This window comes from Vallitalea maricola (assembly GCF_036985595.1).
Lineage (GTDB): Bacteria > Bacillota > Clostridia > Lachnospirales > Vallitaleaceae > Vallitalea > Vallitalea maricola.
In genome coordinates, this window is sequence record NZ_BTPU01000029.1 from 1 (window position 1) to 41,639 (window position 41,639).

The window sequence follows — 41,639 nt, forward strand, 5'->3', positions numbered from 1 at the left end:
CTGTGGTATTCATTAATACAACTGAAAAACAGTGATATTTTCGCTGTTTCAAAGTAACATACGTTAATAAAGCCATTAAAGTTTTAGTGGACTGAAAGGAATGTACGTTCATGGAAAACGAAAGTATTGAATTTAAAGAAAGTAAATCAGGTTTTGGTAAAATCATAGCAGTACTAATTATAATAATCATAATAATAGGTGGTATCTGTGCTGTTATCAAGATAGATATAGGTAATATTGGAAGTAAATATGCTTATCCTGTTCTAAAGAATGTACCAGTATTAAATAATATCTTACCAAATGTGACTGAAGAAATATTAAGCGAAGATATGACAGCTGATGATAACTATGCATTCGAAAACATTGATGAAGCTGTAGAACGATTGAAGGTTACAGAAACTCTTTTGAAAGATAAAGAAATTGAAATAGAAAAGCTCTCAGAAGAATTAAAGTTATGTCAAGACGAAAATGCAAGGCTAAAAGTTTTTGAAGAGAATCAAGCAACTTTTGACGAAAAGAAAAAAGAATTTGATGAATTGGTAGTATTCGGCGAAGGCGTTCCAGATATCAGTAATTTTATTAGCTTTTATGAAGAAATGAAGCCAGAAAATGCTGCAAAAATATATGCAGAAGCTATCCAAATAGAGAAATATGACAAAGAAATTCTAGATATAGCATCATCATATGGACAGATGAAGGCTGCTAATGCAGCTGCCATATTAGCGAAGATGACAACTACATCTTCCAAAATGAAAATGGTTGTTCAAATCCTTAATAATATAGATAGCGAACAGCGGGGAGCAATACTCGGTGCTATGGACACAAAGACAGCGGCAAAAATCACTGAATATATGTTTCCAAAAAAATAAGAAGAGATGTCAGTCTGATTTCTCTAGTTAAAGGAAGGAGGCGAAAAGAATGGTTACAATGGTTGCCAGTAAAATGGATTTAGCAGTTGGGGTTAAAAGTAATGTCAAAACTAACAATGAAAAAGCTGCTGACAGTAATTTCAATGAAATACTTAATCAACAATCTAACAATAAAATAAAACAGGATAATGTAGAAAAACCTGTTACTAAGGTTAAACCTACAAATAATAATCAACATAAGATAAAAAATACAGAAAAACCAGTGCAAGATGAGCCTGAAGGTGAAGTTGATTTAGAGGAATTAGAAGCAGATATTGTTGATCAAGTAACTGAAAAATTGAACATCACAGAAGAACAATTAAATGAAATGTTAGCCCAGCTTAATATGACTATTTTTGATTTACTTTTACCTGACAAACTCAATACGTTTCTAATGGCTTTGTACAATGTTGAAGATTCACTTGAGTTATTGATGTTACCTGATGCAGCAGTTAATGTAAAAGAATTAAAAACAGAACTTAGTGATTTAAGTGAAGATTGCAATTTAGAAAAAGAAGACATCAAGGAACTTATTGCAGAAATGAATCAAGAGAATGATACAAAAACAACTAATGACCAAGTTACAGAAACAAATGATACAAAGATCTCTAAGGAACAAGTTGCTTCAGCAGAACAAGAATCAAATAATGATAAGAATCAAATGCCAGAGATAAAGATAACAGATAATAGAACTGAAAAAAGTGATGTGGCAAATGATGATGCAAAAGTTGAAGATGTAGGTAATAGTAGTAAAGAGATTCCTGACAATGTACAGAACATAACAATCAATCAAAATGTACAAAAAGTAGAAGTTGTTGACCAAAGTGGTGAGAAACACATTCTTACATATAACATTAATACTGAAGAAGTAATTGACCAGATTGTATCTAGTTTCAAAGTCAATCTAACTGATGATGTAAACAAGATGTTTATTCAACTTAGACCTGAACATCTAGGAAAACTTGCTTTTTCACTTACAACCCAAGAAGGTGTTGTTACTGCTAATTTCATGGCAGAAAATCCAGCTGTAAAAGAATTAATAGAAGCTAACTTAGCAAATCTCAGAATGTCACTGCAAGAACAAGGTATTGTTGTGGACAAGCTAGAAGTAGTAGTAACAGATAATAATATGTTCAATGAAAACAATAATCCTAAGCAATTTAATGAGAACAATAATAAAAAAAGAAGAGCTGCTAAGATGATGAAAATTAATAATGGCTTGGATGGGGAAGTTGTGGAAGATTTATTGGAAGATGATGAAAATATATCATCTAGCATAGAAAACAATAATTCAATTGATTATTCCGTATAAGGAGGGATATATTATGGCAGATATTTCAAACACTAATACTCAAAGTAATGTTGTTAAAGATATCATGGATAAATATGGTATTGATACTCTGAAAACAAGCAAAAAGACTAATGACTTAGATAAAGATGCTTTTCTTAACTTATTAGTAACTCAAATGAGATATCAAGATCCTCTTAATCCTACACAAGATAAAGATTTCTTGGCACAGATGGCACAATTTTCAGCTTTAGAGCAAATGCAAAACTTAAATACAAGTGCTTCAATGTCTAGAGCATATGAATTAATGAATAAAGATATTTTTGCTAATATTGTTAATCCAGTTAGTTTAGAGATAACTCCTGTAGCAGGAACCGTTAGGGGAGTATTCATGCAAAATGGTAAGGTATTTCTAAAAGTTGGTGAGGTAGATGTTCCACTTGAAAAAGTTGAAGGCGTCTTAGCTCCAATAGATTTACTAGAATTAAATAAGAAAGTTGAAGAGATAAGTAAAGACATTGCTAAAATACAAGAGAAATATGCTCCAGGAGAAGATGATGATTCCGATGAAGATGAATCAGATGATGCTGACAAAGCTACAGAAACTAAGTAGATGCTAGTAGGTGAATGACATGAAGATTAATCCTTCTATGTATAATGTTTCAACTAATAAAGTAAAAGTAAATAAAAATCAGATTAAAACTAATAGTAATTTTAATTCCAAAGTTGATGATTTCAGTAAGGTCTTACAAGAAAAATTAAGTAAAACTAGTGAACTGAATTTTTCAAAACATGCTAATATGCGCCTTAATTCAAGGAAAATAAAATTTTCAGATGAACAGTTAAAGAGAATTAATAAAGGCATAGATGAAGCAAAAGAAAAAGGGATTAAAGATTCATTAGTTCTTATTGATGATGTAGCTTTAATTGTTAACATTAAGAATAAGACTGTTGTTACAGCCATGGAAAAATCAGAACAAGATAATAAAGTTTTTACTAATATCGATGGTGCTGTCATTATATAAACTGGACCTCATAGAGGGGGTTTTAATCTCTGACTGACAGATGAGATTATTTGACTGCACGAAAAAAAGGAGGTTATTATTATGATGCGTTCTATGTACTCTGGTGTATCAGGTTTAAGAATACACCAAACTAGAATGGATGTTATAGGTAACAATATTGCAAATGTTAATACAACAGGTTTTAAGTCAGGAAGAGTAACTTTTAATGAAATATTCAGTCAAACTTTGCAAGGTGCAAGTGGGGCTAGTGAATCTATAGGTGGCCGAAATCCTATGCAGGTAGGACTTGGTGCTAATATTTCATCTATTGATACATTAATGACTGAAGGTGCTGCACAGAGAACTGATAATCCTCTTGATATGAAGATTCAAGGTGATGGATTCTTTATCTTGAAAAGTGCGGGTGGTTTTAAGTTTTCAAGGGCAGGAGCTTTTAGATTGGATGAGGTAGGTAATTTAGTTAATCCAGAAGGTTTAAATGTTATGGGATGGCAACCAGATGCACAAGGGAATATAGTTAAAGAAAAAGTGTCAAAAATACAAATTCTTAAGCCAGAAAATGTTTTTTCTAAACCTACTAAAACTGGTAAAGCACATTTATCAGGAAATATTAATAAAAATGACGATAATTTGACGACACCTGTTTCTGGACCTACTGGAATAGCTACAACATTTAGTATTTATGATAGTCAAGGATATAAATATACAGTTGATGCTAGAATAAATAGTACTGTAAACACAGATGAGTATACTATTAGAATCGACAGTATTAAGGATGATAAGGGTAATAAAATTAGTTATTCTAACCCCGCCGCCCTTCCTATTATTAGCTTTGATTCTGATGGAAAACTAGATATAACAGGTACTAGTTCAATTACTCTTACCGGTATTACGAATTCAAATTCGGGTGCAGATTTTGCAGAAATAGAAATAGATTTAAAAGGATTAACTCAATTTGGTGGAAAAACAACAGTTGAAGGTGTTGCAGGAGATACTGACGGTCTTGAGGCAGGAAACCCAGCAGGGGTTATAGCTGGTTTCGATATAGGACCAGATGGTAAAATTCTTGGTAAATATACCAATGATCAAACTAAACTGTTAGGTCAGATTGCTTTAGCTAAATTTCAGAATCCAGCAGGACTTCAAAAATCAGGAAATAATCTTTTTGAAGTAACTAATAACTCAGGTGAATTCGACGGTATAGGTGTTGACCCTACAGCAGACGGCGGCAGCCTCAACGGTGGAGTCCTTGAAATGTCCAACGTAGACTTATCAAGGGAATTCACTGATATGATTACTACCCAAAGAGGATTCCAAGCTAACTCAAGAATAATTACTGCTTCAGATGAAATGCTTCAAGAACTTGTTAATCTTAAACGATAATAATAATTAATAAATAACTAATATATTAGTGGCTGGTTAAGCACTAGCCACTAATAAAAAATTATTAAAAGGTGATTGTATGATATATGTTACAAAGCTTAATAATGAGGAAATAGTTATTAATTCAGACTTGATAGAAGTCATAGAGGAAACACCTAATACTATAATAACTCTGACAACTGGTAAAAAAATCATAACTAAGGATTCATCTAAAGATATTATAGATAAGGTTATTACATATAAAAGAAAAATTGGTATAGAGATTCAATAACCAATTATTCATAAATGCTTATTGTTACTTTAGTAGGTTATTATATATTAAACTAATCTATAACCTTACTTAGTATAGAATAAATAGGCAATTAAGTTTCTATATTAAATGGGTAAAAAGTATTGCCTATTAACAAGAATCATTAAAGTGAGGTGAAAACGTTGGATTTAGCTACTATTGGAGGTTTGGTCGCAGGTATTTTCTTTATTCTCAGCTCTATACTTATGAAAGGGCAAATATCAAGTTTCACTGATGCAGCTTCTGTAATGATTACTATCGGTGGAGCATTCGCAGCGACTTTAATATCTTATCCTCTTTCTGATTTTATTAAATCCATCAAAGCTGCAGCATTAGTATTTAAGAGTAAACAGCTTAATGAAGGAGACATAATAAAGAAAATAATAGAATTATCTAATATTGCTAGAAAAGAAGGATTACTTGCGTTAGAAGAAGCTGCAGAATCTATTGATGATGAATTTATGAAAAAAGGGATTCTATTAATTGTTGATGGTACTGACCCTGAATTGGTAAGGAACATACTTGAAACAGAGCTAGTATTTATTGAAGGCAGACATAAAAATGTTCAAAGCTTTTGGGAAAAAGTAGGAGAATTTGGTCCTGCCTGGGGTATGATAGGTACATTGATTGGACTTATCGCCATGTTAAAAACAATGAATGATCCAAGTACAATTGGTGGTAATATGTCAGTTGCTTTGATAACTACATTGTATGGTTCTCTACTAGCCAATTTTATTGCATTACCTTTTGCAAATAAAATGAAAGTTATAAGTGAATCTGAAATACTATTAAAAGAAGTTTCAATAGAAGGATTACTTTCTATTCAAGCAGGAGAAAACCCTCGAGTAATTGAAGAAAAATTAAAAGCTTTCTTAGCACCTAGCTTAAGAAATGAAATAAGTAAAAACCAAGATGGTGAAGAGGGTGAGATAAATGGCTAGAAAAAGAAAGACAGAAGGAGGCAAATCTGGTTCACCAGCTTGGATGAGTACATATGGAGATTTAGTTACCCTATTACTTTGTTTCTTTGTTTTACTTTTTTCCATGTCAAGTATCGATGTTGCGAAATTCAAAGCTGCAATGAGCTCTTTTAGGAACCAAATAGATATTTTGCCTGGAGGCAGTTCACTTACAGATGATGAATTGATATCTAATGGTATAAGTCAGGTAAACGGTCTTGAGACTATATTTGACAATAAAATACCGTTAGAAGAACAAGGTGAAGAAGATGCAGATCTAACTAAGAGTAAACTAGAAGAAGCTAAAAAAGATGCAGAAGACATTAACGAATACTTAAAAAAAGAAGGATATGAAAACGAAGTTGAAGTAGAGTACAATTCAAATATTATTAAGCTAACTATTGAAGGTGAGATATTATTTGAGAGTGGACATGCTGAATTAACTCCTGATGCTATTAAATTAGTAGATGTTATATCTGTAAAAGTAAAAGAATTATTAGCAGATAAAACAATACAGATAGAAGGTCATACAGATAATAGACCAATCAGTACCGTTAGATATCCTAGTAACTGGGAACTATCCCAAGCTAGAGCTATAGCGGTTGGATATAGATTGATAAAAGAACATAATATTGACCCTTCTAAAATTGCCGCTACGGGTTACGGAGAATACCGTCCATTAACAGACAATAGTACACCCGAAGGGCGTGCTATAAATAGGCGAGTAGAAATTAAGCTTGTTAGTGAGGAGTATAAAAATATTGATGAGCTTAACGAAGTAGAAGAAGTAGAATAGAGGTGAACTAATGGCAAAGGAAAAGAAAGTTAAAGTGAAAAGTGAAAAAGATAATGGAAAATTAGTATTAATGATTGGAGTAATTTTGATTGTTTGTTCTGTAATTCTATTAGGTATTTCAGTATTTATTTTGAAGCCTTCAGGAAACTCAGATAAAGCAGAACAAGTAAAGGATCCCGACAAGATACCTCTAAGTCAAATAGAAAGTTATGAAACAGAAAATATGGTGGTAATATTACCTTCTATTGATAACCCAGATAAACGAATGAGTTTTACTTTCTATGTAGGTTTTGCGCTAGATAAGAAGAGCAAAGATTTAAAAGATACAAAAACTTTACTTGAAGAAAGCAAAGGCTTAATAAAATCTAGAATTTCAGCATTGTTAAGTGATAAATATTCAGAAGATATGTTAAAGCAAGATACTCAACAAGTGCTTTCTGATGAGATATTTGATATGATGATTGAAATGTTAGATACAGACGCTCTTGTAGAAGTATATATTAGAGATTTCCTATATAGATAAATTAATACACTTACTGTAGGAGGTGAGGATATGGGTGAAGTCTTATCACAACACGAAATTGATGATTTGTTGAATGCATTGAATACTGGTGAATTAGACGTAGATGAATATCGTTCTAATGCTAATGAAAAACAAATTAAAGATTATGATTTTGCTAGACCATCAAAATTTTCAAAAGAACAGCTAAGAACATTAGAAATTATTTTTGAACATTATGCAAGATTAATTTCTACGACTTTACCTGCATACTTAAGAACTGCGACGCAAGTGGATGTTGTAAACTCCGAAGCAATTTCGTATTCTGAGTTTGCAAATGCATTATCAAATCCTATATTGTTAGGAGTTGTTGATTTTTCACCATTAAAGGGGTCATTTGTTGTTGATTTATCAGTAAATATAGGGTATGCTATTATTGATAGATTGCTTGGTGGAAAGGGAGAACCACTTGATAGAGAGAGAGATTTTTCAGAGATAGAAGTACTATTGATTGAAAAAATATTAGTTATTTGTTTACAAAATATGAGAGAGCCATGGAAGAATGTTGTAGAATTATCTCCTAGATTAGAGAAGATAGAAACTAATTCACAATTTGCTCAGGTAATATCTCCAACTGATGTAGTTGCCCTTATTACATTAAGTATAAAAATAGGTCCAGTAGAAGGCTTAATGAATTTTTGTATACCATATTTATGTTTAGAACCAATTATGGACAAGTTAAATACGAAATATTGGTTCTCAACAATACAAAATACCAATGAAGAATTATATAAAGAAATCATTGAACATCAAATAGATAATGTTAAAATACCAATAAAAGCAGTTCTTGGTCAATCTAGTATTTCAGTAAATGATTTTGTTAATCTTCAAAAAGGAGATATTATTAAACTTAACAATAAAGTAGATTCTGAAATGGAAGTCTACGTAGGTAATATCAAAAAGTTCAAAGGAAAACCTGGTGTTTTTAATCATAAAAATGCTATAAAAATAACTTCTATTATTAGGGAGGAGGAATAAGCAATGGATGAAATGTTATCTCAAGAGGAAATAAATGCCCTTTTACAGGGATTAGATGATACAAGTAGCAGTAGTGAAGGAACTGAGTATCAATTAAATGATGCTGAGAAAGATGCAATTGGTGAAATATCAAATATAAGTATGGGTACTGCTGCAACAACATTATTTTCTTTAGTTAATCAAAAAGTTGTAATTACTACACCAACAGTTTCAGTTTCTAACTGGAAAGATCTATCTAAAGATTTTGTTAAGCCATGTGTTGCTATTCAAATTGTATATAAAGAAGGATTAGAAGGAACTAATTTATTAATGCTTCACGAAGATGATGTGAAAATTATTGCAGATTTAATGATGGGTGGTGAAGGTAAAATTACAGATTCACCATTATCAGATCTTCATCTTAGCGCAATAAGTGAAGCTATGAATCAAATGATAGGTTCAGCAGCAACTTCCATGTCTTCTATGTTTGCTAAGAAAATAGATATTAATCCTCCTTCATCAAATATTGTGGATTTCGATGTAGAAGAATCAGAAGAATTTGCTGAATTTCTTAATAAAGAATTCCTTAAGGTATCTTTTAAGATGCAAATAGGTGATTTGGTTGATAGTGAAATGATGCAGTTATACCCAATGGAATTTGCAAAAGACATATATGAGAATTTTATGGCTTGTCAAGAAGAAGCAGCGGCAGAAGAAGAGACAGAAAAAGAAATACCAGTAGAAAAACCTGTTGAACCTACTCCTAACAAGCAGATGTCTAATCAAAGAATGCAAATGCCTAACCAAATGAGTGGATATAGTAATATGTATAATCAGGGTTCGGAAAATCAATTTAGAAATATTGATGTGCAGCAGGCTCAATTCCAGGATTTTGATATTAATGCTGTAATGCAACAAAAAGAAAATATTGATTTAATAATGGATGTACCATTAGAGGTTACTGTTGAGCTAGGAAGAACTAGTAAACCAATTAAAGAAATACTAGAATTTGCACCTGGAACAATAATTGAGCTTAAAAAACTAGCCGGCGAACCAATTGATGTATTAGTCAATGGAAAAAATGTTGCAAAAGGTGAAGTAGTTGTTATTGATGAAAATTTTGGTATCAGAATCACCGATATCATTAAAAACAACCACCAAAGCCTAATTAATTAATATTATTAAGAGGAGAGATTTCTATGGGAAAGAATATTTTAATCGTTGATGACGCTGCTTTTATGAGAATGATGATAAAGGACATTTTAACCAAGAATGGTTATAATGTTGTTGGAGAAGCTGAAAATGGAATAAAAGCTGTTGAAAAATATAATGAATTTAAACCTGATTTAGTAATTATGGATATCACAATGCCTGAGATGGATGGTATTGAGGCTGTTAAAACTATCAAAGGAAATGATAGTAATGCTGTAATAATAATGTGTTCTGCAATGGGACAACAAGCTATGGTTATTGAATCTATACAAGCTGGAGCAAAAGATTTTATCGTTAAGCCTTTCCAGGCGGAGCGTGTTATTGAAGCTGTTTCAAAAGTTATAGGATAATCATATGACTGCATATTATCTATATTCAGGACAAAGTGAATGGTGGCAAGTTATAGTTTTATTGGTATTATTTATTTTAGTATTAGTTGGAGCTTATTATGTAACAAGGGTATTTGGAAGATTTCAGATTAAAAAAGGGTCTAGCCAAAATATACATCAGCTTGAGTCTATTTCAGTTGGGCCTCAAAAATTCATTCAATTAATAAAAATTGGTGATGAATATATCTTGATAGGTATTACTAAAGATAAGATTACATTTCTTAAAGAGATAGATAAAGACAATATTGATTTAAGTAAATATAATAAAGAGAAGATTGCTCAAGTTACTCCATTTAACAAGCAACTTGAGAAATTTCTAGGTAAGAAATAAAATGTACATAATGGAGTAGATTTAATGAGGCATATTAAATTAAAACACATAAAACAGATATCAAAAATTATTTTATTAGTAAGTATTATCTATATTGTTACTTCATTTAACAATACTAAAGTATTTGCTACTGCTGATAGTCCAATTCCTTTTTCTATTGATTTTAATGTTAGTGCAGCAGAGAACGGAAAGGATGTGGTTAGCAGTTTACAAATTTTATTTATATTAACTTTAATTGCATTAGCACCTTCTATTTTAGTAATGATGACATCATTTACTAGAATAATAGTTGTTTTACACTTTGTACGATCGGCACTTGCTACTCAACAAACGCCGCCTAATCAAGTACTGGTAGGGTTAGCATTATTTATTACATTGTTTGTTATGGCACCAGTAATGTCCGATGTTAATGAAACAGCATTACAACCTTATTCGGCGGGAGAGATATCCCAAGATGAAGCTATTAAAAAAGGGTTGGAGCCTATAAGAAAATTTATGCTGAATCAAGTAAATGATAAAGATTTGGCGCTGTTTTTAGATATTGCAGAGAGTAGAAGTGTTACTGAAATCGAAGATATTCCAACAAGCGTTCTAATTCCTGCTTTTATTATTAGTGAACTAAGAGCTGCTTTTATTATTGGATTTTTAATATATATACCATTTATAGTTATAGATATGGTTGTAGCATCTACACTGATGTCAATGGGTATGATGATGCTTCCGCCAGTTATGATTTCATTACCTTTTAAATTATTACTTTTTATACTTGCAGATGGATGGAATTTAATTATTGGTGAATTAGTTAAAACCATTAGACTATGATGAATGTTTTTGGCGTAATATCGAAAGGATGGTTGTAGTATGAACCAAGATATGATTATAGATGTAGCTAGGGAAGCTTTACTAACAGTTATAAGTGTAGCAGGCCCATTGTTATTATTGGCTTTGACAGTGGGATTATTAGTAAGTATATTTCAAACGGTTACATCTATACAAGAGCCTACATTAGCTTTTGTACCTAAAATATTAGCTGTATTTCTTGGATTGGTTTTATTTGGACCTTGGATGCTTAATAAACTTTTAACACTAATTACAAGTTTATACTCTAAGTTTGGTTCATTTATAATTAATTAGGAGATTTGCTATGGAGTTACTATTAAACGATCCTTTTACATATTTAGATATATTTTTACTTATATTTGTTAGAATGATTAGCTTTTTTATATCAGTACCTTTGTTTGGTATTAGAACCATTCCTAAGACAGCCAAGATAACTATGGCATTTTTCATGGCTGTTATTATTATAAATCTAAATCCTATGGAGATAGATGTTACAAGTGCTAGTGTTGTACCTTATGCATTACTAGTCGTTAAGGAATTCATAGTAGGATGGCTTATAGGTTTTGGAGCTTATTTGGCTTTTTCTATTATAACTTTAGCTGGACAATTAATAGACTATCAAATTGGATTTACAATGGTTAATGTTTTTGACCCATTAAGCCAGATTCAGTTAACAATTACAGGTAATCTATATTACTATTTATTATTATTGATGATGTTAGCAACAAATACACATTTTTTTCTCATAAAAGCGTTAACAGAAAGTTTTAAATGGATACCACTGGGAAAAGCAGTAATTAGACCTGGCTTATATACATCTGTTCTATCATTTTTTACAGAGTACTTTGTCATAGCTCTAAAAATAGCTGCTCCTATGATTGGCGTTATGCTTATAATAAACGTAGTACTAGGTATATTAGCTAGGGCTACACCACAAATGAATATGTTCGTTATCGGACTTCCACTTAAGTTAATGGTAGGATTAGTTGTTTTATTAATTACTTTATCGGTATTTCCAAATGTAAGTGGGTGGATATTTGATAGGATGTTAAGTTTTGTTGATTTGATTATAAAAGGAATGAGTTCATAATATGGCCTATTTTCTGGAAAAAAAAGTGATTATAGCTTATAATCTTCAATTTTTTGCTGGAAGTAATGATGGTGGAGAAAAAACTGAAAAACCAACAGAACGTAAAAGGACAAAAGCTAGAGAAGAAGGACAAGTTGCAAAAAGCATGGAAGTTACAACTGCACTTATGTTAGTAATAATGTTTTCTGCGATTAAGTTATTTACTCCTTATATATATGAAAAACTACAGAATATGTATAAACATGTATACTCTAAATTTAAACTAGCCACTGATGAGTTAACTATAAATTTTGCTGTAGAAATAGTTAAATACACTCTTACTGGTATATTAGAAATCTTACTTCCTTTTTTTGCTATTGTAGTGGCAATTGGTTTAGTTGGTAATTTCCTTCAAGTTGGATGGAAACCATCAGCAAAAACAATGAAGCCGAAATTCAATAAATTAAGTCCTTTACAAGGTTTTAAAAGACTTTTTTCATTACGTTCACTGATGGAATTGTTAAAGGCATTGCTTAAGATAAGTATAATTATAGTTATTGTTTACTTCAGTATCAAAGGGAAAGAAGATCTTATACTATTAGTATATGATTTATCTTTGCTTGATGGATTAAAACTGATGACTGATTTAGCTCTTGATATTGGTATTAAGGTAGGGGCATTTTATATTATTGTTGCTGTAGTTGATTATATATATCAAAGATATTCTTTGGAAAAACAATTGAAAATGACAAAACAAGAAGTTAAACAGGAGTATAAAGAAACAGAAGGTAATCCAGAAATCAAATCAAAAATTCGTCAGAAAATGCGAGAGGCTTCAATGAAGAGAATGATGCAAGATTTACCTAATGCAGATGTAATTATTACGAATCCAACGCATTTTGCTGTTGCTATAAAATATGATAGTGAAGAGTCGTTAGCCCCTGTGGTAATAGCAAAGGGTGTTGATATATTAGCAGCAAAGATTAAAAGTGTAGCTATTGATAATGATATAGAAATTGTTGAGAATAAACCGTTAGCTAGGACTTTGTATTATACAGTTGATATAGGTAACGAAATACCTGCAGAGTTATATCAGACTGTAGCAGAGGTATTAGCATTTGTTTACAATCTTAAGAAAAATAAGGAGGGCTAGGCATTATGAAGATAAAAGTCGGGGACATTGCATTAGGACTATTTGTTATTCTTGCTATTGTTATAATGATAGTGCCAATGAACACTCTCCTACTAGACATATTAATCACACTTAATATTACATTAGCATTAATTATATTATTTAATGCTTTATTTGCACAAGAAGCATTGAATATGTCTTCTTTTCCAACAATACTGCTTTTTATTACTATCTATCGTTTATCATTGAACCTTTCTTCTACAAGGTCAATACTTACTAGTGGTGAAGCTGGTGATGTTATTGAAACATTTGGTAGATTTGTTGGTGGAGATGATATTGTTGTAGGAATAGTTATGTTCATTATATTAATTATTGTTCAATTTCTTGTTATAACCAAAGGTTCAGAGAGAGTATCAGAAGTATCCGCAAGATTCACTTTGGATGCTATGCCTGGTAAACAGATGGCTATAGATGCAGATCTAAACTCTGGACTTATAGATGAGATGCAGGCTAAGGAAAGAAGAACAAAAATTCAGGATGAAGCATCCTTCTATGGGGCAATGGATGGTGCTAGTAAATATGTAAAAGGTGATGCAATAACAGGTTTGATTATTACATTTATCAATATTGTAGGTGGTTTAGTCATTGGTAGTACTAGAGGAGGTCTTAGTATAAATGAAGCCTTCCAAAAGTATACAATCCTTACAATCGGAGATGGACTTGTAAGCCAGATTCCAGCTCTATTAATATCTTTGGCGACAGGTATATTAGTTACAAAAGTTTCCAAAGAGGCAGAAGTTGGAGACCAGTTAATGCAACAACTGTTCTCACTTCCAAAAGTATTATATTTTAGTGGAAGTGTATTGGTGTTTTTAGGTATTTTTACACCACTTCCTTTTTTAATAGTTTCTGTAGCAGGTATTTTAGCAATTGTATCAGCTTGGAAAATGCAGAACAATATGCAAATTCAGGCAGTGGATCAAGAAATATCTACTGAGGATATTGAAGCGGAAGAGATTAGAAAACCAGAGAATGTTGTTTCTTTATTACAAGTTGACCCTATAGAGCTTGAATTTGGTTATGGTATTATTCCGCTAGCCGATGTAAATCAAGGTGGAGATTTATTAGATAGAGTAGTAATGATTAGACGTCAGATAGCTCTTGAACTTGGAACTATCGTTCCTATCATAAGACTAAGGGATAATATACAGTTAAACCCTAATCAATATATAATTAAAATAAAAGGAATTAAAGTTGCTGAAGGTGAAATTATTTTTGATCACTATATGGCAATGAATCCAGGTTTTGTTGAAGAAGAATTAGACGGAATAGAAACAGTTGAACCTGCATTTAATCTACCAGCCTTATGGATAACTGAAAACCAAAGAGAAAGAGCAGAAACTATTGGGTATACAGTAGTTGATCCCCCATCAATTATTGCTACTCATCTTACTGAAGTAATTAAGAAACATCTTGATGAACTTATGACAAGACAAGATGTACAGACTCTAATAAATAATGTCAAAGAAAGTAACCCTACATTAGTTGATGAATTGGTACCAAAATTACTTAGCGTAGGTGAAGTACAAAAAGTTCTTATGAACCTATTGAATGAAGGAGTTTCAATAAGGGATTTGGTTACTATCTTTGAGACATTAGCTGATAATGCTATTACCAACAGAGATACTGATATATTAACTGAATATGTTAGACAAAGTCTAAAACGGGCGATATCATCCACATTTTTTGATGAAAGCGAAAGTAATAGTGTAATTACTTTGGACCCAGGTTTAGAGCAAAAGATAATGGATAGTGTAAAGAATACAGAACAAGGTACATATTTGGCGTTAGATCCAGAAATTACTGCTAAGATATTTAATTCTGTTGAGCAAGAAACCAATAAATTAAGTTCAATAGGTCGTACCCCTATATTATTAACTTCTCCTATTGTAAGAATTTATTTTAGACGCCTTACAGAAGAGCAATATCCAGATTTGATTATATTATCTTACAATGAATTGGATGCTAATGCAGAAATACAATCAGTAGGGATGGTGAGTATTGGTTGAAAATAAAGCAATTTGAAGCAAATACAGAAAAAGAAGCTATGTTACAGGTCAAAGAAGAATTTGGAAAAGAAGCTTTAATAGTAAGTGTAAAAAACATTAAGCCAAAAGGTATTTTTAAGTTATTTAAACATCCATGTGTTCAAGTTACAGCGGCTCTTGAAGATAAAGAAGCTGCTGCAGCGAATGAAAAACAAATTATGGACAAAAAAGTATTAGAAACAGAAGAAAAATATGATAATATATATCATTCAAAGTCCATAGAAAATATTGAAGATAAACTTAATAAACTTGAACAGATTATTAGAAATGGTGAAAAAGATAATAATCTAATCATTGAAAAAGAGCAAGTATCTGAAAAAAACATACCGTTGATAAATTTGATATATAGTCAGTTAATTAAGAATGAAGTCAATGAAAAAGTTGCGAACAAAATAATGTTTGGCTTAAATGAGTCTTTATCAAAAGGTAATATAAAGATGAATGATTTGGTTTCAATAATATATAAAAGGATAATAAATGAATTAGGTGATATTGAAACGGTTGATTTCAGCGGTACAGGACCTAAGATTATTACTTTTATTGGTCCTACAGGAGTTGGTAAAACAACAACAATAGCAAAACTCGCATCTTACTTTGCACTGAATAATGATAAAAGTATCGGATTGATAACTGCTGATACATATAGAATTGCTGCAGTTGAACAATTAAGAACTTTTGCAAAAATATTGAATATACCTGTTGAAGTGGTTTATAATAATGAAGATATAAAATCATCCATAAAAAGATTTGAGGATAAAGATTTAATAATCATTGATACAGCAGGCAGATCTCATAAAAATAGTGAAAAATTAGACGATATGGAAGAACTATTGAGTCTTATTCCTAGAAATGAAGTATACTTAGTCTTAAGTGTTACAACTAAATATAAAGATTTAATAAGTATTGCTGAGAGTTATATGAATATAACAGATTTTAAAGTTATCTTTACTAAATTAGATGAGTCAATATGTGTAGGTAACATACTTAATTTTAGGTATAAGTTAGGAGTAAAGTTATCCTATGTGACATTTGGACAGAATGTACCTGATGATATAACAGAAGTTAATCCACATAACATTGCAAAAAGTTTATTAGGGGGACAAGGATAACTATGGATCAAGCTATTAACTTACGGAATATGATGAGAAAAAAGCAGTCATTCAGTAATAAAAGTTCTTCTAAAGTAATAACTGTAACTAGCGGAAAAGGTGGAGTAGGCAAATCTAATGTATCAGTTAACCTAGCGATTAATTTCAAGAAAATGGGTAAGAGGGTCGTTATATTTGATGCAGATTTCGGACTTGCTAACATAGAAGTTATATTTGGGATTATACCTAAACACAACCTTTTTGATTTGATCTATAATGGTATGAGTATAGAAGAGGTTTTAACTTCAGGTCCCCTTGGAATAGAATTCATATCAGGTGGTTCAGGAGTGCAAGAGTTAATTAATTTATCCAAAGACCAATTGAATTTCTTGAATGAAAAATTACTGGAACTAGACCATTTAGCAGATATCATAATAATTGATACAGGTGCAGGTATATCAGATTCAGTATTAGATTTTATCGTTTCTTCTAATGAAGTTATTTTGGTAACTACACCAGAACCAACTTCAATAACTGACGCTTATGCTGTATTAAAAGCACTGAAAAATAGAAAAAGAGAGGATTACAAATCTACAGATATTAACTTATTAGTTAATAGAGTGTCCAGCGAATCTGAAGGACTAGAAATATACAATAAACTTAATAAGGTTACCAATAAATTTTTAGGTATAGGATTAAATAATATAGGGTTTTTGCCACAAGATAGTTACTTAACAAAAGCAGTTATCCAACAAAAACCTGTATCTATATTATATCCCAGATCAAAAGTATCAAAAGCTTTTGAAGTTATAGCTGACAACTTATTGAACCATAGCACTTATAAAGCTAAACAAGATGTTGGACTTAGAAGTGTTTTTAATAATTTAATGAAATTTAAAAAGTACAAATAAGGTGGTAAATATGATACACAAAGCATTAGCATTAGGAGATAAGGTTGAAGTATCAAGATTGAAATTTAATACAAATGAAACTTATAAAAATGAGAAAGTATATGTTAGTATAATACAAGATATTAATGACGATGAAATAATAATATCTGCTCCAGTTGAAAATGGAAAGATTATTCCTCTAGAGGTAGGAGCATCTTATATCTTATCTATATATACTAAAGGTGGATTATATAAATGTAAGTCTTCAGTTAAGAATAGGTATAAGAAACAAGAGTTGCATTTGATTACAATGGAAGTTAAATCTGCAATGGAGAAAAGCCAAAGAAGACAATATTTTAGATTGGAATGCATTCTTTCTATTCTTTTTGCAGATATAAATGAGGATACATGGAGTGAAGGACTAATTGTAGATATAAGTGGCGGGGGGCTAAGATTTACCTCAAAAATGAAGATGGATGCTGGTTCTACATTAAAATGTAAACTAAACTTAAACAGTAACAACAAAGCAGATACTATAGAACTTAAAGGTAATGTTATATTATCTGATATAGTAGACTTTGAGACAATGAAATATGAAACAAGAATTATGTTTGATGATATTTCAAATGAGGACAGAGAAAAGATAATTAAATTTATCTTTGAAGAAGAGCGTAAGAGACGAAAGCGAAAAAAAGGACTGTGATGATATGGGCATAATGAAGAAAAAAATACTTATTATTGATGACTCTGCATTCATGAGAAGAGTTATATCTGATATAATTAAAAGTGATTCTAGGTGTGAAGTAATAGGAACTGCAAAAAATGGAAAAGAAGGGATTGTAAAGATAAAAGAGTTAAATCCAGATGTTGTAACCCTTGATATTGAAATGCCAATTATGAATGGTTTACAGATGTTAGAGCAACTAAAAGCTCTTAACCTTAATGTTCCAGTAATTGTAATGAGTACTTTAGCTATTGAAGGAAGAGAAGAGACTATTAAAGCACTTGAACTTGGAGCAATCGATTTTGTTACTAAACCTCAAAACATATTTAAAGTCAATACAGAGGAAATGAAAAATAGTTTAGTTGAAAAATTATTAATGGCAGTTAATATTAATAATTCTGGAATATCTCAATTAAAACCTATTGAGACAATTGAAAAAAGGACAAAACCATTCATTCAAGCTAGGAGAAAAGGCTGTTTATGTAAAAATAAAATAGTTGCTATTGGTTGTTCAACTGGCGGACCTAGGGCTCTTCAATATGTCTTACCATATTTACCTAGTAATCTAGATGCAGGAATTATTATTGTACAACATATGCCAGCAGGATTTACAAAGTCTCTAGCTGACCGACTTAATCAATTAAGTGATATACACATTAAAGAGGCTGAAGATGGTGATGTGATTGAAAATGGTACAGCATATATTGCACCAGGTAATTACCATATGAAGGTAATTCAAGATAATAATTGCAAGATGATTATAAGATTATCGAAAGATGAACCTCTTAGAGGACATAGGCCAGCTGTAGATGTTATGATGAATTCTTTAGTTGACATTAATATCAAAGATCTTACAGGTGTAATCATGACAGGTATGGGAAGTGATGGAACAGAAGGTCTTGTTAATCTTAAAAAAAGCCATAAGATTCATATAATCGCCCAAAATGAAGAAACATGTGTTGTATATGGAATGCCTAAAGCTGTTGTTGCTAAGGGTATTGCTGATGAAATAGTACCATTAGAATCAATATCAGACTCAATACTTAAGAAAGTGGGGGTACTTTAATGGATATAAGCCAATATCTAGAAATATTTATCGAAGAATCAAAGGAACATTTACAAAGTTTAAATGAATCGTTATTGGAACTTGAAAAAAACACAGATAACGTAGAATTAATTAATGAAGTTTTTAGAGTTGCTCATACTTTGAAAGGTATGGCTGCTACAATGGGGTATAAACGGATGCAGAAGTTAACACATGATATGGAAAATGTGTTATCTGAAATTAGGAATGGAAGCATTAAAGTAGAAGCTAATCTACTAGACGTACTATTTCAATGTCTAGATGCATTAGAACAATATGTTGATTTAATTGTTGAATCTGGTTCAGAAGGAGACAATGATAATCAAAATATTATTGATAAACTTAATATGATATTGAATAATGAGATTCACGAATCTGATACTACTAATAATACAGAGAGTACTAATGATACATCTGTGAAAGAAGAATCATTATCAGATTCAGAAAAAAGGAAACATCTTAATATCAATTTTACTGATTTTGAAAAAAATGCAATCAGTAAAGCTTATGAAGAAGATTTTAAGGTGTATGGAATAACTATCTATATTAGTGAAAGTTGTGTTCTAAAATCAGCTAGAGCTTTTATTGTATTTAGAACCCTTGAAAAATTAGGACAAGTTATAAAGTCATATCCTGCAGTTCAAGACATTGAAGATGAAAAATTTGATACTAATTTCTCTACCTTCATAGTAACTAAAGAGGATTCTTCTAATATAATAAAAGAATTAAGTTCTATTGCTGAAGTTACAGAAGTGTTAACTGATGAAGTAAATATCCCTGAACAAAAACAAGAGGTTGTAGATCAACAAACTAATGTAGCAGGTAATGATAAAAAAACTAATAAAGAGAAAAATACTTCTAATAAAACCAATTTGTCAAAGCCAAAAACAAATAGAACTGTAAGAGTAGATATAGAAAGACTTGATACTCTTATGAATTTGGTAAGTGAGCTTATTATTATAAAAAATGGTTTAGAAACTATAGAATTAAAAAATACCAGCCAGAATTTTAATGAACAAATAGAATATCTGGAAAGGATAACTACTAATTTACATGATGCTGTTATGAAAGTCAGAATGGTTCCAATAGAACGTGTATTTAATCGTTTCCCAAGACTGATTCGTGACTTATCCAGAAAACTTAATAAAAAGATTGAATTACATATGTCTGGTGAAGAAACTGAACTTGATAGAACAGTTATAGATGAGATAGGTGATCCTTTAGTTCATTTATTAAGAAATGCAGGAGATCATGGATTAGAGACTCCAGATGTAAGGGTGAAAGCTGGCAAAGACCCAGTAGGTAATATTGACCTTAGAGCCTATCAAGATGGAAATAATGTAATTATTGAAGTTAACGATGATGGTAATGGTATTGATGTAAATAAGATTAAAAATAAAGCTATAAGTAATGGTGTTCTATCAGCAGAACAAGCTGATAGTATGAACGACCAAGAGATCATTGAATTATTATTCAGACCAAGCTTCAGTACTGCAGAAAAAATATCAGATGTATCTGGCAGGGGTGTAGGTCTAGACGTAGTTAAGACTAAAATAGAGGCTCTTGGTGGTGATATTGAAGTTAAGACAGAACTTAATAAGGGCAGTAAGTTTATTATTAGACTACCTCTTACACTTGCTATTATACAAGCTCTTATGGTTAATCTTGGTGAAGAAAAATATGCAATACCTCTAAACACTATTCAAAATATAGAGGATGTATTAATTTCTGATATCAAATATATTCAAAATCAAGAAGTCATTAATCTTAGAGGTCATGTAATACCAATTATAAGGCTACATGATAAATTAGATATTCCAAGTGTTGATGCCGAAAAAGATTCTTTAACAGTAGTTATTGTAAATAAAGGAGAAAAACAAGCAGGAATAGTAGTTGATTCTCTGATTGGACAACAAGAGATAGTAATTAAAACACTAGGTAAATATTTAACTAATATCAAATTGATTGCTGGAGCTACTATACTTGGTGATGGTGAGGTTGCATTAATTTTGGATGTCAATTCATTAGTATAATAGGAGGGCCTAAAATGGAAGAAAATAAAAATCAAGAGTTAATACAATTTATAGTTGCAAAAATTGGTCATGAGCAATACGGAGTTAATATACAATTTGTACATAATATTGAAAGAATGTTAAAAGTTACCAGGGTTCCAAAAGCGCCATACTATATAAAAGGTGTTATTAATTTAAGAGGAGATATTATTCCTGTAATGAGTTTAAGGTTGAAATTTGGGCTAGAACCAGATGAGTATACTAATAACACAAGAATTATTATAGTAAAATTAGATGGTAATCCAATGGGACTAATTGTTGATGAAGTAAAAGAAGTCATAAACTTGACTGAAGAAGATATTGAAAAAATATCAAAAGATTCCAGTGACGAGAGATCAAATTATGTTCAAGGTGTTGGTAAGATAGGAAAAGAATTAGTAACACTACTTAATATTGATGGCTTAATAAATACTAATGATTAAACGACTAAACTGACTAGATATAATAGACTAAAAATGAGTGTTTCATGTCTTATGTGAAGGGATTGGATATTTTAATGGATAATATTAATATTGATACTTTAGATAATATACAGCTGGATGTTTTAAGAGAACTTGGTAATATTGGGGCAGGTAATGCTACAACTGCTCTCTCTCAAATGATTAACAAAAAAATTGATATGGGAGTACCTAAGGTTAATATATCTGAATTCAAGGAGCTATCAGAGGTATTAGGCGGTGCTGAAAATCAAGTTGTTGGAATACTTCTTAATGTTGAAGGTGAAATCAATGGAATGATGATGTTTGTACTTGAAAAGGTATCTGCACATAATTTAGTTAATATTCTTATGGGAAAAGAGTTAAATACATTTGAAGATTTTACTGAAATAGATTTATCCGCTTTAAAAGAAATAGGAAATATTATAACTGGTGCATATTTAAATTCATTATCATCATTAACTAATTTAAAAATCATATCATCTATACCATATATGGCTATTGACATGGCTGGAGCAATACTGAGTGTACCTGCTATTGAATTTGGTAAAATTGGGGACAAAGCATTATTAATACAAACAGAATTTGGCGAAGGTGAGGATAAAGTATTCGGCAACTTTATATTGATTCCTGATGTTAAATCCTATGGGACAATATTAAAATCTCTAGGGATAACAGAATAATATATGGAAGAGAAAATAAAGGTTGGGATGGCAGACCTTAATGTCTGTGCTTCCCCAGGTATACTGACAACGCTTGGACTAGGTTCATGTGTAGGTATTGTGCTATATGATCCAATTAAGAAGGTTGGAGGACTTGCACATATTATGCTACCCGATAGTACTCAGATAAAAAACAATAGCAATTTGGCAAAATTTGCAGACACTGGTATAAAAAAATTAATTGATGATATGACTAAATTAGGTGCCAACAAAAATCGACTTGTAGCAAAGTTGGCAGGAGGAGCACAGATGTTCTCATTCAAAAGCAGCAACGATTTAATGAGAATAGGTGAAAGAAATGTTGAAGCATCTGTTAAGATGTTGAAAACGTTAGGAATAAAGATACTTTCACAGGATACAGGTGAAAACTATGGTAGAACAATAGAATTTTATACAGAAAACGGAGATTTATTAATTAAAACAATTGGTAAAGACATAAAAATCATATAAGGATGGTAAGCAACATGGTTAGAAATTTACGTATCATAATAATGCTTATAGCAGGCATTATTGTTTGTATACTAGGTTTAATGAATAGATATGATATCAAAACACTAACTATTACAATGATTATCGTTTTAGCTATATTCTTCATCTTAGGTTCTATCATACAAAAAATAATCAATAGGTTATATGCACAGGTAGATAAGAGAGAAAAAGAAAAGAAGCTTAACGAACTAAATAAAAACTTAGAAGAAATCGATAATAAAGATGACGATAATGAAGAAATAGAAGATGATAATGAACCCGTAGAAGATGATAAAATAGACTAAAAACTTTAACGGAGGCTAAAATGGATGAGAAGAGTAGGGTAATATTATGGCAAAAGTATTCAAAGCAAAAATCATTTGATATAAAAGAAAAGTTAATAATAGAATATGCACAATTGGTTAAGGTTGTAGCTGGAAGACTAAATATGTATCTGGGTAATAATGTTGAATACGAAGACCTTGTAGGTTATGGAGTTTTTGGTCTAATTGATGCAATAGATAAATTTAATTTTGAAAAGGGAGTTAAGTTCGAGACTTATGCCTCACTTAGAATTAGAGGTGCAATATTAGATAATATAAGACGTATGGACTGGATTCCAAGATCACTTAGGAAAAAACAAAAACTAATAGACAATGCTAACTCCAAATTAGAAAATGCTCTAGGGCGATTGGCAACTGATGAGGAGATAGCTTGTGAGCTTGATATAACTCTAAAAGAATATAAAAAGTGGTTGAATCAAACGAAATTATTAACCTTAACATCACTTGAAGAATATATTGAGCAAGGAAGCGAAATTAGAATTGAGCCTATGAACAAATCTAGATACACGCAGCCTGAAAGAGTTGTTGAGAAAAATGAACTTAAGGAAATTCTAGCTGAGGTTATTGATAATTTATTGGAAAACGAAAAGCGGGTTATAGTTTTATACTATTTTGAAGAATTAACGTTAAAAGAAATAAGTCAGATTTTAGGGGTATCTGAGTCAAGGGTATCTCAGATACATACTAAGGCACTAAAAAAATTAAAAATAAAGTTGGGTAATAACATGGAACTTTTAGCAGGTTTCTAGGGGAGTGATAATATGGATACCAATATTTATGATGGATATTTTAATTTATTAAACAAAGAAGATGGTTTGTATATTAAGTTGTTTCCAAGCAAAGATAATGGAAAGAACATAGAACTAGACGACATAGTTACAACTTTGGAGAACAAGAATATTATTAACTTCGATAAAGATCTATTAATCAAAGAATTAAATTCTTTAGAAGAGGTAAAAGAATTCAAAATATCCGATTCTATCATAGAAACAATTAATGAGACTATGGATATAAATGTTTCTATGGATAAATTAAGTGTTTATATTAGATTTTATCCTCCTGTCGGAGAGGGGAAAACTCTATCAAGTGCAGAGATAGCTCAGAAATTGAAAGAGAAAAATATTGTATTTGGAATAGAGTATGAAAAAATCGAATTAACCAGAAAAAATAGGAAATATAATCAAGATATTTTAATAGCAAAAGGATTAAAACCTATAAAAGGAAAAGATGGCAGAATAGAATATCTGTTTGATACAGAGAAAAAATTAAAACCTCATATGAATAATGATGGTACCGTAGATTACCATAAGCTTAATCTTATAACTAACGTTAAAAGTGGTGATGTGTTGGCAAGGTTAATACCAGAAGAAGAGGGGATAATTGGTAAAAATGTATATGGAGATGAAATACAACCACCAAAAGTAAAAGCTAAAAAATTATATTTTGGTAAGAATACAAAAGTAAGAGAGAATACATTATATGCCATAAAAGATGGACAAGTAAAACTTGATGATGGAAAAGTATTAGTTCTAGATTATCTTGAGATTCCTGGTAATGTTGATAATTCTACTGGAGACATTGAATTTTTTGGTACTGTTCTTGTACGTGGCAATGTGCTTACTGGATATACTGTTAAAGCCAAAGGTGATGTTGAAGTTAGCGGCGTAGTTGAAGGTGCACATATTGTTGCTGATGGTAATATTGTTCTCCATAGAGGAATACAAGGTATGGATAGAGGAATAATTGAAGCAAAAGGTAACGTTATGGCTAAATATATTGAAAATAGCAAAGTAACAGCAGGTGGATGCATACACTCTGATGCTATTCTACACAGTGAGGTTTCTTGCAAAGGGAATATTTTAGTAGATGGTAAAAAAGGATTAATATCAGGCGGAACAGTAAGATCAGGTGTAGAAGTCAGTGCTAAAGTAATTGGGTCTCATATGGGCACAGTAACTACCATAGATGTAGGTGTTGACCCGACATATATTGATGAATTTAACGAGTTACAAAAAGATATTAAGCAATTAACAAAAGAAGAACTTAAATTGACTCAGATAATAAATCTGTTGAACAAGAAAAAAAGGATTAGCGGAGATCTTGATGAAGAAAAAAAAGAGATGTTAATATCAGCTACTAGAAGTAAAATATTTGTAAGTAACAAATTAGCTACCAGTAGGAAAAGATACGGTGAGATGGTTGACAATATTGATAATAAGAATATAGGTAAAGTTAAAGTAATAGGTAATATTTATCCTGGTGTCAGGGTATCTATTGGCAATGTGAAATATTATGTAAGAAAAGATATTAAATATTGTGTTATGTATCAAGATGGTGCCGATATAAAAGTTGCAAGTTATAATTAAATTAGAAAGATATAAGAGGAGGTAATACTATGTCAATAAGACCTCTAGATATGCAAGTCATGTTACCTAAGACTCAAGAGATTGCAAATATTAAACATCTTGACCAGCAGAAAGCTAATATAAATCAACACAATATAGCTCATTCCATGGAGAGTAAAGTTGAGAATGAGACTAAAAATGTTGTCAAATCCAATGAAAATGAAAAGGCATACTCCAGACCAGATGCCAAGAAAAAAGGTAATAACAAGTACCAAAATAATAAGAAGAAAAAAGATAATAAAAAAGAAGACTCTGATAAAGGCAAGAAAAATCATGTTGGAAGAACAAAAATAGATATTAGGATATAATCATTAAATGAAGCGTAATATAAAAAATAATAAGAGGTAAACCTACATGGATAACATAAACATACTTGTGATAATTTCTATAATGATAGGAATCATATTTATAATATTGAGTTTTGTATTCAAAGATAAAGCGGAGAAAAATGAAAATGATGATAAAGTTGAAGACCTTGTATCAACTGACGAAGAAGCAGAAAAAATAGACTTCGATAAAGATCAGGTGATGGAAGAGATAAGTAATAAAATCTTAGAGCTGAATGATTATTCTAGCTTTATTAAGCAAGAATTGAATGATAAACATAAGGAATTACTGTTTTTATATCAATTGATAAATGAAAAAGAAAAAAACATGAAGAAACTATCAAATATCAATAATATAAAAAAAGAAGAGAAACACCAGCAGGTTATTGTAGATACTCCAAAACAATTAGATTCAAAAAACATATCAAATGATATAAGAGATAAAAATGATGAGATACATAATCTGCATAGAAATGGATATTCTATAACAGATATAGCAAAAGTTATGGGATTAGGTAGAGGAGAAGTGAAATTAATATTAGAATTGGGTGTAACAAAAGAAAACTAATTAACTTGAGGTGCTTAGATGAATAAACATAAATATTTTTTTAGGGGTGTGGGTATAACTTTAATAATTACTGCATCAATATTTTACTTTGTAGGGTTAAACATCACTAAAAAAACAACAGAAGTCATAACTGACCAGGAAATAATATTAAGAGCCAAAGAACTAGGCATGATGAATAAAGAACAGATGGATGCACAAAAAGAAAAATTGACAGATGAAGAAATAATTGAGAGAGCAACTAGATTAGGTATGGTATTTGAAGATACCGATAAAGTTGACAGTGAAGAAGATGTTATAAACGAAGAAATTGAAAAAGAAATTCAGAAAGAAATTGAAAACGACGAAGAATCACAAGCGAGTGATACTGTTAAGATAAAAATAGAGTATGGAATGGGTTCAGAAGAAGTAGCTGAATTATTGTTTGATAATAAAGTTGTAAATGATACCTTGGAGTTTGACAAATTTTTAATGAAAAATAAATTAGCCCATAAAATAAAGATAGGTACATATGAATTCAAAGTAGACAGTACTTATGAAGAAGTAATGAAAATTTTTACAAATTAGCTTGATTAATGTTTGTTATTGTGGTATACTAGCAATCGTGAAAAAACACGTATTTAGATTTTTAGAAAGGTGCCTAACAGGTATTCTAAGAAGATGAAGAATGCGGAAGAAAAAACCAAAATTATGGAGGTATAACATGAGTGTTATTTCAATGAAACAATTGTTAGAAGCTGGTGTTCATTTCGGACATCAAACAAGAAGATGGAATCCTAAAATGGCTGAGTATATTTATACTGAGAGAAATGGAATTTACATCATTGATTTACAAAAAACAGTAGGTAAAGTAGACGATGCATATAATGCTATTAAAGAAGTAGTAGCAGATGGTGGTAATGTATTGTTTGTTGGTACTAAAAAACAAGCTCAAGATGCAATTAAGATTGAATCAGAACGTTGTGGAATGTTCTATGTTAACCAAAGATGGTTAGGTGGAATGTTAACTAACTTCAAAACTATTCAAGCAAGAATCAGAAGACTTAAGAACTTAGAGAAAATGCAAGAAGATGGTACATTTGAATTATTACCAAAAAAAGAAGTTATTAAGTTAAAACTTGAGATGGAAAAACTTGAAAAGAACCTTGGTGGTATTAAGGAAATGAAAGATATTCCAGATATTATGTTCATAGTTGATCCAAGAAAAGAAAAAATTGCTATCCAAGAAGCTCATATCTTAGGTATACCTATTGTATCAATAGTAGATACAAACTGTGATCCTGAAGAAGTTGATTATGTAATCCCTGGTAATGATGATGCTATTAGAGCGGTTAAGTTGATTGTATCTAAGATGGCAGATGCTGTTATTGAAGCTAACCAAGGAGCACAAGATAATATAGAAGAAGCTGCAAAAGAAGCAGAAGCAAACGAAAAATAGTAATTAATAAAATGCTTCAACCAGCTACTATGGTTGAAGCATTTATTGTATATTTCAAAATATGTATTGAGTATCTTTATTATGTTAATAATTTATAATAGTAAAAACAATGCATTATTGAAATTATAATATATATATGGTATTAAAAAATTGCGATAAAAAGTACGAATATATTAAATTGAATATGGAGGGTGTAAATATGGCAGTAACTGCTAGTATGGTAAAAGAGTTAAGAGAAAGAACTGGTGCTGGAATGATGGATTGTAAAAAAGCACTAGTAGAAAATAATGAAGATATGGAAAAAGCTGTTGAATTCCTAAGAGAAAAAGGATTAGCGAAAGCAGCTAAAAAAGCTGGAAGAATCGCAGCTGAAGGATTAGTAGCAGCATATGTATCAGATGATAATAAAGTTGCTTCAATTGTAGAAGTTAACAGCGAAACTGACTTCGTTGCTAAAAATGATACTTTCAAAAGTTATGTTGCAGATGTTGCAATAGCAGCTTCAAAAACAGAAGCAAAAGATATTGATGGATTCTTAAATGATTCTTGGAACAATGATGAAAGTAAAACTGTTAAAGATGTTTTAACAGAGCAAATAGCAGTAATCGGCGAAAATATGAATATTAGAAGATTTGAAAAATATGTGGCTGATGGAAGTTTTATTACATCTTATATCCATGCTGGAGGAAAAATCGGTGTATTAATAGAAATGACTGGAGAAGCTACTGAAGCTACTTTAGAATGTGCTAAAAACATTGCAATGCAAATTGCTGCTGTATCTCCAAAATATATTTCTAGAGATCAAGTAGATGCTGATTACATTGAAAAAGAAAAAGAAATCTTAAAACAACAAGCTAAGAACGAAAATCCTGACAAGCCAGATAATATCATTGAAAAAATGATTATTGGTCGTGTTAATAAAATGATGAAGGAAATCTGCTTATTAGATCAACAATATGTAAAAGATGGCGACTTAAATGTTTCTAAATACATTGCTTCAGTTGCAAAAGAAACTGGAGTAGAATTATCAGTTAAGAGATATGTACGTTTCCAAACTGGTGAAGGTTTAGAAAAAAGAGAAGAAAACTTTGCTGAAGAAGTTGCTAAGCAAATGCAATAATATGAATTTTCATATGTAAGTTAAATAAAAGGAAACACTTAGTGTTTCCTTTTTTTAAAGAAATGAATATTTTATACTAGTAAAAATTACTAGTTTGTGATAAATTAATAGATAGAGGTGTTTTTATATGTCAAAGTATAACAGAGTGTTGCTAAAATTAAGCGGAGAAGCTCTTTCTGGTGGAAAAGGCACAGGATTCGATGAAAAAACAGTATTAATGGTAGCTAACCAAATTAAAGATATAGTAAGTAAAGGTAATCAAGTGGCTATAGTAATTGGTGGAGGTAACTTCTGGAGAGGTAGAAGCAGCAGGGATATGGATAGAACTAAATCAGACCAAATTGGGATGATGGCTACAATTATGAATTCATTGTATATGGCAGAAATACTTAGAACCCTAGGCATGAAAAGCGTTGTACAAACACCTTTTAAAGTAGGAACTGTGACAGAAGAATTTTCTAAAGACAAAGCACTAGAACATTTAACAAATAATGAGGTTGTTCTATTTGCAGGAGGTACGGGACATCCATATTTTTCAACAGATACAGCAGCAGCCTTACGAGCTATTGAAACTGAATGTGATGTTATATTGCTTGCCAAAAATATTGACGGTGTATACGATTGTGACCCAAATCAGAACGCGAATGCTAAGAAATATGATAAATTAACTTATAATAATGTAGTTTCAAAAGGATTAAATGTCATTGATATGACAGCTGCGATAATGTGTATGGAACAAAATGTTCCAATGCTTGTATTTTCTTTAGCTGAAGAAGACAGCATTAAGAATGCTATGGAAGATAACATAAAAGGTACATTTATAACAGTATAAGTTATACCCATAAATAGTCAATATCCTGCTATTTATATAGTATAACTAATGAAAATAATAGGAGGAGATAAAATGTTAGAAGAAATTAAAAAATACGAAGAGAAAATGCAAAAAACGATTAAAGCATTAGAGAATGATTATAATTCAATTAGAGCTGGAAGAGCTAATCCACATGTACTTGATAAAATTACTGTTGAATATTATGGACAGGCAACACCTCTTCAACAAGTAGGAAATGTTTCTGTTCCAGAACCTAGAATGATTCAAATACAACCATGGGACACTAGTATGATGAAAGAAATTGAAAAAGCAATACTTGCATCTGATGTAGGAATTACTCCTAACAATGACGGTAAAGTGATAAGATTAGTATTTCCAGAACTTACTGAAGAAAGAAGAAAGTCTCTGACTAAAGATGTTAAGAAAAAAGGTGAAGAAGCTAAAATAGCTGTTAGAAATATTAGAAGAGATGCTTTAGACAAATTTAAAAAACAGCTTAAGAATCATGAAATAACAGAAGATGATTTGAAAGATTACGAAACTGATATGCAAAAATTAACAGATAAATATGTAAAAGATATAGATGTACATGTAGATAATAAGACTAAAGAAATATTAACAGTTTAGAGACTGTTTTGGTTTGCCCCTCTATATGAGGGGTTGTTTTTAATCTTATGGAAAGTCTTACTTTTTATGTATATGAAATAGAAAAGATTCTTTTGAATGAGAGGAATTGTTGTTTATGGTAGTTGACAATAACTATAATGTTCCAAGACATGTAGCAATTATAATGGATGGTAATGGTAGATGGGCAATGGCTAAAGGAAAAAAAAGACAATACGGTCATAGACAAGGTTCTAAAACATTAGAAACTATTTGTAAGCAAGCTTATGATATAGGTATAGAGTATATAACGGTATATGCTTTTTCCACTGAAAATTGGTCAAGACCAAAAGAAGAGATAGATAATTTGATGAATTTGTTAAGACAGTATTTAAAAAGTAGTTTGAAAAATGCTAGCAGAGATAATATAAAAGTGAGAGTAATAGGGGATAAAAATGGATTAGATGACGATATTATCACTAGTATTGAAAGATTAGAAGATGGATCAAAAAACAATACAGGATTACAATTACAGATTGCACTGAATTATGGTGGACGTGATGAAATTGTAAGAATGACAAAAAGGATAATTTCTGACTTTGAAAATAATAACATTAATATAAATACCATTAATCAAAAAACAATAGAGGAGTATCTTGATACAAAAGATATACCTGACCCAGATCTACTAATAAGAACAAGTGGTGAAATGAGAATAAGTAACTTCTTGCTTTGGCAATTAGCATATACAGAGTTTTACTTTGTTCAAAAACATTGGCCAGACTTTACTATTGAAGATTTGAAAGATGCTATAGCGTATTATAGTAATATTGAACGAAGGTATGGCAAAGTCAAAGAATAATAGAAAGAAGGGAATGGGTACAATGAAAACGAGAATAGTATCATCTATTATAGCGTTACCTATATTATTGATTCCTTTGATATTTGGAGGTAAAATACTAATACTTGTATTATTTTTAGTATCATTGCTAGGTCTTTATGAGTTTTATAGAGCTTATAAAATTGATTGCTTAGGGCTTAAACTATTTGGATATATAGCATCGCTGATATATTATTTATTATTGATATTTGATAGAGGTGAATACTTTGGAGAATTTTATGGTATATTCTTCTTAATATTATTAATAAGTTATGTATTTGTTTATCCAAAATATAATTTAAAAGATATTATGACTATTTTTATTGGTTTTTTCTATGTAGTTTATCTTTTATCATATATTTTGTTAGTAAGAAGCAATGAGGCTTATGGTTCATGGTTGATATGGTTAATATTTATTGTTGCTTTTGGGAGTGATACGGTAGCATATTTTGTTGGAGTTAATTTTGGTAAGCATAGGTTAGCAGAAAAGCTGAGTCCTAAAAAAAGTGTTGAAGGTTCTATTGGTGGTATTATTGGGGCTATGATATTTTCAGTTATTTATGGTATCATATTACTTAATATTGGTGAGTTAACAGATCCTGTGAAACTAATACCTTTTATATTTATTGGAGGAATTGGTTCTGTATTATCACAGATAGGGGATTTAGCTGCATCAGCTATGAAAAGACAAAACAACATAAAAGATTTTGGTACTATTATGCCAGGTCATGGAGGTATATTAGATAGATTGGATAGTATAATCTTCACTGCACCATTTGTATATTATATTATGAAATTTTTTATTATGTAGTTTGTTAATCAATTTTTTATAATATTATTGGATTAAAAGAAATAATTAATTATATAAAAAAATATATTTAATATATAAATCAAATATAGTAGGTTATTTGGAAGAGGAGAATAAATTGAAAAAGATATCTATTCTAGGGTCAACTGGCTCAATTGGTAAACAGACAATTGATATTGTTTGTAAGCAGAAAGACATACAGATATTAGGTTTAACTGCAAATACCAATATAGATTTATTAGAGAAACAGATTGAATTGGTAAAACCAAAAGTAGTAGCTGTAATGGATGAACAAAAAGCTTCTATTCTAAAAAAAAGGATTGGTAGCAAAGTAGAAGTATTAAGTGGAATGGATGGACTCATTAGAGTTGCAACCTTAGAAAAAGTTGATATAGTTGTTACAGCTGTAGTAGGTATGATAGGTATCAGACCCACAGTTGAAGCCATAAAAGCATCTAAAGATATAGCTTTAGCTAATAAAGAAACATTAGTTACAGCTGGTCAAATCATTATGGATTTGATAAAAGAATATAAAGTAAACATTTTTCCAGTAGATAGTGAACATTCTGCTATATTTCAATCCTTAAAAGGAGAGAATAAAAAAGAAGTTAGCAAAATCTTGTTAACAGCTTCAGGAGGACCATTCAGAGGCAAAAAAACAGAACAATTAAAGGATATAACTAAAGATCAAGCACTTAATCATCCTAATTGGTCAATGGGTGCTAAAATAACAATTGATTCAGCTACACTTATGAATAAAGGACTAGAAGTTATAGAAGCAAAATGGCTTTTTGATGTAGCACCTAATCAGATTCAAGTTGTTGTGCATCCACAAAGTATTATTCATTCAATGGTAGAATATAATGATGGTTCAGTAATTGCTCAATTAGGTGTTCCAGATATGAGGATTCCAATACAATACGCTCTTAATTATCCTAAGCGGTTAGAGAATAATATCCGGAAACTTGATTTATTTAAAGTAGCTAGTTTGACATTCGAAGAGCCTGATATTAAAACCTTCAGATGTCTTAAGTTAGCTTATAGAGCTCTTGAAGAGGGCGGTTCTATACTATCGGTATTAAATGCAGCTAATGAGTTAGCAGTAAAAAAATTTTTAGAAAACAAAGTAAGATTTCTTGAAATTCCTGAAATAATTGAATATGCTATGGATAAACATTGTAATATAAAAAATCCATCACTAACAAATATTTTTGAAGCAGAAAAAGAAACTTATGAAATTATTGAAAGTAAATGGGGATAGAAGTAAATAATGGAAAGGAATGAATGGTTATATGAATATTGTTGTTGCAATCTTGATATTTGGGTTGCTTGTTCTTGTACATGAGTTAGGTCACTTCCTTGCCGCAAGAAAAAATGGCATACTTGTTGAAGAGTTTGCTATAGGTATGGGACCGAAACTTGCTGGTATTAAACGAGGAGATACGTTATACTCTATTAGGTTGTTACCTTTTGGTGGGTATTGTAAAATGCTTGGGGAAGATGAAGCTGTTGAAGATGATCCTAGAGCTTTTTCTAACAAATCAGTTGGTGCAAGGATTGTAGTTGTTGTAGCTGGTGCTGCTTTTAACATTATACTAGCTTTTATCTTCGCTTGTATAATAGTTGGTAATATGGGTGATTATACTACTACTGTTGATAAGGTTACTGAAGGTTCACCTGCATATGAGGCAGGATTGAAACCAGGAGATAAGATAGTAAAAGTAGATAATCATAATATTGTATCATATGATGAAATAGGTTTATACATCAATCTAAAAAAAGGTGAAGATTTAGATATAACTTATAAAAGAGATGGAAAGAGTTACGTAGTCAATATACAGCCTATTGAACAAGATGGTAGGCATTTAATTGGTATTTCACCTACCAAAATGAATCAAGGTAATATTCTACAAATCATAAAATATGGATTTATTAAAGTCGTTTTTTGGATTAAAACAGTGTTTATAAGTTTAGGGATGATTTTTAGAGGAGAAGTAACTAGACAAGACTTTGGTGGACCTGTAAGAATCATTTCAGAGATAAGTAAAGGTTATACTGAAAGCGTTAAATATGGTATAAAACAAGTATTCATGACTATATCATCTTATATTGTTTTACTAAGTGCCAACCTCGGGGTTATGAATTTATTACCATTACCAGCCCTTGATGGAGGAAGACTTGTGTTTCTACTAATAGAGGCAATAAGGAAAAAACCTATTAATCGAGAAAAAGAAGCATATGTCAACTTTATTGGATTTGTATTATTAATGGTATTGATGGTATTTATGCTATTTAATGACTTTAGTAATGTATTTTAAATAAAATAATAATCTGTACAAATAATCTAAGGGTCTATCTTAATATTGATGTAATATATATTGAGAAAGCCCTTGTGTTTTATGTCTAAAAAAGGAGGGAAATAATGTATAGAGATAATACAAAAGTAGTAAAAATAGGTGATAAGGTCATTGGTGGAGGTAATCCCATACTTATTCAATCTATGACAAATACCAAGACCCATGATATAGAAGCAACTGTTGAACAAATTCTTACCTTAGAAGAAGAAGGGTGTGATATAATAAGAGTAGCTGTACCAGATGTGGAAGCTGCAAAAGCAGTTTATGAGATCAAAAAAAGGATACATATTCCTCTAGTTACAGATATTCATTTTGATTATAAATTAGCTTTGATGTCAATGGACTATGGAGCTGATAAAATAAGAATAAATCCTTCTAACATAGGTAATCTAGAAAGAGTCAATAAGATAGTTGAAAGAGCTAAAGTTGACAATATTCCTATTAGAATTGGAATTAATAGTGGATCTGTAGAAAAACATATTATAGATAAATATGGACATGTAACAGCTAAAGGATTGGTGGAAAGTACTGTTAACAATGTAAAGATAATAGAAAATATGGGATATGATAATATAGTCATATCATTAAAATCCTCAGATGTGCCTATGGCAATTAAGGCTCATCAACTTGTTGCAGAAGCTGTTAATTATCCTTTGCATGTAGGTATAACAGAAGCTGGTACCATATGGTCTGGTACTATCAAATCAGCAGTTGGATTAAGTGTTATATTAGCTAGTGGTATAGGTGATACAATAAGAGTATCATTGACAGGTGATACTGTAGAGGAAGTCAGAGTAGCTAAAAAAGTCTTAGAAACACTTGAGCTACGTGAGAAAAATCACATAGAAATTGTATCATGTCCCACATGTGGAAGGACGCAGATAGACCTTATTAAATTAGCTAACATGGTTGAGAAAAGATTCGGTAATCTTAACAAGAAGTTAAAAATTGCTGTTATGGGCTGCGTAGTTAATGGTCCTGGGGAAGCAAAAGAGGCAGACCTTGGTATAGCTGGTGGTAAGGGGGTTGGTCTTATCTTTAGAAAAGGTGAAATTATTAAAAAAGTATCTGAAGATAGATTAATTGATGAACTTGCTATAGAAATTGAAAAGTATACCAAGTAACATGTAAGGAGTTGATTTTATATGAGCAAATGTTTTGTAGAAGTTTTTGATGATATGCATCTTAATGATAGTATAGCTATGTATTTTGATAATGCTTTGGTTAAACGTGTTGTTATTAACACAAAGGTAAAAGAATTGCAGGTCTACGTAGTTTTTAACAACATAGTTCATATAAAATTTATACGCCAAGTGGAAAAACAAATAGAAAATAATTTATGTGCTAACTCTGATTTAACAGTTAGGATTATATGTGAGTATGATGTAAAATATGATTTGAATAAATTATTATTACTATATGGGGATAGTATTTTATATGAATTAAAACAGTTCAGTCCTATTTGCTTTGGTATATTAAGAAAAGCAGATATTGAAGTTCAGAATGATAATGTAATTATTACTCTAAACAATAATACTATAGATTTTTTGAAAGAAAAACAAGTAGATAAAAGAATCGAAGAGATAATTAATGGTAGGTTTAACATTAATACTTCTGTTTCTTTTAAGATTAACGAAAAAGCAATAGAGAATAATATAAAATTCGTTAAGAAGAGAGAAGAAAGAGAAAAAGAATTTGTTACTAAAATTCTTAGTAATGTTCCTTCTCCAAATAGTACTTCAACAAGGGATAAAAAACAACAATCATCAAAAAATGTAGAAGACAGTAAAATGATCTATGGTAGAAAATTCGGTGGAGAGATTACTCCTATTGAGGCAATAGACAATGAGATTGATGATTTGATTTTTGATGGTATCATAATCAGCGTTGAGAGTAGAGAAATAAAGAATGATAAGTACATAGTAGCATTTGATTTAACTAATGATAAAGATTCAATAACCGCAAAATGTTTTATTAAAAAAGATCAATTTGAAGAGCAGGTAAGTGATAGACTAGTAAAAGGAAAATCAGTAAGAGTTAAAGGCAACTTACAGTTTGATACTTTTTCAAAAGAAATGACTGTTATGGCAAGAGCAATCATGGAAATTAATGATTTTAGAATCAAACGTCTTGACTTAAGTAAAGACAAAAGGGTGGAACTCCATGCTCATACTCAAATGAGCGATATGGATAGTGTGGTAAGTGCAACAGCTTTAGTTAAACAAGCTATTGCATGGGGCCATGATGCTATTGCAATAACGGATCATGGAGTTGTCCAAGCTTTTCCTGAGGCTTTTCATACTGCTAGTGGTAATGATATTAAGATTATATATGGTGTAGAAGCATATTTGGTTGATGACCTGAAATCTATCGTACAAAATTCTAATAAACAAAGTTTAGATGATGAGTATGTAGTGTTTGACCTTGAGACTACTGGATTCTATCCTGGGAAAGACAAAATAACTGAAATCGGTGCGATAAAAGTAAAAAACGGGGAGATTATTGATGAATTCAGTACCTTTGTTAATCCGGAAAGAATGATTCCCGAGGAAGTAGTTAAACTTACAGGCATAACCGATGATATGGTGGCTGAGGCACCTAAATATCAGGAAATTCTACCAAAGTTTATGGACTTTATTGGTAATTCAGTCTTAGTAGCCCATAATGCTGATTTTGACATTAATTTTATTAGGCATTTCTGTAAGGAAATTAATATTGGTGTTGATAATACAGTACTTGACACGCTAGAACTAGGACGAGTGCTTCTTCCTGATTTGAATAACTACAAGCTTAATACTATTACTAAAAAATTAAGTATAAAACTTGATAATCATCATAGAGCAGTAGATGATGCAATGGCAACAGCAAAGATTTTTATACAGTTTATCAGTATGCTCAAAAATAAGAATATCTATGACCTAGAAGAATTGGAAACATATTCTCATGAAGCAACTAAAAACGTCAAAAAGTTGAAGTATTATCATGCCATTATATTAGCTAAGAATCTTGTAGGACTTAGAAATCTTTATGAGTTGATTTCTAAATCCCATATAGATTATTTTTTCAGAAAGCCAAGAATTCCTAAGAGTGTTTATTTAGAATTCAAAGAAGGGCTATTAATTGGTTCTGCCTGTGAAGCAGGAGAACTTTACAAAGCTGTTCTTGATGATAGACCAAAGGAAGAAATTGATAGACTTGTTAATTTTTATGACTATCTAGAGATTCAACCGTTGATGAACAATGAGTTCATGATAAGAAATGGAAGAGTAGATGGTAAAGAAGAACTTATAGAAATTAATAAGAAGATTATTAGACTTGGTGAAGAGCATAATAAATTAGTAGTTGCTACTTGTGATGTTCATTTTCTTGATCCTGGTGACGAAGTCTATAGGCGTATTATTATGGCTGGTCAAGGATTTAAAGATGCTGATGAACAACCGCCACTATATTTTAGAACTACCGAAGAAATGCTAAAGGAATTTGCTTATCTAGGTGAAGAAAAAGCTAGAGAAGTAGTCATTGACAACACTAGAAAAATATCAGATATGATAGAAAAAATTGACCCTGTACCTCCAGATAAATACCCACCAGTCATAGATGGTTCTGAGGAAGATCTCAGAAATATCTGTGAGACTAAGGCTAAATCCATATATGGAGACCCATTACCAGAAATTGTTGAAGAACGTCTTGAACGTGAATTGAATTCAATAATATCCAATGGTTTTGCGGTTATGTACATAATAGCCCAAAAATTAGTGTGGAAATCTAACGAGGATGGATATCTAGTTGGTTCTAGGGGTTCAGTTGGTTCATCATTTGCGGCTACTATGGCAGGTATTACAGAAGTAAATCCTTTATCGCCTCATTATGTGTGCCCTGATTGTAAGTATAGTGATTTTGATTCTGAGATAGTTAAGAAGAATGCGGGTAACTCAGGATGTGATTTACCAGATAAAAAATGTCCTAAATGTGGGGCTGATCTAATAAAAGACGGTCATGATATACCATTTGAAACTTTTCTAGGTTTTAAAGGTAATAAAGAACCTGATATAGATCTTAACTTTTCAGGAGAATATCAAAGTAAAGCACATGATTATACAGAGGTTATTTTTGGAAAAGGTCATGTTTTTAGAGCTGGAACTATTGGAACTTTGGCTGAAAAAACTGCTTATGGTTTTGTTAAGAAGTATTTTGATGAAAAAGGGGTTAATGTCAGAAATGCTGAAGTTAATAGACTTGTAACAGGTTGTACAGGTGCAAGACGTACAACAGGACAGCATCCAGGTGGAATTATTGTCGTTCCAACTAGTGAGGAAATATACAAATTCACTCCAGTTCAAAGGCCAGCTAATGATATGACAACTAAGACGATAACAACTCATTTTGATTATCACTCAATTGACCATAACTTATTAAAATTAGATATATTAGGTCATGATGATCCTACGATGATAAGAATGCTTGAAGACATTACTGGATTAGATGCTCAGAAAATAAGACTAGATGAACCTAAGGTTGCTTCACTATTTACAAGCACTGAAGCTCTTGGAATAAAACCAGAAGATATAGATGGTTGTCCTCTTGGTTCTCTTGGAATACCAGAGTTTGGAACTGACTTTGTTATTCAGATGTTGCTTGATACAAAACCTACAACTTTTTCAGAACTCTGTAAAATATCCGTTCTATCCCATGGAACCGATGTATGGTTGAATAATGCCCAAGAATTAATCAGAGATGGAAAAGCCACAATTGGTGAAGTAATATCATCTCGTGACGATATCATGGTATACCTTATAAATATGGGATTAGATAAGGAATTATCTTTTACTATAATGGAAAGTGTAAGAAAAGGTAAAGGTTTAAAACCTGAATGGGAAGAAATTATGACATCTAATGGTGTACCTGATTGGTATATATGGTCATGTAAACAAATTAAATACATGTTCCCGAAAGCCCATGCTGTTGCATACGTTATGATGGCATATAGAATTGCTTATTTCAAAGTATATTATCCTGAGGCTTATTATGCAACATATTTCAGCATCAGAGCATCAGATTTTGATTATGAATTAATGTGTCATGGAAAAGAGAAAGTAGATACTTATATAAAAGATTATAAATCTAGATTTAATGAATTATCTAAAAAAGAAAAAGATACACTAAAAGATATGAAAATAGTACAAGAGATGTATGCAAGAAAGATTAATTTTGTACCAATTGATTTATATAAGGTTAATTCAAAATTATTTCAGGTACTGGATAAAGGTATCATGCCATCACTTAGTGCTATTCAAGGTCTTGGAGAAAAAGCTGCTGATAACATTGTAAATGCTAGGAAAGATGGTATTTTCCTATCTATTGATGAGCTTCGACAAAGAACTAAAATTAGTAAAACAGTAATTGAGATTATGAAACAGAATCATATATTGGATGGTATGCCACAATCCAATCAATTAAGTTTGTTTTAATCATCAAAATAATAATCTGAAATAAAATAGTATTATTATAATATATAAAGAATAAAATAGAGATACTAGTTATATACAGAAAGGGAGATTAGAATATGGCAAAAAGAGAGGAATGGGGATCTAGGGTAGGATTTATATTAGCTGCTATAGGTTCAGCAATAGGATTAGGGAATATATGGAGGTTTCCTTATACAGTTGCAGAAAATGGAGGAGGAGCATTTCTTATACCTTATTTCATAGCATTAATTACAGCAGGTATACCGCTTCTCATTTTAGAATTCGGTTTAGGACATAAGATGAGAACATCTGCTCCAGGTGTATTTGGAAGATTAAATGCTAAATGGCAAAAATTAGGTTGGTGGCAGACTATGATTGCATTTGCCATTGCAGTTTATTATATGGCTATTATTGCATGGACTTTTAGATATGTATTGTTTGCATTCAATCTATCATGGGGTGAAGATACTAAATCATTTTTTTACAGTTTTCTACATTTATCTGATTCACCATTTGATTTAGGAGGATTACATCTTGACTTATTAGTACCACTATTAGCTATATGGGCTGTTAACTTCATTGTATTGGCGCTAGGAGTTAAAAAAGGTATAGAAAAAGCTAATAAAGTATTTATGCCAATTTTATTTATTTCAATTGTTATCATTACTATAAGAGGACTTACACTACCTGGTGCGTTTGATGGGCTAAATTATTTCTTCAAGCCTGATTTTAGTAAAATTTTAGATGGACGTGTATGGGTAGCTGCTTATGGACAGATATTTTATTCATTAAGTATATGCTTCGGTATAATGTTAGCATATTCTAGTTATTTACCTAAAAAGTCAGATATTAATAATAACGCATTCATTACAGCATTTGGAAACTGTTCTTTTAGTCTTTTATCAGGAATAGCAGTATTCAGTATTCTTGGGAACATGGCATTTAATAATGGTCAATCAGTTGCAGATGTTGCAGATGGCGGAGTTGGACTTGCATTTGTTGTTTTCCCAGCTGCTATAAATGGATTACCTAATTTTAATCAAATATTTGGTGTATTATTCTTTGTTTCATTATTCTTTGCAGGAGTATCATCAAGTATATCAATTATTGAGACAACAATATCGGCTGTTTCAGATAAATTTAATATGAAAAGAATTAAATCATTATCAATTATTTGTGGTTTAGGCTTCATAATCTCAACTATATTTGCCACAGGTGCTGGACTATATGTTCTTGATATAGCAGACTATTTCTTAAATAATTATGGTGTAGCTGTAGCAGGTTTAGTAGAAACTATTTTGATTGCTTGGTTCTTTAACCTTAAAAGCATAAGAGAATATGTTAATCCAATATCAGATTTTAGTGTTGGTAATTGGTGGCAGGTTAGTATTAAGATAATTACACCACTAGTTCTAGGAATAATGACTATACTAAAGGTTATTGGAGATTTTAAAACACCATATGGAGGTTATTCTTTTACAGCTTTAATGACATATGGAGCTGGAGTCATGATAATGACTATTCTAGTTGGTTTAATACTTTCATCATTAAGAGGATCTAAAAACTTTGAATCATCTTTAAAGAAAAGGAGTGAAAAGTAATGGGTGTTGATTCAATTATTTTTTGCATATTTAGTATATTGTTCTTATGGGGTGGTTTTGGATTTTGTTTAAGGATTGCTTTAAAGAATAATAAATTTGACAGTTAGAATTTACCAGATTAAACTATTAAAGATATAATGACCTAAAACCCTCTAACAATAAGAG

44 protein-coding genes are annotated in these 41,639 nt (G+C 30.9%); all 44 read left to right on the plus strand.

The genetic code is table 11. From position 1 onward, the window contains the following. Positions 1-110 precede the first annotated feature (110 nt). A complete protein-coding gene (locus AACQ14_RS09970) occupies positions 111-869 on the plus strand; it encodes a MotE family protein (RefSeq protein ID WP_339363433.1) in 759 nt (252 codons plus the stop codon). 49 nt (positions 870-918) lie between these two features. Next, on the plus strand, positions 919-2,220 hold the full coding sequence (locus AACQ14_RS09975; RefSeq protein WP_339363434.1) for a flagellar hook-length control protein FliK: 1,302 nt from the start codon (positions 919-921) through the stop codon (positions 2,218-2,220). Positions 2,221-2,233: 13 nt separating this feature from the next. Next, positions 2,234-2,809: a flagellar hook capping FlgD N-terminal domain-containing protein gene (locus tag AACQ14_RS09980; RefSeq protein ID WP_339363435.1), complete on the plus strand. Its 576-nt coding sequence runs from the start codon at positions 2,234-2,236 to the stop codon at positions 2,807-2,809. Between the two features lie 19 nt (positions 2,810-2,828). Then, the gene (locus tag AACQ14_RS09985) at positions 2,829-3,221 is read left to right on the plus strand and encodes a TIGR02530 family flagellar biosynthesis protein (RefSeq protein ID WP_339363436.1); all 393 of its coding nucleotides are present in this window, start codon (positions 2,829-2,831) and stop codon (positions 3,219-3,221) included. An 81-nt stretch (positions 3,222-3,302) separates the two neighbouring features. Further along, on the plus strand, positions 3,303-4,604 hold the full coding sequence (locus tag AACQ14_RS09990) for a flagellar hook protein FlgE (RefSeq protein WP_339363437.1): 1,302 nt from the start codon (positions 3,303-3,305) through the stop codon (positions 4,602-4,604). 79 nt (positions 4,605-4,683) lie between these two features. Next, a complete protein-coding gene (locus AACQ14_RS09995; protein WP_339363438.1) occupies positions 4,684-4,875 on the plus strand; it encodes a flagellar FlbD family protein in 192 nt (63 codons plus the stop codon). A 224-nt stretch (positions 4,876-5,099) separates the two neighbouring features. Beyond that, on the plus strand, positions 5,100-5,834 hold the full coding sequence (locus AACQ14_RS10000) for a motility protein A (protein ID WP_339363439.1): 735 nt from the start codon (positions 5,100-5,102) through the stop codon (positions 5,832-5,834). Then, on the plus strand, positions 5,827-6,648 hold the full coding sequence (locus tag AACQ14_RS10005; RefSeq protein WP_339363440.1) for an OmpA family protein: 822 nt from the start codon (positions 5,827-5,829) through the stop codon (positions 6,646-6,648). Before AACQ14_RS10000 ends, AACQ14_RS10005 begins: the two co-directional genes overlap by 8 nt. A gap of 10 nt (positions 6,649-6,658) precedes the next feature. Then, positions 6,659-7,171, plus strand: a complete 513-nt coding sequence (locus tag AACQ14_RS10010) for a flagellar basal body-associated FliL family protein (protein ID WP_339363441.1) — start codon at positions 6,659-6,661, stop codon at positions 7,169-7,171. Positions 7,172-7,201: 30 nt separating this feature from the next. Further along, positions 7,202-8,185: a flagellar motor switch protein FliM gene (fliM, locus tag AACQ14_RS10015; RefSeq protein WP_339363442.1), complete on the plus strand. Its 984-nt coding sequence runs from the start codon at positions 7,202-7,204 to the stop codon at positions 8,183-8,185. A gap of 3 nt (positions 8,186-8,188) precedes the next feature. Then, entirely contained in the window at positions 8,189-9,340 is a 1,152-nt protein-coding gene (gene fliY, locus AACQ14_RS10020) for a flagellar motor switch phosphatase FliY (RefSeq protein ID WP_339363443.1), read from the plus strand. 23 nt (positions 9,341-9,363) lie between these two features. After that, a complete protein-coding gene (locus AACQ14_RS10025) occupies positions 9,364-9,726 on the plus strand; it encodes a response regulator (RefSeq protein ID WP_339363444.1) in 363 nt (120 codons plus the stop codon). Between the two features lie 4 nt (positions 9,727-9,730). Continuing rightward, positions 9,731-10,096 (plus strand): flagellar biosynthetic protein FliO, encoded by a 366-nt coding sequence (gene fliO / locus AACQ14_RS10030; protein ID WP_339363445.1) that lies wholly within the window; start codon positions 9,731-9,733, stop codon positions 10,094-10,096. A 24-nt stretch (positions 10,097-10,120) separates the two neighbouring features. Next, the gene (fliP, locus tag AACQ14_RS10035; protein ID WP_339363446.1) at positions 10,121-10,918 is read left to right on the plus strand and encodes a flagellar type III secretion system pore protein FliP; all 798 of its coding nucleotides are present in this window, start codon (positions 10,121-10,123) and stop codon (positions 10,916-10,918) included. 39 nt (positions 10,919-10,957) lie between these two features. Further along, positions 10,958-11,230, plus strand: a complete 273-nt coding sequence (gene fliQ / locus AACQ14_RS10040; protein WP_113675203.1) for a flagellar biosynthesis protein FliQ — start codon at positions 10,958-10,960, stop codon at positions 11,228-11,230. A 10-nt stretch (positions 11,231-11,240) separates the two neighbouring features. Continuing rightward, positions 11,241-12,026, plus strand: coding sequence for a flagellar biosynthetic protein FliR (gene fliR, locus AACQ14_RS10045; protein ID WP_339363447.1), 786 nt, complete (start codon positions 11,241-11,243; stop codon positions 12,024-12,026). 1 nt (position 12,027) lies between these two features. After that, the gene (gene flhB / locus AACQ14_RS10050) at positions 12,028-13,158 is read left to right on the plus strand and encodes a flagellar biosynthesis protein FlhB (protein WP_339363448.1); all 1,131 of its coding nucleotides are present in this window, start codon (positions 12,028-12,030) and stop codon (positions 13,156-13,158) included. Between the two features lie 5 nt (positions 13,159-13,163). Next, positions 13,164-15,206 (plus strand): flagellar biosynthesis protein FlhA, encoded by a 2,043-nt coding sequence (gene flhA / locus AACQ14_RS10055; protein ID WP_339363449.1) that lies wholly within the window; start codon positions 13,164-13,166, stop codon positions 15,204-15,206. Further along, positions 15,203-16,354: a flagellar biosynthesis protein FlhF gene (gene flhF / locus AACQ14_RS10060; RefSeq protein ID WP_339363450.1), complete on the plus strand. Its 1,152-nt coding sequence runs from the start codon at positions 15,203-15,205 to the stop codon at positions 16,352-16,354. The genes flhA and flhF overlap by 4 nt, the downstream gene beginning before the upstream one ends. A gap of 2 nt (positions 16,355-16,356) precedes the next feature. Continuing rightward, the gene (locus tag AACQ14_RS10065) at positions 16,357-17,244 is read left to right on the plus strand and encodes a MinD/ParA family protein (protein ID WP_339363452.1); all 888 of its coding nucleotides are present in this window, start codon (positions 16,357-16,359) and stop codon (positions 17,242-17,244) included. 10 nt (positions 17,245-17,254) lie between these two features. Beyond that, complete coding sequence (locus AACQ14_RS10070) at positions 17,255-17,926, plus strand: flagellar brake protein (RefSeq protein WP_339363454.1); 672 nt, start codon at positions 17,255-17,257, stop codon at positions 17,924-17,926. Next, the gene (locus AACQ14_RS10075; RefSeq protein WP_339363455.1) at positions 17,883-19,013 is read left to right on the plus strand and encodes a protein-glutamate methylesterase/protein-glutamine glutaminase; all 1,131 of its coding nucleotides are present in this window, start codon (positions 17,883-17,885) and stop codon (positions 19,011-19,013) included. Before AACQ14_RS10070 ends, AACQ14_RS10075 begins: the two co-directional genes overlap by 44 nt. Further along, positions 19,013-21,064, plus strand: a complete 2,052-nt coding sequence (locus AACQ14_RS10080) for a chemotaxis protein CheA (protein WP_339363456.1) — start codon at positions 19,013-19,015, stop codon at positions 21,062-21,064. Before AACQ14_RS10075 ends, AACQ14_RS10080 begins: the two co-directional genes overlap by 1 nt. Before the next feature lie 14 nt (positions 21,065-21,078). After that, positions 21,079-21,525 (plus strand): chemotaxis protein CheW, encoded by a 447-nt coding sequence (locus AACQ14_RS10085; RefSeq protein WP_339363457.1) that lies wholly within the window; start codon positions 21,079-21,081, stop codon positions 21,523-21,525. A 74-nt stretch (positions 21,526-21,599) separates the two neighbouring features. Continuing rightward, positions 21,600-22,223, plus strand: a complete 624-nt coding sequence (locus AACQ14_RS10090; protein WP_339363458.1) for a chemotaxis protein CheC — start codon at positions 21,600-21,602, stop codon at positions 22,221-22,223. Positions 22,224-22,226: 3 nt separating this feature from the next. Continuing rightward, complete coding sequence (locus tag AACQ14_RS10095) at positions 22,227-22,712, plus strand: chemotaxis protein CheD (protein ID WP_339363459.1); 486 nt, start codon at positions 22,227-22,229, stop codon at positions 22,710-22,712. Positions 22,713-22,726: 14 nt separating this feature from the next. Beyond that, complete coding sequence (locus AACQ14_RS10100; protein ID WP_339363460.1) at positions 22,727-23,035, plus strand: hypothetical protein; 309 nt, start codon at positions 22,727-22,729, stop codon at positions 23,033-23,035. A gap of 20 nt (positions 23,036-23,055) precedes the next feature. Then, complete coding sequence (locus tag AACQ14_RS10105; RefSeq protein WP_339363461.1) at positions 23,056-23,823, plus strand: FliA/WhiG family RNA polymerase sigma factor; 768 nt, start codon at positions 23,056-23,058, stop codon at positions 23,821-23,823. A 12-nt stretch (positions 23,824-23,835) separates the two neighbouring features. Continuing rightward, on the plus strand, positions 23,836-25,440 hold the full coding sequence (locus AACQ14_RS10110; protein WP_339363462.1) for a DUF342 domain-containing protein: 1,605 nt from the start codon (positions 23,836-23,838) through the stop codon (positions 25,438-25,440). Positions 25,441-25,469: 29 nt separating this feature from the next. Then, positions 25,470-25,787 (plus strand): hypothetical protein, encoded by a 318-nt coding sequence (locus tag AACQ14_RS10115; RefSeq protein ID WP_113675189.1) that lies wholly within the window; start codon positions 25,470-25,472, stop codon positions 25,785-25,787. Between the two features lie 46 nt (positions 25,788-25,833). Then, positions 25,834-26,373: a DUF6115 domain-containing protein gene (locus tag AACQ14_RS10120; protein WP_339363463.1), complete on the plus strand. Its 540-nt coding sequence runs from the start codon at positions 25,834-25,836 to the stop codon at positions 26,371-26,373. Positions 26,374-26,391: 18 nt separating this feature from the next. Beyond that, positions 26,392-26,937, plus strand: a complete 546-nt coding sequence (locus tag AACQ14_RS10125; RefSeq protein WP_339363464.1) for a hypothetical protein — start codon at positions 26,392-26,394, stop codon at positions 26,935-26,937. Positions 26,938-27,073: 136 nt separating this feature from the next. Continuing rightward, the gene (gene rpsB, locus AACQ14_RS10130) at positions 27,074-27,808 is read left to right on the plus strand and encodes a 30S ribosomal protein S2 (protein ID WP_339363465.1); all 735 of its coding nucleotides are present in this window, start codon (positions 27,074-27,076) and stop codon (positions 27,806-27,808) included. Positions 27,809-28,007: 199 nt separating this feature from the next. After that, entirely contained in the window at positions 28,008-28,928 is a 921-nt protein-coding gene (gene tsf, locus AACQ14_RS10135; protein ID WP_339363466.1) for a translation elongation factor Ts, read from the plus strand. Positions 28,929-29,055: 127 nt separating this feature from the next. Next, positions 29,056-29,760, plus strand: a complete 705-nt coding sequence (gene pyrH / locus AACQ14_RS10140; protein ID WP_339363467.1) for a UMP kinase — start codon at positions 29,056-29,058, stop codon at positions 29,758-29,760. A gap of 72 nt (positions 29,761-29,832) precedes the next feature. Then, positions 29,833-30,387 carry a ribosome recycling factor gene (frr, locus tag AACQ14_RS10145; protein WP_339363468.1) on the plus strand — a complete coding sequence of 185 codons (555 nt, stop codon included), beginning with the start codon at positions 29,833-29,835 and terminating at the stop codon, positions 30,385-30,387. Positions 30,388-30,502: 115 nt separating this feature from the next. Next, complete coding sequence (locus AACQ14_RS10150) at positions 30,503-31,225, plus strand: isoprenyl transferase (protein ID WP_339363469.1); 723 nt, start codon at positions 30,503-30,505, stop codon at positions 31,223-31,225. After that, complete coding sequence (locus AACQ14_RS10155; RefSeq protein WP_339363470.1) at positions 31,206-32,054, plus strand: phosphatidate cytidylyltransferase; 849 nt, start codon at positions 31,206-31,208, stop codon at positions 32,052-32,054. Before AACQ14_RS10150 ends, AACQ14_RS10155 begins: the two co-directional genes overlap by 20 nt. Positions 32,055-32,169: 115 nt before the next feature. After that, complete coding sequence (locus AACQ14_RS10160) at positions 32,170-33,312, plus strand: 1-deoxy-D-xylulose-5-phosphate reductoisomerase (protein ID WP_339363472.1); 1,143 nt, start codon at positions 32,170-32,172, stop codon at positions 33,310-33,312. A 31-nt stretch (positions 33,313-33,343) separates the two neighbouring features. Next, positions 33,344-34,369, plus strand: coding sequence for an RIP metalloprotease RseP (rseP, locus tag AACQ14_RS10165; protein WP_339363473.1), 1,026 nt, complete (start codon positions 33,344-33,346; stop codon positions 34,367-34,369). A gap of 104 nt (positions 34,370-34,473) precedes the next feature. Beyond that, positions 34,474-35,532 carry a flavodoxin-dependent (E)-4-hydroxy-3-methylbut-2-enyl-diphosphate synthase gene (gene ispG / locus AACQ14_RS10170; protein ID WP_339363474.1) on the plus strand — a complete coding sequence of 353 codons (1,059 nt, stop codon included), beginning with the start codon at positions 34,474-34,476 and terminating at the stop codon, positions 35,530-35,532. Positions 35,533-35,553: 21 nt separating this feature from the next. Next, positions 35,554-39,876, plus strand: coding sequence for a PolC-type DNA polymerase III (locus AACQ14_RS10175; protein ID WP_339363475.1), 4,323 nt, complete (start codon positions 35,554-35,556; stop codon positions 39,874-39,876). Positions 39,877-39,971: 95 nt separating this feature from the next. Continuing rightward, on the plus strand, positions 39,972-41,474 hold the full coding sequence (locus AACQ14_RS10180; RefSeq protein WP_339363476.1) for a sodium-dependent transporter: 1,503 nt from the start codon (positions 39,972-39,974) through the stop codon (positions 41,472-41,474). Beyond that, the gene (locus tag AACQ14_RS24760; protein ID WP_113675175.1) at positions 41,474-41,581 is read left to right on the plus strand and encodes a MetS family NSS transporter small subunit; all 108 of its coding nucleotides are present in this window, start codon (positions 41,474-41,476) and stop codon (positions 41,579-41,581) included. The genes AACQ14_RS10180 and AACQ14_RS24760 overlap by 1 nt, the downstream gene beginning before the upstream one ends. The last annotated feature ends 58 nt before the right edge of the window (positions 41,582-41,639 follow it).

What these genes read in the sequence shown, in the direction of transcription:
- AACQ14_RS10005 (WP_339363440.1), top strand. Translation starts at nt 5,827, where the DNA reads ATGGCTAGAAAAAGAAAGACAGAAGGAGGCAAATCTGGTTCACCAGCT.
- pyrH (WP_339363467.1), top strand. Translation starts at nt 29,056, where the DNA reads ATGTCAAAGTATAACAGAGTGTTGCTAAAATTAAGCGGAGAAGCTCTT.
- ispG (WP_339363474.1), top strand. Translation starts at nt 34,474, where the DNA reads ATGTATAGAGATAATACAAAAGTAGTAAAAATAGGTGATAAGGTCATT.
- fliY (WP_339363443.1), top strand. Translation starts at nt 8,189, where the DNA reads ATGGATGAAATGTTATCTCAAGAGGAAATAAATGCCCTTTTACAGGGA.
- AACQ14_RS10110 (WP_339363462.1), top strand. Translation starts at nt 23,836, where the DNA reads ATGGATACCAATATTTATGATGGATATTTTAATTTATTAAACAAAGAA.
- AACQ14_RS10105 (WP_339363461.1), top strand. Translation starts at nt 23,056, where the DNA reads ATGGATGAGAAGAGTAGGGTAATATTATGGCAAAAGTATTCAAAGCAA.
- AACQ14_RS10125 (WP_339363464.1), top strand. Translation starts at nt 26,392, where the DNA reads ATGAATAAACATAAATATTTTTTTAGGGGTGTGGGTATAACTTTAATA.
- AACQ14_RS10175 (WP_339363475.1), top strand. Translation starts at nt 35,554, where the DNA reads ATGAGCAAATGTTTTGTAGAAGTTTTTGATGATATGCATCTTAATGAT.
- AACQ14_RS09980 (WP_339363435.1), top strand. Translation starts at nt 2,234, where the DNA reads ATGGCAGATATTTCAAACACTAATACTCAAAGTAATGTTGTTAAAGAT.
- AACQ14_RS10065 (WP_339363452.1), top strand. Translation starts at nt 16,357, where the DNA reads ATGGATCAAGCTATTAACTTACGGAATATGATGAGAAAAAAGCAGTCA.
- AACQ14_RS09985 (WP_339363436.1), top strand. Translation starts at nt 2,829, where the DNA reads ATGAAGATTAATCCTTCTATGTATAATGTTTCAACTAATAAAGTAAAA.
- flhA (WP_339363449.1), top strand. Translation starts at nt 13,164, where the DNA reads ATGAAGATAAAAGTCGGGGACATTGCATTAGGACTATTTGTTATTCTT.
- AACQ14_RS10025 (WP_339363444.1), top strand. Translation starts at nt 9,364, where the DNA reads ATGGGAAAGAATATTTTAATCGTTGATGACGCTGCTTTTATGAGAATG.
- fliP (WP_339363446.1), top strand. Translation starts at nt 10,121, where the DNA reads ATGAGGCATATTAAATTAAAACACATAAAACAGATATCAAAAATTATT.
- frr (WP_339363468.1), top strand. Translation starts at nt 29,833, where the DNA reads ATGTTAGAAGAAATTAAAAAATACGAAGAGAAAATGCAAAAAACGATT.
- rpsB (WP_339363465.1), top strand. Translation starts at nt 27,074, where the DNA reads ATGAGTGTTATTTCAATGAAACAATTGTTAGAAGCTGGTGTTCATTTC.
- rseP (WP_339363473.1), top strand. Translation starts at nt 33,344, where the DNA reads ATGAATATTGTTGTTGCAATCTTGATATTTGGGTTGCTTGTTCTTGTA.
- fliQ (WP_113675203.1), top strand. Translation starts at nt 10,958, where the DNA reads ATGAACCAAGATATGATTATAGATGTAGCTAGGGAAGCTTTACTAACA.
- AACQ14_RS10100 (WP_339363460.1), top strand. Translation starts at nt 22,727, where the DNA reads ATGGTTAGAAATTTACGTATCATAATAATGCTTATAGCAGGCATTATT.
- AACQ14_RS10090 (WP_339363458.1), top strand. Translation starts at nt 21,600, where the DNA reads ATGGATAATATTAATATTGATACTTTAGATAATATACAGCTGGATGTT.
- AACQ14_RS10150 (WP_339363469.1), top strand. Translation starts at nt 30,503, where the DNA reads ATGGTAGTTGACAATAACTATAATGTTCCAAGACATGTAGCAATTATA.
- fliR (WP_339363447.1), top strand. Translation starts at nt 11,241, where the DNA reads ATGGAGTTACTATTAAACGATCCTTTTACATATTTAGATATATTTTTA.
- AACQ14_RS09995 (WP_339363438.1), top strand. Translation starts at nt 4,684, where the DNA reads ATGATATATGTTACAAAGCTTAATAATGAGGAAATAGTTATTAATTCA.
- AACQ14_RS10000 (WP_339363439.1), top strand. Translation starts at nt 5,100, where the DNA reads ATGAAAGGGCAAATATCAAGTTTCACTGATGCAGCTTCTGTAATGATT.
- AACQ14_RS10080 (WP_339363456.1), top strand. Translation starts at nt 19,013, where the DNA reads ATGGATATAAGCCAATATCTAGAAATATTTATCGAAGAATCAAAGGAA.
- AACQ14_RS10115 (WP_113675189.1), top strand. Translation starts at nt 25,470, where the DNA reads ATGTCAATAAGACCTCTAGATATGCAAGTCATGTTACCTAAGACTCAA.
- AACQ14_RS10070 (WP_339363454.1), top strand. Translation starts at nt 17,255, where the DNA reads ATGATACACAAAGCATTAGCATTAGGAGATAAGGTTGAAGTATCAAGA.
- AACQ14_RS10120 (WP_339363463.1), top strand. Translation starts at nt 25,834, where the DNA reads ATGGATAACATAAACATACTTGTGATAATTTCTATAATGATAGGAATC.
- AACQ14_RS24760 (WP_113675175.1), top strand. Translation starts at nt 41,474, where the DNA reads ATGGGTGTTGATTCAATTATTTTTTGCATATTTAGTATATTGTTCTTA.
- fliO (WP_339363445.1), top strand. Translation starts at nt 9,731, where the DNA reads ATGACTGCATATTATCTATATTCAGGACAAAGTGAATGGTGGCAAGTT.
- AACQ14_RS10085 (WP_339363457.1), top strand. Translation starts at nt 21,079, where the DNA reads ATGGAAGAAAATAAAAATCAAGAGTTAATACAATTTATAGTTGCAAAA.
- AACQ14_RS10180 (WP_339363476.1), top strand. Translation starts at nt 39,972, where the DNA reads ATGGCAAAAAGAGAGGAATGGGGATCTAGGGTAGGATTTATATTAGCT.
- tsf (WP_339363466.1), top strand. Translation starts at nt 28,008, where the DNA reads ATGGCAGTAACTGCTAGTATGGTAAAAGAGTTAAGAGAAAGAACTGGT.
- AACQ14_RS10095 (WP_339363459.1), top strand. Translation starts at nt 22,227, where the DNA reads ATGGAAGAGAAAATAAAGGTTGGGATGGCAGACCTTAATGTCTGTGCT.
- AACQ14_RS10155 (WP_339363470.1), top strand. Translation starts at nt 31,206, where the DNA reads ATGGCAAAGTCAAAGAATAATAGAAAGAAGGGAATGGGTACAATGAAA.
- AACQ14_RS09970 (WP_339363433.1), top strand. Translation starts at nt 111, where the DNA reads ATGGAAAACGAAAGTATTGAATTTAAAGAAAGTAAATCAGGTTTTGGT.
- AACQ14_RS09975 (WP_339363434.1), top strand. Translation starts at nt 919, where the DNA reads ATGGTTACAATGGTTGCCAGTAAAATGGATTTAGCAGTTGGGGTTAAA.
- AACQ14_RS10010 (WP_339363441.1), top strand. Translation starts at nt 6,659, where the DNA reads ATGGCAAAGGAAAAGAAAGTTAAAGTGAAAAGTGAAAAAGATAATGGA.
- flhB (WP_339363448.1), top strand. Translation starts at nt 12,028, where the DNA reads ATGGCCTATTTTCTGGAAAAAAAAGTGATTATAGCTTATAATCTTCAA.
- fliM (WP_339363442.1), top strand. Translation starts at nt 7,202, where the DNA reads ATGGGTGAAGTCTTATCACAACACGAAATTGATGATTTGTTGAATGCA.
- AACQ14_RS09990 (WP_339363437.1), top strand. Translation starts at nt 3,303, where the DNA reads ATGATGCGTTCTATGTACTCTGGTGTATCAGGTTTAAGAATACACCAA.